The organism is Acinetobacter sp. B51(2017), assembly GCF_003711395.1.
Classification (GTDB): Bacteria; Pseudomonadota; Gammaproteobacteria; order Pseudomonadales; family Moraxellaceae; genus Acinetobacter.
The window spans coordinates 169,081-226,751 of record NZ_PJRJ01000001.1 but is presented as its reverse complement, the minus strand read 5'-3'; the positions used below and the strand labels follow the sequence as shown (position 1 = coordinate 226,751).

The 57,671-nt window shown below is 41.8% G+C and carries 50 protein-coding genes and 1 pseudogene (2 of these 51 only partly in view); 15 read left to right on the top strand and 36 right to left on the bottom strand.

The window, feature by feature from the left end:
- The 9 genes from CYK47_RS01195 to CYK47_RS01155 all read right to left on the bottom strand — a co-directional run.
- Nucleotides 1–1,077, bottom strand: partial view of an alpha/beta hydrolase gene (locus CYK47_RS01195; RefSeq protein ID WP_122898107.1) — the 5' portion only. It extends 912 nt beyond the left edge of the window; the window shows 1,077 of its 1,989 coding nt (coding positions 1–1,077); its start codon is at nt 1,075–1,077; its stop codon lies off the left edge, out of view.
- A gap of 114 nt (nt 1,078–1,191) precedes the next feature.
- Nucleotides 1,192–2,094, bottom strand: a complete 903-nt coding sequence (locus tag CYK47_RS01190) for an ABUW_2363 family tetratricopeptide repeat lipoprotein (protein ID WP_122898105.1) — start codon at nt 2,092–2,094, stop codon at nt 1,192–1,194.
- Between the two features lie 108 nt (nt 2,095–2,202).
- Entirely contained in the window at nt 2,203–3,009 is an 807-nt protein-coding gene (cysE, locus tag CYK47_RS01185) for a serine O-acetyltransferase (protein WP_122898103.1), read from the bottom strand.
- Nucleotides 3,009–3,857, bottom strand: a complete 849-nt coding sequence (locus CYK47_RS01180; protein WP_122898101.1) for an RNA methyltransferase — start codon at nt 3,855–3,857, stop codon at nt 3,009–3,011. Before CYK47_RS01180 ends, cysE begins: the two co-directional genes overlap by 1 nt.
- A gap of 18 nt (nt 3,858–3,875) precedes the next feature.
- Nucleotides 3,876–7,448: a DNA polymerase III subunit alpha gene (dnaE, locus tag CYK47_RS01175; RefSeq protein WP_122898099.1), complete on the bottom strand. Its 3,573-nt coding sequence runs from the start codon at nt 7,446–7,448 to the stop codon at nt 3,876–3,878.
- A 121-nt stretch (nt 7,449–7,569) separates the two neighbouring features.
- Nucleotides 7,570–8,265 carry a methionine ABC transporter permease gene (locus tag CYK47_RS01170; protein ID WP_122898097.1) on the bottom strand — a complete coding sequence of 232 codons (696 nt, stop codon included), beginning with the start codon at nt 8,263–8,265 and terminating at the stop codon, nt 7,570–7,572.
- Nucleotides 8,262–9,287: a methionine ABC transporter ATP-binding protein gene (locus tag CYK47_RS01165; protein ID WP_122898095.1), complete on the bottom strand. Its 1,026-nt coding sequence runs from the start codon at nt 9,285–9,287 to the stop codon at nt 8,262–8,264. The genes CYK47_RS01170 and CYK47_RS01165 overlap by 4 nt, the downstream gene beginning before the upstream one ends.
- Before the next feature lie 73 nt (nt 9,288–9,360).
- A complete protein-coding gene (locus CYK47_RS01160; RefSeq protein WP_122898093.1) occupies nt 9,361–10,227 on the bottom strand; it encodes a MetQ/NlpA family ABC transporter substrate-binding protein in 867 nt (288 codons plus the stop codon).
- Between the two features lie 768 nt (nt 10,228–10,995).
- Nucleotides 10,996–11,553 carry a GNAT family N-acetyltransferase gene (locus tag CYK47_RS01155; RefSeq protein ID WP_122898091.1) on the bottom strand — a complete coding sequence of 186 codons (558 nt, stop codon included), beginning with the start codon at nt 11,551–11,553 and terminating at the stop codon, nt 10,996–10,998.
- Nucleotides 11,554–11,636: 83 nt separating this feature from the next.
- Here CYK47_RS01155 and CYK47_RS01150 point away from each other — a divergent pair, with 83 nt between their 5' ends.
- Complete coding sequence (locus tag CYK47_RS01150; RefSeq protein ID WP_122898089.1) at nt 11,637–12,506, top strand: FRG domain-containing protein; 870 nt, start codon at nt 11,637–11,639, stop codon at nt 12,504–12,506.
- Between the two features lie 45 nt (nt 12,507–12,551).
- Here the strand turns inward: CYK47_RS01150 and purD are convergent, their stop codons facing one another.
- The 6 genes from purD to CYK47_RS01120 form a co-directional block, all read right to left on the bottom strand.
- Nucleotides 12,552–13,835, bottom strand: a complete 1,284-nt coding sequence (gene purD / locus CYK47_RS01145; protein WP_122898150.1) for a phosphoribosylamine--glycine ligase — start codon at nt 13,833–13,835, stop codon at nt 12,552–12,554.
- A 127-nt stretch (nt 13,836–13,962) separates the two neighbouring features.
- The gene (purH, locus tag CYK47_RS01140) at nt 13,963–15,537 is read right to left on the bottom strand and encodes a bifunctional phosphoribosylaminoimidazolecarboxamide formyltransferase/IMP cyclohydrolase (protein WP_122898087.1); all 1,575 of its coding nucleotides are present in this window, start codon (nt 15,535–15,537) and stop codon (nt 13,963–13,965) included.
- A 94-nt stretch (nt 15,538–15,631) separates the two neighbouring features.
- A complete protein-coding gene (gene fis / locus CYK47_RS01135) occupies nt 15,632–15,901 on the bottom strand; it encodes a DNA-binding transcriptional regulator Fis (RefSeq protein ID WP_001086304.1) in 270 nt (89 codons plus the stop codon).
- A gap of 388 nt (nt 15,902–16,289) precedes the next feature.
- A complete protein-coding gene (locus tag CYK47_RS01130) occupies nt 16,290–17,153 on the bottom strand; it encodes a DUF3426 domain-containing protein (protein WP_122898148.1) in 864 nt (287 codons plus the stop codon).
- 14 nt (nt 17,154–17,167) lie between these two features.
- Nucleotides 17,168–18,070 (bottom strand): 50S ribosomal protein L11 methyltransferase, encoded by a 903-nt coding sequence (gene prmA / locus CYK47_RS01125; RefSeq protein WP_122898084.1) that lies wholly within the window; start codon nt 18,068–18,070, stop codon nt 17,168–17,170.
- Between the two features lie 178 nt (nt 18,071–18,248).
- Nucleotides 18,249–18,608: a hypothetical protein gene (locus CYK47_RS01120; RefSeq protein ID WP_122898082.1), complete on the bottom strand. Its 360-nt coding sequence runs from the start codon at nt 18,606–18,608 to the stop codon at nt 18,249–18,251.
- Nucleotides 18,609–18,849: 241 nt separating this feature from the next.
- Between CYK47_RS01120 and mnmG the strand changes: the two genes are divergently transcribed.
- Entirely contained in the window at nt 18,850–20,730 is a 1,881-nt protein-coding gene (gene mnmG / locus CYK47_RS01115; RefSeq protein WP_122898080.1) for a tRNA uridine-5-carboxymethylaminomethyl(34) synthesis enzyme MnmG, read from the top strand.
- Nucleotides 20,731–21,352: 622 nt separating this feature from the next.
- Entirely contained in the window at nt 21,353–22,558 is a 1,206-nt protein-coding gene (mhpT, locus tag CYK47_RS01110; protein ID WP_122898078.1) for a 3-(3-hydroxy-phenyl)propionate transporter MhpT, read from the top strand.
- Nucleotides 22,559–22,902: 344 nt separating this feature from the next.
- On the opposite strand, the gene CYK47_RS01105 is transcribed toward mhpT, so the two are convergent.
- Nucleotides 22,903–23,910 (bottom strand): helix-turn-helix transcriptional regulator, encoded by a 1,008-nt coding sequence (locus tag CYK47_RS01105; RefSeq protein ID WP_122898076.1) that lies wholly within the window; start codon nt 23,908–23,910, stop codon nt 22,903–22,905.
- 353 nt (nt 23,911–24,263) lie between these two features.
- Here CYK47_RS01105 and CYK47_RS01100 point away from each other — a divergent pair.
- The 5 genes and pseudogenes from CYK47_RS01100 to CYK47_RS01080 all read left to right on the top strand — a co-directional run.
- Nucleotides 24,264–25,697: pseudogene (locus tag CYK47_RS01100) on the top strand (circularly permuted type 2 ATP-grasp protein); the annotation flags it as partial.
- 28 nt (nt 25,698–25,725) lie between these two features.
- Nucleotides 25,726–26,328 (top strand): alpha-E domain-containing protein, encoded by a 603-nt coding sequence (locus tag CYK47_RS01095; protein ID WP_122898072.1) that lies wholly within the window; start codon nt 25,726–25,728, stop codon nt 26,326–26,328.
- Entirely contained in the window at nt 26,325–27,104 is a 780-nt protein-coding gene (locus CYK47_RS01090) for a transglutaminase family protein (protein ID WP_122898070.1), read from the top strand. Before CYK47_RS01095 ends, CYK47_RS01090 begins: the two co-directional genes overlap by 4 nt.
- 26 nt (nt 27,105–27,130) lie before the next feature.
- Nucleotides 27,131–27,865: a proteasome-type protease gene (locus CYK47_RS01085; protein ID WP_122898068.1), complete on the top strand. Its 735-nt coding sequence runs from the start codon at nt 27,131–27,133 to the stop codon at nt 27,863–27,865.
- A gap of 5 nt (nt 27,866–27,870) precedes the next feature.
- The gene (locus CYK47_RS01080; RefSeq protein WP_122898067.1) at nt 27,871–28,296 is read left to right on the top strand and encodes a BLUF domain-containing protein; all 426 of its coding nucleotides are present in this window, start codon (nt 27,871–27,873) and stop codon (nt 28,294–28,296) included.
- Nucleotides 28,297–28,328: 32 nt separating this feature from the next.
- Here the strand turns inward: CYK47_RS01080 and alr are convergent, their stop codons facing one another.
- From alr to ppsA, 12 genes are all read right to left on the bottom strand, one after another.
- The gene (alr, locus tag CYK47_RS01075) at nt 28,329–29,399 is read right to left on the bottom strand and encodes an alanine racemase (protein WP_122898065.1); all 1,071 of its coding nucleotides are present in this window, start codon (nt 29,397–29,399) and stop codon (nt 28,329–28,331) included.
- 25 nt (nt 29,400–29,424) lie between these two features.
- Nucleotides 29,425–30,858, bottom strand: a complete 1,434-nt coding sequence (gene dnaB, locus CYK47_RS01070; protein WP_122898063.1) for a replicative DNA helicase — start codon at nt 30,856–30,858, stop codon at nt 29,425–29,427.
- A gap of 141 nt (nt 30,859–30,999) precedes the next feature.
- Nucleotides 31,000–31,446, bottom strand: a complete 447-nt coding sequence (rplI, locus tag CYK47_RS01065; RefSeq protein ID WP_122898061.1) for a 50S ribosomal protein L9 — start codon at nt 31,444–31,446, stop codon at nt 31,000–31,002.
- 9 nt (nt 31,447–31,455) lie between these two features.
- A complete protein-coding gene (gene rpsR / locus CYK47_RS01060) occupies nt 31,456–31,683 on the bottom strand; it encodes a 30S ribosomal protein S18 (protein ID WP_004278792.1) in 228 nt (75 codons plus the stop codon).
- Nucleotides 31,684–31,695: 12 nt separating this feature from the next.
- Entirely contained in the window at nt 31,696–32,085 is a 390-nt protein-coding gene (gene rpsF / locus CYK47_RS01055) for a 30S ribosomal protein S6 (RefSeq protein WP_122898059.1), read from the bottom strand.
- Nucleotides 32,086–32,278: 193 nt separating this feature from the next.
- Entirely contained in the window at nt 32,279–33,163 is an 885-nt protein-coding gene (gene cyoE / locus CYK47_RS01050) for a heme o synthase (protein ID WP_122898057.1), read from the bottom strand.
- 10 nt (nt 33,164–33,173) lie between these two features.
- Nucleotides 33,174–33,509, bottom strand: a complete 336-nt coding sequence (cyoD, locus tag CYK47_RS01045; RefSeq protein ID WP_122898146.1) for a cytochrome o ubiquinol oxidase subunit IV — start codon at nt 33,507–33,509, stop codon at nt 33,174–33,176.
- Nucleotides 33,506–34,126: a cytochrome o ubiquinol oxidase subunit III gene (cyoC, locus tag CYK47_RS01040; RefSeq protein ID WP_122898055.1), complete on the bottom strand. Its 621-nt coding sequence runs from the start codon at nt 34,124–34,126 to the stop codon at nt 33,506–33,508. The genes cyoD and cyoC overlap by 4 nt, the downstream gene beginning before the upstream one ends.
- Before the next feature lie 4 nt (nt 34,127–34,130).
- On the bottom strand, nt 34,131–36,119 hold the full coding sequence (gene cyoB / locus CYK47_RS01035) for a cytochrome o ubiquinol oxidase subunit I (protein WP_122898053.1): 1,989 nt from the start codon (nt 36,117–36,119) through the stop codon (nt 34,131–34,133).
- 3 nt (nt 36,120–36,122) lie between these two features.
- Nucleotides 36,123–37,217: a ubiquinol oxidase subunit II gene (gene cyoA, locus CYK47_RS01030; RefSeq protein ID WP_122898051.1), complete on the bottom strand. Its 1,095-nt coding sequence runs from the start codon at nt 37,215–37,217 to the stop codon at nt 36,123–36,125.
- Nucleotides 37,218–37,509: 292 nt separating this feature from the next.
- Nucleotides 37,510–38,265, bottom strand: a complete 756-nt coding sequence (locus tag CYK47_RS01025) for an RDD family protein (protein ID WP_122898049.1) — start codon at nt 38,263–38,265, stop codon at nt 37,510–37,512.
- Between the two features lie 69 nt (nt 38,266–38,334).
- Nucleotides 38,335–40,716, bottom strand: coding sequence for a phosphoenolpyruvate synthase (gene ppsA, locus CYK47_RS01020; RefSeq protein WP_122898047.1), 2,382 nt, complete (start codon nt 40,714–40,716; stop codon nt 38,335–38,337).
- A gap of 155 nt (nt 40,717–40,871) precedes the next feature.
- Between ppsA and ppsR the strand changes: the two genes are divergently transcribed.
- A complete protein-coding gene (gene ppsR / locus CYK47_RS01015) occupies nt 40,872–41,708 on the top strand; it encodes a posphoenolpyruvate synthetase regulatory kinase/phosphorylase PpsR (protein WP_122898045.1) in 837 nt (278 codons plus the stop codon).
- 233 nt (nt 41,709–41,941) lie between these two features.
- On the opposite strand, the gene CYK47_RS01010 is transcribed toward ppsR, so the two are convergent.
- The 3 genes from CYK47_RS01010 to CYK47_RS01000 all read right to left on the bottom strand — a co-directional run bounded on the left by CYK47_RS01010 (nt 41,942) and on the right by CYK47_RS01000 (nt 44,147).
- Nucleotides 41,942–42,943: an LLM class flavin-dependent oxidoreductase gene (locus tag CYK47_RS01010; RefSeq protein ID WP_122898144.1), complete on the bottom strand. Its 1,002-nt coding sequence runs from the start codon at nt 42,941–42,943 to the stop codon at nt 41,942–41,944.
- 116 nt (nt 42,944–43,059) lie between these two features.
- The gene (locus tag CYK47_RS01005) at nt 43,060–43,524 is read right to left on the bottom strand and encodes a glycine zipper domain-containing protein (protein WP_122898043.1); all 465 of its coding nucleotides are present in this window, start codon (nt 43,522–43,524) and stop codon (nt 43,060–43,062) included.
- A 194-nt stretch (nt 43,525–43,718) separates the two neighbouring features.
- On the bottom strand, nt 43,719–44,147 hold the full coding sequence (locus CYK47_RS01000; protein ID WP_122898041.1) for a glycine zipper domain-containing protein: 429 nt from the start codon (nt 44,145–44,147) through the stop codon (nt 43,719–43,721).
- A gap of 337 nt (nt 44,148–44,484) precedes the next feature.
- Between CYK47_RS01000 and prfA the strand changes: the two genes are divergently transcribed.
- Together prfA and prmC are read left to right on the top strand one after the other, a co-directional pair.
- Nucleotides 44,485–45,573 carry a peptide chain release factor 1 gene (gene prfA, locus CYK47_RS00995; protein ID WP_122898039.1) on the top strand — a complete coding sequence of 363 codons (1,089 nt, stop codon included), beginning with the start codon at nt 44,485–44,487 and terminating at the stop codon, nt 45,571–45,573.
- Nucleotides 45,574–46,392 carry a peptide chain release factor N(5)-glutamine methyltransferase gene (prmC, locus tag CYK47_RS00990; protein ID WP_122898037.1) on the top strand — a complete coding sequence of 273 codons (819 nt, stop codon included), beginning with the start codon at nt 45,574–45,576 and terminating at the stop codon, nt 46,390–46,392.
- A gap of 36 nt (nt 46,393–46,428) precedes the next feature.
- Here the strand turns inward: prmC and CYK47_RS00985 are convergent, their stop codons facing one another.
- Both CYK47_RS00985 and CYK47_RS00980 read right to left on the bottom strand, forming a co-directional pair.
- Nucleotides 46,429–46,782, bottom strand: a complete 354-nt coding sequence (locus CYK47_RS00985) for a hypothetical protein (protein ID WP_122898035.1) — start codon at nt 46,780–46,782, stop codon at nt 46,429–46,431.
- Nucleotides 46,783–46,938: 156 nt separating this feature from the next.
- Complete coding sequence (locus tag CYK47_RS00980) at nt 46,939–47,982, bottom strand: AraC family transcriptional regulator (RefSeq protein WP_122898033.1); 1,044 nt, start codon at nt 47,980–47,982, stop codon at nt 46,939–46,941.
- Between the two features lie 89 nt (nt 47,983–48,071).
- On the opposite strand from CYK47_RS00980, the gene CYK47_RS00975 reads away from it, so the two are divergent.
- Both CYK47_RS00975 and CYK47_RS00970 read left to right on the top strand, forming a co-directional pair.
- On the top strand, nt 48,072–48,836 hold the full coding sequence (locus tag CYK47_RS00975; protein WP_122898032.1) for a 3-hydroxyacyl-CoA dehydrogenase: 765 nt from the start codon (nt 48,072–48,074) through the stop codon (nt 48,834–48,836).
- Nucleotides 48,837–49,027: 191 nt separating this feature from the next.
- Complete coding sequence (locus CYK47_RS00970) at nt 49,028–50,674, top strand: AMP-binding protein (protein WP_122898030.1); 1,647 nt, start codon at nt 49,028–49,030, stop codon at nt 50,672–50,674.
- A gap of 73 nt (nt 50,675–50,747) precedes the next feature.
- Here the strand turns inward: CYK47_RS00970 and exaC are convergent, their stop codons facing one another.
- Complete coding sequence (gene exaC / locus CYK47_RS00965; protein WP_122898028.1) at nt 50,748–52,259, bottom strand: acetaldehyde dehydrogenase ExaC; 1,512 nt, start codon at nt 52,257–52,259, stop codon at nt 50,748–50,750.
- Between the two features lie 213 nt (nt 52,260–52,472).
- On the opposite strand from exaC, the gene CYK47_RS00960 reads away from it, so the two are divergent.
- Entirely contained in the window at nt 52,473–53,645 is a 1,173-nt protein-coding gene (locus CYK47_RS00960; protein WP_216075834.1) for a sigma-54-dependent transcriptional regulator family protein, read from the top strand.
- Here the strand turns inward: CYK47_RS00960 and CYK47_RS00955 are convergent.
- Together CYK47_RS00955 and mdh are read right to left on the bottom strand one after the other, a co-directional pair.
- A complete protein-coding gene (locus tag CYK47_RS00955; protein WP_122898024.1) occupies nt 53,642–54,613 on the bottom strand; it encodes an alpha/beta hydrolase in 972 nt (323 codons plus the stop codon). The two genes, CYK47_RS00960 and CYK47_RS00955, sit on opposite strands and share 4 nt — an antisense overlap.
- A gap of 128 nt (nt 54,614–54,741) precedes the next feature.
- The gene (gene mdh / locus CYK47_RS00950) at nt 54,742–55,956 is read right to left on the bottom strand and encodes an iron-dependent methanol dehydrogenase (protein WP_122898022.1); all 1,215 of its coding nucleotides are present in this window, start codon (nt 55,954–55,956) and stop codon (nt 54,742–54,744) included.
- 230 nt (nt 55,957–56,186) lie between these two features.
- On the opposite strand from mdh, the gene CYK47_RS00945 reads away from it, so the two are divergent.
- Nucleotides 56,187–57,671 carry the 5' portion of a DEAD/DEAH box helicase gene (locus tag CYK47_RS00945; protein ID WP_122898021.1) on the top strand. It continues 228 nt past the right edge of the window, so 1,485 of the gene's 1,713 nt are visible here — the first part of the coding sequence; the start codon lies at nt 56,187–56,189; its stop codon lies beyond the right edge, outside the window.

Here is a 57,671-nt window from a genome sequence, read left to right as displayed (position 1 = left end):
GCGATCATCACGATCAATCAAACTTAAATAAGCCGATTTACCCAAATTATTTTGTGCCAACCATAAACCATAAGGTGCAGAAAAGTTAGCGGCCAATGGGTAGGTTTTACGGTCAACTTTAACACTGTCATATTGATAAGGATCAAAGGCAGACAGCTCAAAATCACTATGATTTAAAATACGCTCTACGGATTGTGTGCCTTTGGGCTGCGCGGTGATGGTGGCAGCTAAATAACGCGCTGCATGAATATTTGGATTGACACCATTTTTGTAGGCATAACGCAAGGGATCAACAATATACGGTGTTGGGCGTTCTGCTCGATTTTCTGGTAAAACCACAGCAAATTCAGAACCAAAACCATCGCGACGGGTGATAGAACGTAAGCCCGAGAAATTTAAATTATAAGTTGAAATCAACTGTTCAATGGGCTGGTTCTTGAGTTCAGGATAGGCATCAAAATTTAAATGATAACGGCTTTGTCCGACTTGAATGGTACTCGGGACGTGAGTAGGTTTATGGCGCAGCGCATATACGCTGATCATTTTGGCAATCGATTGATTATAAAAATCACGAATTTGTACTTGGCGGTTATCAAAAATACGATCTTCTGGGGCACGCTTGCTTTGGAACATATAGGCGTAGCTATAGCGTAGACTTTTATCCAGCATCGTAAGTTGTTGGTCAAGACAATGCTGCTGTGCCAACTGTTTTTGTTGTTGTTTATCTTTGGATTGTACACTGTTAATGATACCGCTTTTACATTCAGTAGATTTATCTAACTCTATGGCTTTGGCTAAATAAATTTCACTGGCGGTCGAGAACAGCTGTTCATCTTGAATTTGTGGAATCTCTTGCAATTCCGATACGCATTGCTCTGGCATGTTGCTACAGGTTTTGGCTTCACGACCCGTCATGGATAAGACATTTAAACTGGCTTCACTGAGCTGATTGCGTGTTAAAATACTGTCACGCTCATTGGCAATGGTGACATTTAATGCTTGACTCTTGACGCTGACCACCTGGCAACCAGACAGCAACAGCGTACTTGCAATACTGAGCAAGAGAAATTTATTCATGTCATGCTGCAAAATGGAAAAATAATTTTGATGATACGTGATCTTTAAGCTTAATCGCAGCTAAAATCATAAAAAAAAGACCGCATTAGGCGGTCTTTTTGCAAAAAATTACATTTATTTATTCATCACTTGCCAAACATTCCAGCGACCTTGCTTTTCAATTTCTTGAATTAAGCGATCGGCAACTGCTGCTTCTTGCGGATATTTGACTTTATAGTTTTTTAAGGTTTGCACGGCATTTTTCTTTTGTTCCATGGCAATATAATTATTTGCCGCAGAAAGATAAGCCTCTTGTACACCTGCTTGCATGGCTTTGTCTAAATACGGAATCGCTTCTCGTTGACCGCCACCTTCAGATAAGGCAAAACCAAACCAGAAATTCACTTCTGGATCATTTGGATTCATCTTTAAAATCTTTTGTGCATAGTTTAAAGATTTGGTGGTATACACCGAGCCTAAATCAAGGTTACGTCCCATCACACTGGCTTTAAATGCACGCAATAATACGTCAAATGAGGCATTTGGCGCAGCAGCTAAGGTGTCGAGTTGAGCGCTGACTTGCTTGAGTTTATATTCAAAACCACGACGTTCTTTACGGTCGCTAAAGCGCGGTGGATAATGACGCGCTTTACCTTCCACCATATTTAAAAAGTCATCGATGTCGGTAATATCAATCTGATTGCTACCTGCCAAGGCAGCATAACTCATATTGCGCTGACTGCTATTTACAGTTGGAATAATCAGCTTGTTGCTGTCTAAAGTCAATTTGCGACTTGGATCATCTTGACGATTCACCACCATTTTGGTCACGGGTTGCTTGGCCGCAGCAATGAGTGCTAGTTCAAAGGCAGAAGGTTGTTCATAATTGAGAGGATTCAGCGGGTAAAAAGGCGCAGAAAGTTCAGGTTCTGCAAAAACGATAGTATTGCCGTTAGAATTATTTTTGCTTGCTGTACTTGCGCAGCCAACAAGAAGTGAGGCTGCAACAAAAGCACATGCCAATGGCGTTAATTTCATCATGGTGATCCATTCAATTTATTGTAAACATAAGGGTTTAAACTGTTCGTCAGTCTAAAAAAACTCTGACGAACATGCAAGTCGGACTACATATTGAAACCGAAAAGCTTATTTGCTTAAGCTGCTCTGTGCTTCGCATTCGCGGCGAACTTCGTCAATAATTTTTAACTCTGCTTCACTAAATGGCTGTGCGTTGGCTGAAGATTTGTTAAAGGTTGGATCAAGTAAAGACAAACGCTGACATAACAAGTTCATGCGTTGTTCATTATGCTGAATACGGTCTAATAATACGCGCATGCCTTCGAGCATTGGATCGGTTTGATCTTGGGTCGCAGCATAAGGCTGAAAACCAATGCTTTGTGCATAATCACGGCGGCGACTTTCATCCTCATTGGCGGTTTTATCTTTGCTGATAAAACGTGCCGGATTACCCACAGCAGTGGTTTCTGGCGGTACTTCTTTGGTCACCACGGCATTAGAACCCACCTTGGCATTTTTACCTACAGTAAATGGGCCTAAGATTTTGGCACCTGCGCCAACAATCACGCCATCTTCTAAGGTTGGATGACGTTTGCCTTTATTCCATGTGGTGCCACCTAAGGTCACACCATGATATAGGGTAACATCATCACCAATTTCTGCAGTTTCACCAATCACCACACCCATACCGTGGTCAATAAAAAAGCGACGACCAATTTTTGCACCAGGATGAATTTCGATGCCAGTAGCAAAGCGGCTAAATGATGACAGTAGGCGCGCTGAGCCTTTACACTCTTTTTTCCATAATTCATGTGCCATACGGTGCATAATTAAGGCATGAATACCGGGGTAAGTAGTAAGTACTTCTAAAGTATTGCGAGCGGCAGGATCTCGCGCGAATACAGCTTGTATATCTTCTTTGAGCTGTTTAAGCATTAGGACTGATCCTCATGATCTGGGGTAGATTTACCCGATGGTTTCCATGTTCCATGACGCATTGCCTGTACACGGCTAAAAATGCCGCGTAGGAGGTGATATTCCATTTTATCCAATTGTATACGTCCAAAAAGACGACGCAAGCGTAAAGGCAATAATCGTTTATTATTTGGATCCATAAATTCAATTTCTGCCAGCATTTGCTCTAAATGCGGATAGAATTTATCCATGTCTTTATGGGTCACTAAAGGTTCATCCCAATGCATGTGATGGCCATCAATCACTTGCATATCAGCCGTGTCATCGGTTGGCATATTGGCTAAATCCAAAGCCGCCATACGCATTTCATAGCAAATCACTTGAATGGCTTGCGCGACATTGAGCACACCATAATCTGTATTCACTGGAATAGTGACATGATAATTGGCAAGCGCGAGTTCTTCGTTGGTGAGACCACGGTCTTCGCGACCAAAAATCACAGCCACTTCTTGTTGCTGTTGAATCACTGCTTGCATGGATTTTTGTGCTGCAGGGCGCGCATCTAGCAGTGGCCAAGGAATGGTACGGCTACGCGCACTAGTGCCAAACACAATATGGCAATCTTTAATCGCGTCTTCTAGGCTGTCTACAATTTCAATTTGTTCGATTAAATCAGTTGCGCCTGCGGCCAAAGCATTAATATCTGGATGTGGATAGGTTTTGGGTGCCACTAACACCAGTTTGCTTAAACCCATGGTTTTCATGGCACGCAAGGCACTACCAATGTTGGCTGGTAATGTCGTATTCACCATGACAATGCGAACGTGGGAGAGCGTTGCATTGAGTGCGTTATTATCAAATTGGTTCATGTAAGATCCGAAGTTCATTTAAGAATATTGTTGTTGCAGCTGATCATTATACGCGTCTAAAGCATCTTCAATACTTTGTGCCGGTGGTGGCGCTGCCACTTGGACAGGCTGACCATATTGCATTGGTGCAGCTTTAGCGGCTTTGGATTTCACTTGGTATTCAACACGAATGCTATCTTTACCAAAATAATCACGCAGTTTTGCGAGTAAATCATCTAAAGGCGCGACTTTCCAATTTACACCTAAGTTTAAATCGGCGCGGGCATAGTCATAATCCAATTGCAGTTGTAATGGAATATGCTGACACATATCCACATTGCAAAATGGCAATAAAATTTGCGCGAAATCTTTGGCAAAGTTCTTACTAATATGCTCAGGCAAGAGTTGAATTTTAATGCAATTGGCACGTTTTTGACGAATATCATTTAAGACAAAGGCTTTGGTTAAACGACCCATTGGACGGTCAAAACCTTCCCGTTCGTAGATTTCGCCTTCAATCACCACGACTTTTTCAACTTGGACAATGTCTTTAAAGCGTTGGAAGCGTTCATGATTACAGGATACTTCAATTCGCGCCGTACCATCATCAAGCGTGACCACCATACGATTGGGGAAATTGGCAACATCAAGCACTAAGCCGGCAAATACTGTGGTGACACCGCGACGGGTTGGGGTCAGTTCATTCAGTTTACTTGGAATAAAGGCTTTAAGCTCGCTACGGTAAACATCAATTGGATGACCGGTCAGGTATAAGCCTAAAGTGTCTTTTTCGCCTTTTAGACGCACTTCATCCGACCACGGCTTGACAGGTTTTGCCGGTTTACGTTGCACTTCGGCGACTTCGCCAAACAAGTCCATGATGCCAGTTTCGCGGTTTTGACGCGCTTGATCGGCTGCTTGTACCGCTTCTGGTAACTGTGCCATTAAGTCTGCACGTTCAATGCCGAGGCAATCTAAAGCACCGGCACGAATTAAGGCTTCTAAGGTACGTTTATTGATTTTTTTCAAATCAATACGGTGGCAGAAGTCAAATAAGTCTTGATATGGCCCTTGGCTTTGGCGCGACTCAATCACCGATTGCATCGCCGCTTCGCCCACGCCTTTAATCGCACCTAAACCATAGACAATGGTTTTTTCATCGACTGCATGGAAGTTATACAGCGACATATTGACTGAAGGCGGTAGGACATCTAAGCCATTAATACGACAGTCATCAATTAAAAACACCACGTTATCGGTGTTCTGCATCTCTGAGGTCATCACCGCAGACATAAATTCGGCAGGGTAATGCGCTTTAAGCCATGCGGTTTGATAAGCAACTAAGGCATAAGCCGCCGCATGCGATTTGTTAAAACCATAGCCTGCGAATTTTTCCATATAGTCAAAGATATGGTTGGCGGTATCGGTATCGATATCTTTTTTGGCCGCGCCTTCAATAAAGATTTTACGTTGCTTGACCATTTCTTCGGGCTTTTTCTTACCCATGGCACGGCGTAGTAAATCGGCACCCCCTAAGCTATAGCCGGCACAGAACTGCGCCGCCTGCATCACCTGTTCCTGATAGACCATAATCCCGTAGGTAGGTTCTAATACACTCTCTAAAAGTGGATGCAAATATTCAAACTCACCCCCATGCATACGATGGATAAAGTCAGGAATCAGATCCATTGGCCCTGGACGATACAGCGATACGAAGGCAATAATTTCTTCAAATTTACTTGGGCGTGCTTCTTTGAGCATTTTTTTCATGCCCACGGATTCAAACTGGAATACCGCCGTGGTATTGGCTTCGGCAAACACAGCATAGGCTGCTTTATCATCCAGTGGAATTAAAGAAATATCCACGGGTTTGGTGATGTCTGCACGGCGATTAATATGCTGAACCGCATCTTCAATCACGGTTAAGTTACGTAAACCCAAGAAGTCAAATTTAACTAGACCTGCAGACTCAACATCGTCTTTATCAAACTGTGCGACACGGTTGGTACCGTCGGCATCACACATGACGGCTGAATAGTCAGTCAGCTTGGTGGGTGCAATCACCACACCACCGGCATGTTTACCGGTGTTACGGGTAATGCCTTCAAGTTTAAGCGCCATTTCCCAAATTTCAGCGGCATCGTCATGATCAGGGTTGGACGGATTGGTGACGATGTCTTTGAGTTGTGGTTCAGCTTCAATTGATTCTTGTAAACTCAAACCTAAGGGTTTGGTTGGAATCATTTTAGAAATACGATCGGCTAAACCATAAGATTTACCCAATACCCGTGCCACGTCACGAATCGCACCCTTGGCTGCCATGGTACCAAAGGTGGCAATTTGCGATACCGCATCACGGCCATAGGTACGCGCCACATAATCAATGACGCGGTCACGACCGGCAATACAGAAGTCCACGTCAAAGTCCGGCATCGAGACACGTTCTGGGTTTAAGAAACGTTCAAACAGTAGGTCATAACGCAGTGGATCAAGATCGGTAATTTTTAAGCTATAGGCCACCAAAGAACCGGCACCCGAACCACGACCCGGCCCGACCGGTACACCGTTATTTTTAGACCATTGAATAAAGTCCATCACGATCAGAAAGTAGCCGGGGAAACCCATTGAGTTAATAATATTAATCTCAAAGGCTAAACGCTCATCATAAGGTTTACGTATTTCTGGCCAATCTTCACCACGTTGTTCGGGGGGATATAAAAAGTCTAAGCGTTCTTCTAAACCTTCTTCGGATAAATGCGCAAAGAAGGTATCAATGGTATGACCTTCGGGAATTGGGTAATCCGGTAAGTCGTTAAAACCTAAGCGTAAGGTGACGTTACAGCGCCGTGCAATATGGTAGGTATTTTCAATCGCAGAGGGAATATCGGCAAACAGCTCGGTCATTTCCGCTGCAGTTTTAAAATATTGGTCAGGGCTATAGCGTTTTGGACGACGGCTATCACCTAGGACATAACCATCGGCAATACAGACACGCGCTTCGTGGGCTTCATAGTCATCGGCATGAATAAAGTGCACGTCATTGTGTGCCACAACACCAATATTGTATTTACGCGCCAGTTTGACCGCTTCACTGATAAAATCATCTTCATAAGGGCGATTGGTACGGGTTAAGGCTAAATAAACGCGATTGCCAAAGCGAGCCACCCATTCTTCTAATAAAGGTTCAGCTTTTTGTGGATTGGATGAAACGAGCATTTTGCCCACATCACTATTCACACCCAGCAGTACAATCATGTCTTGGTGCTGTTCTAAGACCCAATCTTTTTGCACGCAAGGAATATCGAGCTGTTGACCTTCAATATAACCGCGTGACACCACTTCGGTTAAATTACGCCAACCCTTATTGCTCATCGATAACAAAGTGACACGATGTTCGGCATCATTCAGGCGGATTTCTGAACCTAAGATGGGTTTAATGCCTTTGTCCAAGCATTTTTTATAAAATTTAACCGCAGCATGCAGATTGGATAAATCTGTCAGGGCCAATGCCGGCATATCATCACTGGCTGCGGCTTTTACAAGCTCTGGCACACGTACAATAGATTCCGTGATTGAAAATTCTGTATGAATACCAAGATGGACAAAGTGCATAGATGAATCCTTGCTAAAACTGGCGTTATTTTATCATGTTCAGCGGCTATTCTTTTAGTCTTGACGTATTTTATGGGCAAAAATAAAGCCCTCATGGTGAGGGCTATTATTTAAGTGATGATTAGCGTAGTTTTGCTAACCATTCACCCGTCATTTGTACAATTTGGACTAAAACTAACAGCACAATCACGGTGAGGATTACCACAGAGGTATCAAAACGTTGGTAACCATAAGAAATAGCCAAATCACCAATACCACCGGCACCCACAGCACCTGCCATGGCAGTGGCACCAATTAAGCTAATCGTGGCTGTAGTGAGGTTAAGAATTAACGAGCTACGTGCTTCAGGCAAAACAAATTTAAAGATAATTTGCATTGGCGTTGCACCCATGGCTTGCGCTGACTCAATAATCCCTTCGTTTACTTCAAGCAATGAGATTTCAATTAAGCGTCCAATGTATGGCCCAATATAAATAGTCAGTGGCACAATCGCAGCCCATGTACCAATCGAACTGCCCACTAAGAACTTGGTTAATGGAATCACGGCAATTAATAAAATAATAAACGGCAACGAACGTAACGCATTTACAATCGGGTTTAAGCCATGATAGATAATTTTATTGGGTAAAATGCCTTCGGGGCGTGTCACCAACAAAATAATCGCTTGAATAAAGCCCCAAATACAACCAAACAACAGTGCAAAAAACACCATGTGCATGGTTTCTTGTAAGGCCGTGACAAATTGGTCAATTGAAAGCGAACTTTTCCAAAATGGCGCAGTAACATCGGTGAGCCAAGCAACAATTAAATCTCTCATGCTTGTACTCCTGCTTGTTCCACTTTCACGCCACGCGCTTGTAAAAAGTCAATTGCTTGTTGAATGATACGTTCATCACCCAATAACTGCACAAACATTTGTCCAATCACCGAACCATCAATTTCGGTCATATTGGCAAATAAAATGTTTAAGCTAATATCAAACTGTTTAATCACCGCTTGCACCACAGTTTCTTGTGCGGATGTCCCCAAGAATTGCAGGCTATAAATACTATGCTGATTCTTATTTTCTAAATTATTTAAAATATTTACCGGTAAATGCTGCTGCAATACCGTTTGAATAAAGGTTTTGGTGGTTGGATGTTGCGGTTGGCTAAAGATAGACAGGGTATTACCCATTTCAATCACTTGACCTTGTTCCATCACCGCCACATGGTCACATACCGATTCAATCACATCCATTTCATGGGTGACCATCACAATGGTAATGCTTTGCTCTTGATTGATCTTTTTCAAGAGTTGTAATACCGATTGCGTAGTTTGTGGGTCAAGTGCAGAAGTGGCTTCATCACAGAGTAAAATTTTAGGATGATTGGCAAGGGCACGCGCAATACCCACACGTTGCTTTTGACCACCAGATAATTCATCTGGATAAGCATTACGCTTATGTTTTAAATCAATAAAATCCAGTAATTCTTCTAAACGCTTTTCGCGCTCGGCTTTGCTCCAGCCCAAAAGCTGCATTGGCATTTCAATATTGGCAGCCACAGTCTTGGTTTGCATTAAGTTAAAATGCTGGAAGATCATGCCAATATTGCTACGTTGCTGACGTAATGATTTTGCATCTAGCGCAGTTAAGTCTTGTCCATTGACAATCACTTGGCCTTCACTTGGGCGCTCGAGTAAGTTAATCAAACGGATTAAGGTACTTTTACCTGCACCACTATAGCCAATAATGCCAAAAATACTGCCTTCTGGAATTTCCAAATTAATTTGGTTTAAGGCGCGTAAAGTTTGACCTTTAAGCTGGTAGTGTTTTGAAATGTTTTTAAATTGAATCATATCGTCAACATTTGCCAAAAAAGAAAAAAATAGGCAAATTGCTTTGCCTATTTTATAAAAGCTGATTATAGGACTATTTTACGTCAGCAAAATAGCTCATCGGTTTATTTACATCAATTTTTGTACCACCGAAGTTATCAGCCACATATTTTTTCACCGCTTCTGTGTGATATAGCGCACCTAACTTTTGCAGTAAAGGATCGTTTTCACGACCTTCAGCCGTCACCAATAAGTTGACATAAAGCTTCGTTGATTGATCGACTGGCTCATAGAATACCGCATCTTTCAGTACGTTTAAGCCACCTTCCATTGCCAAGGTATTACCTAACACAATTGCATCGACTTCACTTTTTACACGTACCGCAGTTGCCATTGGAATAGTTTTTAAAGTGATGTTCTTTGGATTTTCAACCACATCTTTGGTAGTACCTAAGATTGGGCTGAAATCTGATTTAAGTTTAATTAAACCCGCAGTTTGTAATAACGATAATGAACGTGCTTCGTTGGCTGCATCGTTAGGGATTGCAATGGTTGCATTGGCAGGGAATTGATCAATTTTTTTGTATTTATCTGAATAAATACCCATTGGCTCAATATAAGTTGTCGATACAGCAGCCACTTTTTTGTCTGTGGTTTCTGTATTGTACGCCACCATATAGTTATATGATTGGAACGTGTTGACATCAATTTCTTTATTGGCCACAGCCGTGTTCATTGCAACGTAGTCATTGAAGTTTTTAACTTCTAATTTAATACCTGCAGCTTTGGTTTCAGGTAGAGTTGCAATATAACGCCACACATCGCCATCAGAACCTGTAGATGCCATTGTAATTGTTTGTAATTCACCTGATTGAGCAGCATCTTTTTGCGGTGCTTCAGATTGACCACAACCTGTTAGGGCAACAGAGGCACCTAAAGCAAGACCGATAAGCTTTTTCATATGTTCGTCCTGATTAAATTTAACCCAATGTTAAAGCACGCATCTTCGCTTGTGAAGTTTAAAATTTATGCGGATTTAACCCAGCTTAAGTGGCAGTGCTGCAATTTAAACAGTTTTTAGGAGAGAGTTAGGTACAGCATATAAAACCCGTTTAAACCGCAGCAACTTTTTTGCATCATAACAATAAAACAATATTCGATATAGTGGATAAAGAAGTTGTCTTTATCTAATAAAATGCATAAGAAGTATACAGTATAAATAAAAAAGATTTGATAAAACAAGAGATTAATAATTTTTATTTTGTTAAAAAATAACCAATTGTTATTAGTTACACCTTTATAAGATTTTGTCTAATCCTTATCTTAAAAATTGATATAACCAAGTATAGTGCTGCTTAAATCATGGCGTAAAACTTAAGTTTTTATCAATGAGTCAAAAATATATGAAGTAAAATTTGCACAATACTATAAATTTTCTATAGTTAATTTAAATTAAAGAAATGTATTCAATTATTCTAATGCTTTTGCCTATTTTATATTTAGCATTTGTCTACAGATTTCAACGCTTAAAACTGACTCAGTAGTGCCATTATTTTTAGAAATCCCTTCACAAACTGATTGCTTTTAAAATAAGCAATTTAGAGATAAAAAGATTAAGGCTAACGCTAACGCTGATGAATGGACGATAAAAATGAAAAAAAGACTGAGTCAAAGTGAAAGTAAACTATTTTAGTGCTCATCTTTAAGTTTGCCATCAGCCATGCCTCGTTTAGCAAAAGGGGATATGCAAATAATCACTACGCTGTATTTCATATAGAACATGTTGGCTTAAAGGGTGATCTGCTGGAATAAGTGGATGATGAAACTCACGGATTTTTTCCATGCCAATGCGTTGCATAACACGTTCCGACGCGCTGTTTTGAGTTGCGGTAAATGATATGACTTTTTCTAATCTCAGCTTTCTAAAGGCATATTTCAGTACCGCTTTTGCACCTTCTGTCGCATAACCTTGATGCCAATATTGTGGTAATAAACGCCAACCAATTTCTGGAGCATCTGCCATTTCAAATTCAGGCGGATGGAGGTGTAAGCCTATAAAACCAATGAATTCCCCTGTGCTTTTAAGTTCTACGGCAAATAAGCCCCAGCCACGTTTTGCAATGTCATCTTTTAAGCGTTGTATAAATGCAGTTGCTTCCTCAGCGTTGAGTTTTTTATAGAAGTAACGCATAACATCATCATCTGCACACATTTGGATAAATGAGGCAGTATCAGACTCTTGCCATTGGCGGAGGATTAGGCGAGGGGTTTGAATTGTAATATGCATATAGAAGCTAAATCTGCAAAAGCATAAGGTTTATCTATATTATAAACTGATGTACAGAAAAATAATTTTTCATAGGGTTTTATATGTCTAAACAGCAGATTGGTGTTTCAGAAATTTTAAAAAAATTAAATGAATATGAATTGATTTCGAATGATCATGCAATCTTTTTCAGGGGACATTCAAATAAAGACTATAAGCTTGAGCCCTATATTTATCGTGATGAAATCATAAAAAAAGAGCATATTATTTTTAAAGAATTGTTGCTTAGATGCCCTCAGGATTTTGAGCATTGTAAAACGACCTTTGAATTTCTTGTGAAAATGCAGCATTACTCATTACCAACACGTTTACTGGATATAACAACAAACCCATTAATTGCTTTATATTTTGCATGTCAATCCAAATCAAAGAATGATGCTGAACTTATAGTTTTTAAAGTACCCAAATCATCTATCAAATATTATGACAGTGATACTGTCAGTATCTTATCGAATTTAAGTAGAGTCGCAGACGACTTTGAAGAACCCTGTTGGATCGATAAAAATCTATGGCCTTGGGATGATGGTTATGATGATATGATCAAAAAATATAATGATTTTTATCATATAAAAAAATTAACTTATGAAATTCAGAGTGAGAAACCTCACTTTGAGCCTCGTATAGAGCCAGATGTACTGTCAAAAGTTTTGTGTGTCAAACCCAAAATGGATAATCAACGTGTGATTAGACAAGATAGTGCATTTTTCTTATTTGGGATTAATAATTCTAAGAAAGATAAACCTGCAAAATTAAATGATAGTTTGATTTTGGCTAAGGATAAAAAAATTATTATTCCGCATAGTGATAAGGCAAGGATTATCGATCAACTTGAAATTTTAGGAATTACTGAGGCAACAATTTTCCCTGAAATTGAGAAAGTCGCTAGTTATATTAAGCGAATATATAGTAAATAAAAAAACCCCGCACTTAGCGGGGTTTTTTCTTAATCTAAATTAAGATTAAGCATTTTCACGCGCAATTGCACGGTAACCAATATCTTTACGATATTGAACGCCGTCAAACGTTACTTTTTGGCAAAGTTCTAGAGCTTTGGCTTGTGCTTCACCAATCGTATCACCAAGTGCAGTCACACAAAGTACACGACCGCCTGCAGTTACGATATCACCATTTTCATTCGCTTTCGTACCTGCATGGAATACTTTTGCATCTGCCATCACAGTGTCTAAACCTGAAATCACATCGCCATTGCTAGAGGTTTCAGGGTAGCCCTTAGATGCAAGTACGATACCAACCGTTTTACGCTCATCCCATTCGGCTTCAGCAGGTAAATTGCCTTCAATACCAGCTTGAACCAAATCAACCAAAGATGATTTTAAACGCATCATGATTGGCTGAGTTTCAGGATCGCCAAAACGACAGTTGAACTCGATCACTTTTGGTTGACCTTGTTCATCAATCATCAAGCCTGCGTATAAGAAACCAGTATAAACATGACCGTCTTTTTTCATACCTTCAACGGTAGGACGCATCACTTCATTCATAGTTTTTTCAAATACGTCTGCAGTCACCACAGGCGCAGGCGAGTAAGCACCCATACCACCCGTGTTTGGACCTTGGTCACCTTCAAAGATACGTTTGTGATCTTGTGAAGTTGCCATTGGTAAAATGTTGTCGCCATCAATCATACAAATGAAAGACGCTTCTTCACCTGCCAAAAATTCTTCGATCACCACACGAGAACCGGCATCACCAAATTTGTTGCCTGCAAGCATGTCATCAATCGCAGCAAATGCCTCTTCGTTGGTCATCGCAACGATCACACCTTTACCCGCAGCAAGACCGTCCGCCTTGATCACGATCGGCGCGCCATTTTTTTCAACAAATGCTTTAGCAGCAGCGACTTCTGTGAATACGTCATAGAAAGCAGTTGGAATGTTATGGCGTTTTAAGAAGTGCTTGGCAAATGCTTTAGAGCCTTCTAACTGTGCTGCAAATTGGGTAGGGCCCCAAATTTTCACACCTGCCGCGCGACATGCATCGACTACGCCATTTACCAGTGGTGCTTCAGGACCAACAATGATCAACTCAATGGCATTGTTTTTAGCAAAGTCGATAATTGCGGTGTTATCTAAAATGTTCAGTGCGACATTTTCACATTTTGGTTCAGTTGCTGTACCCGCATTTCCCGGTGCAACAAAAACTTGTGTAACTTGTTCATCTTGTGCGATTTTCCATGCCAATGCATGTTCACGACCGCCACTACCCAAAACTAAAATATTCATCGGTTCATACTCCATGAATCGAAAATGACATAAAGTCCTCAACCTTTAAAGGAGAGGACTTTATGCAAGATTAGAAATCTATGTCTCTTAATGTAAATGACATTGTCATTACAATTTAATCCATCAATTAGTGACGGAAGTGACGCATGCCTGTGAATACCATTGCAATGCCAGCTTCGTCAGCAGCAGCAATTGTTTCTTCATCACGCATAGAACCACCCGGTTGAATGATGCACTTGATACCTGCTTTAGCAGCATTATCAATACCATCACGGAATGGGAAGAATGCATCAGATGCCATTACTGCACCTTCAACCACTAAGCCTGCGTGTTCAGCTTTGATTGCAGCGATACGAGCAGAGTTTACGCGGCTCATTTGACCTGCGCCAACACCAATCGTTTGACGGTTTTTCGCATAAACAATTGCGTTAGATTTAACGTATTTAGCAACTTTCCAAGCAAAGATCATGTCATCAATTTCTTGTTCAGTTGGCGCACGTTTGGTCACAACTTTAAGATCATCTTTAGTAATCATGCCTAAGTCTTGATCTTGAACGAGTAAACCACCATTCACACGTTTGTAGTCCATTTGTGGAGCACGTTCGTCAATGGCTGGTAATTCGCCGCATACAAGTACACGTACGTTTTTCTTGGCGCCAGTTACTTCTAACACGCCTTCAGCAACGCTAGGTGCAATAATCACTTCAACGAATTGACGATCGACAATGGCTTGTGCAGTTGCAACGTCTAATTCACGGTTGAAGGCAATGATGCCACCGAAAGCTGATTCTGGATCTGTAGCATAAGCCAAGTCATAAGCTGCTTGAATGCCGTCTAAAGATACTGCAACGCCACATGGGTTGGCATGTTTAACGATTACACAAGCAGGTTTAGCGAATGATTTAACACACTCTAAAGCTGCATCAGTGTCTGCAATGTTGTTATAAGAGAGTTCTTTACCTTGTAACTGTTTAGCCGTCGAAACAGAGGCTTCAGTTGCAGCAGGGTCAACATAGAATGCAGCAGATTGATGTGGGTTTTCACCGTAACGTAAATCTTGTGCTTTATTTAATTGCGTATTGAACGTACGTGCAAATTGATCAGCTTGACCCTCATCTTTGCCAACGCGTGCGCCTAAGTAAGATGCGATCATACCGTCATACTGTGCAGTATGTTCAAATGCTTTAACTGCTAAGTCGAAACGCGTTGCATGAGATAAGCTGCCTTCAGCTTTAAGCTCAGCCACAACCGTTGCATAGTCAGATGCATTGACCACGATACCCACAGACGCATGGTTTTTTGCCGCAGCACGTACCATTGTTGGGCCACCGATGTCGATGTTTTCAATCGCATCAGCTAAAGAACAGTTTGGTTTTGCTACAGTTGCAGCAAATGGATAAAGGTTCACAACCACTAAATCAATAGCATCAATGTTGTGTTCAGCCATCACAGCTTCGTCTAGACCACGACGAGCTAAGATACCACCATGAATTTTCGGATGTAGCGTTTTTACACGGCCGTCCATCATCTCTGGGAAACCAGTGTGCTCGGAAACTTCAACTACAGCAATATTATTGTCTTTCAACAATTTGTATGTACCGCCAGTAGATAAAATTTCTACCCCCAGAGCCACTAGGTTTTGTGCAAATTCGACAATACCAGTTTTGTCGGAAACAGAGATTAAAGCGCGTTTAATAGTCATGATCTTCGTCACAGTTTTCAAGGAACAGATTAAAACAAAAAAGCTAAATAGCAGGTAAAAAAAATGCCCGCGGAAGCCGCAAGCATTTTATCATTTATTCACTCATTAAACCGTGAGCTTTCAACTTTTTACGTAAAGTGCCACGGTTAAGGCCTAGAATCTCAGCAGCGCGGGTTTGATTACCACGCGTGTATTCTAAAACAACAGATAGAAGAGGCTTCTCCATTTCTGCTAGAACCATGTCATAAACCTGAGATGGTTGCTCGCCTTGCAGTTGTGCAAAATAATGGCGAACTGCGCGATCTACGTGAATACGCAAAGCGACATCAGATTGTGCAGTAAAAATAGGAGATTTGCTATTCATGCGAATTAATCCGAAAAATAAAATATCACTGGGATAAAGTGATATATCAATGTGGTCTAAAAATAAAATGAACCTCGGTTTTAGATCTTAAATCCAGAAGCTCTAAAACAGATAGGCTAGCTTGCCACAGCCACATGCTTTGATGTTTTTTTGATCGTAACAATAGATGAATTTTTGTTACGGGCAAAAATAAACAAAAAATCGGCTCGTACGCTGTTATGGGAAATAAAGCGCAGTCAAGCAGAAGTTGTATTTGTTCTTACGTAAAGCGAGGTGTTTGCAGCAGAAGCTGTAATGGCGCGTATAATACCATTGTCTAAGAAAAAGTGAGCAAGAAAAGTGCATTTTTTTTCAATTTTTTTTGCACTTTGCATCGTTTTTTTTGATCTTAAGGTTGAATGATTTCTAAATGTGGCTCTTGTAACTGCTTTTTAGTCACGGGTACCTCAAAACTAAATTTAAACGGGGTTTGGGCAGGCAGACGTTCAATGCCTTGATATTTTTGCTCTAGATAGTCACGCGGTTGAAAAATATATTTCACCTTGCCTGCTTCGGTTTGTGCTGTCACTAATAAATGCGGTAAAGGCATACTTTTGCTATCGCGATTAATCAAAGCACCCTGAAATTCAGTCACATGATTCCCTTTACTGCGTAAACGTAGGTGATCGATATCAATTTTTTCATAACGCTCGGCTTGGCTTTCACAATTGATATGACTGCATATAAATTGAAAGCCTTGGCTTAAGATTGAGGAGCGTGCCACTATGTGCGGGTTAAACCATAAAACTTGAAAGATCAAAAAGCCCATTAAGCTTAAATTGATGGCGCTCCACACTAGATAATAACCTAAGCCGGGTTTAGGTGGGGTGCTTAGATCCTTTTCAGATAGTTTTAGGGTAGGGAGATGATGAATCGGTTCGCTGCTAAAATAATTTAAGTTATTTAAATAGGTATATAAGTCAATATTAGAATGTTCGATCTTACGATCAAAAATATCCAGCACATGCTGTTGGGGATAACGACGCGCTAAGATATGGTCATTGGCTTCATGTGCATAGTCATGCTGTAGCGCAGCAGCGTGTGGCACTGTTGGGGAGGGTGGTGCAATTGGTATTTGAACCAAGTGTAATAATGCATTAAAGCTACAAAAACACTTGGGGCAACAAACCATGCCCTGAGCAATCGTTAGCTGTTCAACAGAAACTTTATAAATCGTTGTACATTCAGGGCATTGGGTTTGTTTTTTATTCATAGTTAAAGATATTTTTAGTGAGATTGCCGTTTACCAGAAATACGGCACCAGTATCCGTCGCGTTTTTCCACCTCTAATATATCAAAAAATTCAGAATAAACATTAGAAACATCAGATACTTGCTCTTCAATAACCCCTGCAAGTGCGAACTCACCCTCGGATTTCACTAAAGTTGCGAACTGTGGCGCAAGCATCATTAAAGGACCCGCTAAGATATTGGCAACAAATACATCCGCTTTTTGGTCTTTGAGTGTTTCGTTAAACTCATCCGGTAAACCCACATAAAGGTTGTTCATTACACCGTTGAGCTCTGCATTTTGTTGGGTGGCGAGTACCGCTTGAGGATCAATATCCGTCGCATAGACTTTTTTCGCGCCTAATAATAAGGCTGCAACCGCTAAAATACCCGAGCCACAACCATAGTCGATGACAATTTTATCTTTAAGATCGGTTTTGCCTAACCATTGTAAGCATAAGAAAGTTGACGCATGGTTACCTGTACCAAAGGCTAAACCTGGATCTAATTTAAGGTTAACGGCTTGAGCATCAGGCGCTGTCATCCATTCAGGTACAATCCAGAAATTGTCGCTAATTTGGATCGGCTCGTAAGCATCCATCCAAGTACGTTCCCATTCTTGGTCTTCGATAAACTCGTGGCTTAAAGGCGCATCTGGCATTTGTGCTTGAATAAAGGTCACAATAGAATCAACGTCAATTTCTTCGCCATCTTCTTGTGCATAGATACCAGTGACAATGACTTTATTCCAAAGCGGGGTTTCACCCGGAAGTGGCTCGAGCAGGTCTTGGTTTTCAGCATCATCTAAAGTAACACTCAGCGCACCTAAAGACTCGAGTAAAGTCTCGGTAAAATCGACTTGGGCTTGATCAACTGTAATATGAATTTGTAACCACTTCACGGGCGTAACCTAAAACAAAATAAAGTGCTAGTGTAACGTACCTCAAGGGTAAACCGCGAGTGTTGCGTGTAATTGATCTGCTCAATTGGTGATAGGGCTGAATTTCTAGACAGCCATACAAAATGCACATCAAGCTTAAGCCTGACGTGCAGCTATTTTATGATAAACGCCAATTGAATTAGCGGTTGCCTGCTTGTGGGCGCGGTGGGCTAAATGCTAGGGCACATTTACCATGATAAGTGCGACCTTCAATGCTGATGGTTTTGGCATTTGGGTCTTGACGGCAGACCGTTAACAGCTCAGGTTCATCACCATAGATCATAGCCCCTTGGTCTGAGCTAAAGAATTGGTTTTGACAGCTGCCATTCCAAATAATGCCGCGATAAGCAAATTCAACCCAATCACCTTGGCTTTTGTCTTGACAGATTTTTTGGAAGGTTTGTGGATGATAAACAGTCGCCACTTTATCATTGGCAAAGCTGGTCAACGGGCTAAGTAGGCCACATACAGCAGCGGCAACTAAAAACTTCTTATTCATGATGACTAATCCTCTGTGGATGTCGTTATTAGCATAAAAAATAGCGAAAAGAATACAATCTATGGTGCACATTTTTTGTAAACCTAAGTTGCAACCTTAAACTAAATCTTCAAAAAATAGAACTTTTTAATGCAGTGGTGGGGTATTTTTTTGCGCCAAAGAAAATCTCGCAATATGTCAACTTAGAGGCAATTTTTTGCTATAATCTGCGGTCTTCTTTTTCAATCTCTCTAATACCACTATGCACTATCCTAAAGTTTATGATGTCATTGTTATCGGTGGCGGTCACGCAGGTACTGAAGCTGCGCTTGCTGCCGCGCGTATGGGACGCCAGACGTTACTCTTAACTCATAACATTGAGACTTTGGGGCAGATGAGCTGTAACCCAGCGATTGGTGGTATTGGTAAATCACATTTAGTGCGTGAAATTGATGCCTTAGGCGGTGCAATGGCACTCGCTGCCGATAAAGGCGGTATTCAATTCCGTATTTTAAACTCACGTAAAGGTGCTGCGGTGCGTGCAACGCGTGCACAGGCCGATCGTGTACGTTTTAAAGCTGCGATTCGTGAAACATTAGAAAACCAAGCTAACTTGGATATTTTCCAACAAGCAGCAGATGATCTGATTGTTGAAGGCGATACCGTAAAAGGCGTAGTGACCCAAATGGGCGTACGTTTTGATGCCAAAACTGTGGTACTCACCACAGGGACTTTCTTAGGCGGTGTGATTCACATTGGTCTTAATAATGCATCAGGTGGCCGTGCCGGTGATCCACCTTCAATTTCATTGGCTGCGCGCTTACGTGAATTAAACTTACCGGTAGGTCGTTTAAAAACAGGTACACCACCACGTATTGATGCACGTTCAGTTGATTTCTCTGTGATGACTGCGCAGCCGGGTGATTTCCCGTCTCCAACCATGTCATTCATGGGGGATGCATCAATGCATCCTGAACAAATCAACTGCTATATCACACATACCAATGAAAAAACCCACGACATTATTCGTGGCGGTTTAGATCGTTCACCTATGTATACCGGTGTCATTGAAGGGGTGGGTCCACGTTACTGCCCATCTATTGAAGATAAAATTCATAAATTTGCCGATAAAGACTCACATCAAGTGTTCCTAGAGCCTGAAGGTCTAGATACGCATGAACTTTATCCAAATGGTATCTCGACATCATTACCATTTGATGTGCAGTTTGAATTGGTACGCTCAATCCGTGGTATGGAAAACGCGCATATTCTGCGTCCAGGTTATGCAATCGAATACGATTACTTTAACCCACAAGCGTTAAAATTCTCTTTAGAAACCAAAGCCATTAACAACTTGTACTTTGCTGGTCAAATTAACGGTACCACAGGCTATGAAGAAGCAGGTGCACAAGGTTTACTTGCAGGTCTAAACGCGGCACGCCGTGCATGGGATCAAGAGCAATGGACACCTAAACGTGACGAAGCCTACATGGGCGTATTGGTTGATGACTTAATTACTTTAGGTACCAAAGAACCGTACCGTATGTTTACCTCACGTGCCGAATACCGTTTAATGCTGCGCGAAGACAACGCGGATCAACGTTTAACTGCCATTGGTCGTGAAATGGGCTTAGTCGATGACACACGTTGGGATGCATATTGTGCCAAAATGGAAGCGATTGAAACTGAAAAAGGTCGCTTACAACACCTTTGGGCGGCACCTAACAACGCTTTAGGTAAAAAATTTGTTGAATTAACCGGTGATGATTTATCTAAAGAAACCAATGCGATTGATTTGTTAAAGCGTCCAAATATCAATTTCTCACAAATTGCTGAAATTACCGGCTCTGAAGTGTCTGCATTTGTGGGTGAGCAAATTGAAATTGCGGTGAAATATGCGGGTTACATTAACCGTCAGCAAGAAGACGTGGCACAAATGAAGCGTTTGGAAGAAACCAAAATTCCTGCCGATTTTGATTATGATGCAGTTTCAGGTTTATCTCGTGAAATCACTTTAAAACTGAAAGATGTACGTCCTGAAACGCTTGCGCAAGCTGGTCGTATTCCGGGGGTTACACCTGCGGCAGTGCAATTGGTGATGATTACCATCCGTAAAAATAACCAAGCGAAAAAATCTGCATAAGATTTTAAAGCCATAAAAAACCCGCCAAGTGCGGGTTTTTATTTACGCTCAGTTATTTGCCTTTGAAACCTTCGAGCAATTCAATACAGCATATTTCAGTAGGAATAGCTGCTCAATCTTATTCTTCACTCAAATACGGGGAGGATTGTGATGTAGCAAAGCATAATGTTATGGCTAAAGTCATACCTGCGCTTTTTATGAGTATAACAATGAGATGTCCCTTGCTGATTATTAGCTGTTTAAGTGTCTGCAATAGTTTTAACGCTGTAGCTTATATTAACGCTATCAAGCACAAAATTTTTCTTATTATCAATGTTGATGACTTAGCACAATATCAAGGCTAAACCACGACTAACATAAAAGCTGAATTTTTACACTTGATCATTTTTAATGATCATACTATCGTTAAGAACTTGTATTAAAATAACAATATGTTTTTAAAAGACTAAATAAAATAATAATACATTATATATATTGATATACAGCTTTTGATGTCTAAATAATGATGACCATTGCTGATTTAATTACCAATGCTGCGACCATTGTCGCGCTATGTATCTACATAGATTAGGCTCAGAATCACCGCTTTATATAAATGTACGCTTCGGAATGGAGATTCACGATGGCACAGAGCACATCAAGTAAGACCCAAAAAATCCTCATTGTATTTTTATGCTTTTGGGTGGCTTTTTTTGAAGGTTTTGACCTACAAGCGCCCGGTATTGCAGCACAGGGGATTGCAGCCACGTTTGGCTTAGACCAAGTGCAAATGGGCTATGTATTTAGTCTTGGGGTATTTGGTATGCTCTTTGGCGCATTCTTTGGTGGTCGAGTTGCCGACTACCTTGGCCAAAAGAAAGTGTTAATGCTCTCGATTGCAATTTTTGGTGTCTTTATGTCTTTAACGGCAATTGCACCGAATCTTGAAATCTTATATGCGGCACGCTTTTTTACAGGACTGGGCTTAGGGGCTGCGATGCCAACCATGATTTCGGTGGTGGGTGATGAAGCCACTGAAGCCAACCGCGGTAAATTAAATAGTTTGATGTATTGCGGTTTACCTGTAGGTGCGATTTTTGTTGCTGGTCTCGCCATGCTGATTAGCGATATAAAATGGCAAACCCTATTTTTAATTGGTGGTTTAACGCCATTATTGCTTATTCCATGTATGGCAATGATCTTAAAAGATAAGCCGCGTGCCGAAAAACAAGTGAACACAGAAGCTGTACCAGGTATGGCGCAAGTGTTATTTAAACAGCAACAGTACAAAAATACGCTGCCGCTGTGGGTGGGTTTCTTCTTTACCTTGATGATTAACTACATCTTGATTAGTTGGTTGCCTAACTTACTGATGCAACAGGGTCTAGAAAAACAACAAGCCTTTTTGGTAATGCTGGTGTTCCAAGTAGGGGCAGTTATTGGCACGCTCGGACTGGGTTATTTATTAGATCGTTTAAAATTATGGCAAATGGCTGTGATTATCTATAGTGGTTTATTTATCGCACTTACATTGTTGTTTACCACTACATCTGTACCGCTGCTGATTTTGGCAGGCGTAATGGGGGGGATCTTCTCTACAGGCGGTCAATCGATTCTCTATGGTATTTCACCTATCTTCTATTCTGGTTTAGGTAAAGTGACAGGGGTGGGCAGTGCGATTTCATTGGGTCGTTTAGGTGCGATGACTGGACCATTGTTAACAGGCAAAATTTTAGCACTCGGTTTAGGCACAACAGGGATTTTAATGGCAAGTCTACCTGCTGTGGTGGTTTCGGCTGTAGCAGTGACTGCATTGTCGCGCTATAAAGCAACGAAGACCGATGAGTAACACCCAATCATGATGTTGAAATAGGCAGCTTTCGCTGCCTATTTTTATGCATTGTGTCTAAGTTATTTTATGCAAAGCTTTGCAGAAATGCTTCTTTCTCAAATTTGCAGGACAGTTCTATACTGAATGTATCGCTAAGATGAGGAGGTTTACAGCATGACCAAAAGACAGATTCGTTTTAACCGTGCAGAACTGGCATGTGGCAGTTTAATGTCTTGCTGAATAGGGCGGCTTAGTAAAACGTTGGGGGAAAAGCTGGCACGCGCTTTGCTTAAGTTAAAGAAAAAACTCAAAAAAATAATCTATAAATTATAGAGTCCCACAGTTTGGGACTCTTTTTTATTTTAGCTTTCCACAGCCGTTTCATAGACGGCATTGGCGACAGACTCAGGTTCAATCTGCAACAGTTTTTTACCAAAGCCACGTAACCACCACACCAGTTGTGAGGTAAAAGGTAAGCTTGCTCTGACTTGATATAAGTTATCGGTAAATTTCTCAATCACTTGATCACGACTTAAGGCACTTTCTTCAAAAAAATGCACTGTTTTGCCATTCATGGTCAATTTTAGTTCAATGTTTTCGGTAGGTTTTTGATAATCCACACGAAAACCTAAAGCACCTGATTCGATATAATCATCTAAATGAAAATCATTTTGGTGCACAGTACGACTATCGAGAACTTTTGCTGCTCTAAAGCGGTGCAAAGCAAAGGTTTGAATAGCATTTTTATCATGACGGGTACAGATTAAATAAATCACCGCACCTTTTTGTACTAAGGCCAAGGGATTTAAAATATAGCTTTTTTCTTCTCCTGCATGAGTACGGCTTTGATAGACACATTCAAGTTGACGGTCTTGTAACAGTGCTTCATAGATGGCTTGTTGAGCCTCTTGATCGACTGTTGGCGGAATCAATGGTTGGCTTGAAGGCACAATCCGCACACGGTTGACCCACTGTTTGACATGATTTTGCTCAAGTAGGCTGCGCCGCGCAGCATCAAACCACGGGTTTATTTCGGAGACTAAACTTGGCGGTAACAAATGTTTTAAATGTTCCTCCACCATCATAAAGGTGACTGCTTGTGAGCTGGTCATATGCGGTAAGCTCTGAATTGGTGCATCACTACACCAACGCCAACCTTGCGGCACAGTTTTATTACTTTCAATCGGGAAACGCTGCGCAATTTGATTTAAGTCACGCTGAATGGTGCGTAAACTGATATCAATTCCTTCGCGTTGCAACTGTTGTTGCAGTTCTCGTGTGCCCATCCATTTCCCTGTAGAAAGACGCGACAAGATTTGCCATTGCCGATATAAACTATTTGAAGTTTCTTTTTCTGAAGTTGAAGCCATAGAAGCCGTATGCTCAAAGTCAATTGAATTTCTATTGTAAGGCCAGTTGTTGGTAAAAATGAATGCTTTTACTGTTTAAACTGCGAACGGTGTCACAGTGAAAAGGTCATAATTTGGTGCAAAAGACCATTGGCAAGTCAAGTGGCAATCTATTAACATAGTCGCCACGCCAAGTTTTAACTATGGCATTGATTTTGCTTACATATATAAACAAATACATAACAAATAGATAAGAGAGGGTAGGCATGTTAAAAGAGACAAAATCAAGTGTAATTGCAAGCACCAGTCACAAAGAAACCTTGCAACCAAAGACGGTACAAGATGCTAAGCGTATACCAGCGCAAGCACACTATTTATTTCAACAATTAAAGTCTGAATTTTTTAATGAATTACGTGATGACAGCAGTATGTCGGCTGAAACTTGTGCCAATATCGAGCATTGGTTAGCTCAACATGATTTGAATCAACTTAAAGCTTTAAACCAAGCAGCCAAACAGCATTTTTTATATGAAGGTATTACCTTTACTGTATATGGTGAAGATGCTGGGATTGAACGCACGATTCCATTTGATGTAATTCCGCGCGTGATTGCCAAACAACAATGGAATAAAATTGCACTGGGTTCGGCACAGCGCGTGCGTGCGCTGAATCTATTTTTGCATGATATTTATCATGAACAGGAGATTTTAAAGGCGGGGATTGTACCTGCCCAGCAAGTACTCAGCCATGAGGCTTATTTACCACAAATGCTAGGTCATCATTTAAAAGGTGGGATTTATAGTCAAATTAGCGGGATTGATATTATTCGTGATCGTGCAGGCGAGTTTTATGTCTTAGAAGATAACTTACGCACCCCATCGGGTGTTTCTTATATGTTAGAAAGCCGTAAGATCAGTCAAAAATTGATGCCTGAGTTGTGCCAAAGCAGCAATATCTTAGGTATTGAGCAATATCCGCAATTGTTACGTCAAATTTTAGCAGAAAGTGCCAATGTCGATGATCCATTTATAGTGGTACTGACACCAGGACGCTTCAATAGTGCTTATTATGAACATGCATTCTTGGCCCGCGAAATGGATGTGCCGTTGGTATCAGCACGCGATTTATTTGTTGAAAATGACAAAGTCTATGTACGTACCGTGCGTGGTCGCCAGCAAGTGGATGTGATTTATCGTCGCGTTGATGACGCATTCCTTGATCCATTATGCTTTAAACCTGACAGCACCTTAGGCGTAGCAGGCTTAATGTCGGCTTATTTGGCGCAAAATGTTGTGATTAGCAATGCACCAGGTACGGGCGTTGCCGATGATAAATCCATTTATCCATATGTCGATAAAATGATTGAATATTACTTAAATGAACAACCAATCTTAAAAAATGTACCGACTTATCAATGCCGTGAACAGAAATCACTTGAATATGTGGTCGAAAACTTAGAAAAACTGGTGGTTAAGGAAGCGCAAGGTTCTGGCGGTTATGGCATGTTAATTGGGCCGCAGGCCTCTGGTCAAGAAATTGCCTCATTCCGTAAAAAACTGTTAGAAACACCGCAAGCTTATATCGCGCAGCCTACCTTAGAGCTCTCGGTATGCCCGACTTTAACTGATTATGGCATGGCGGAACGTCATATCGACTTACGCCCGTTTGTATTAAGTTCGCCATTACGCACCGAAATCGTACCAGGTGGTTTAACCCGTGTTGCGATGCAACCAGGGTCATTGGTGGTTAACTCTTCTCAGGGTGGCGGAATAAAAGATACTTGGGTTGTGGACAGCCTGCATTCTTAATATAAAACCATATACAAGGAGGGAAGATATGATTTTACTCAGCAGTAATGCACAGCAAATTTTTTGGTTAGGCCGTTACCTGACGCGCATCCAGTATTTATGTAGCCAATTTCCATTTGATGATGATGCAGTGGCTAAACATTATGCCAATGCCTTTGTTTTAGCGGCCAATGATGCTGAATCTTTAAATCGTTTAGTCCAAGATGAACAGCAATTGGCTTCATTTGCGCAGCAATTTCAATGTGCTAAAGACAATATTCAAGATTTACGTGGCGTGTTATCTGCAAAAAGTTATGCTGAGTTAAATCAGCTGATTAAAACTGCAAGTGAAAATAAAAGCTATATTTGTGACGTCGTGGGCGAATGCCACGATATTTTAGAGGCAGAATCGCAGAATATTTTCTTATTTTTTATATTAGGACAAAACGTCGAGCAATTAGATCGTCAATTACGTTTACAACAAGATACCCAGAGTACGCTCTCTGATTTAGAAAAAATTATTGATTTACTCAGTGAGATGGGCTGCAGCAAACTCAAAAGCGCATGGCTACAATTACAGATTTTACCCAACAGCATAAATTTCTATCGCTTTAGTGACCACATCCAACAGTTGTTTGAGGTTGATGTATGAAATTGATGATTAATCATCAAACCCATTACCATTATACGGATGCTGTGCACAGCAGCATCCAATATATTCGTATGTCACCCAGTTCTAATTCGCACCAAACCGTACAGTATTGGGATGTCAGCGTGCCTGGGCAAAAGCAAGTTAAACAAGATGCTTTTGCTAATATTTGGATTACCAGTTCACAACGTTTTAACTATCAGCAAATGTCGATTATGGCGCAAGGCATTATCGAAATTTCACCTGAAACTGAAGCGCTGCCGAGTGATCATCTCAATCCAAGCTTATTTTTACAACCCACGGCAGCGACTCAATGCAGTTTAGAAATGTTGGAATTTGCCAAGCGTTATGTGAAGCATCCTTCTAGACAATGCTTGATTCATTTGGCAGCAGCCATTTTAGACTATATGCCATATTTACCTGCCAGCACCTGTGTGACTACTTCGGCGCCACAAGCGTTTGCTTATCGGCAAGGGGTGTGCCAAGACCATAGTCATGTGTTTATTGCCATGTGTAAGGCCTTAGGTTTACCTGCACGTTATGTTTCAGGCTATCTCTATGTACCTAACTCAGCACATCTTGCTAGTCATGCTTGGGCTGAGGTGTTTTTAAACAATCATTGGTATAGCTTTGATATTAGTAATCAAATCTTTAGCCCATGCTCCCATATTTATGTCGCAATTGGTCGTGATTATTGGGATGTGGCACCAGTGCGCGGGGTACGCCAACAAGGGGGTATAGAGAGTATGCATTCAATTGTGCAAGTGCTGGCGTGCTAATTTAACCAATCATCAAAGGAGGATGTATGACCTATTGTTGTGCGCTACGTTTAAAACAAGGCCTGATTTTTATTAGTGATACGCGTACCAATGCGGGTGTAGACCATATTTCGGTATTTCGTAAGTTATATACCTTTGGGGTGGAAGGTGAGCGCTTTATTGCGATTCAAGCCGCAGGGAATTTAGCCACGACCCAAGCTGTGATTGGACATTTAAAAAACCAGTTGGCACTTGGCCAAGAGCCAAATTTACATAGTGTGAAAACACTGTTTGAAGCAGCGGAATTAGTGGGTAGCTTGGTAAAAAAAGTCATTCATAACGTCGCCCCTGATCCTGAGGATCAAAGTACTTATTACTGTACATTGCTGGTGGGTGGGCAAATTGGCGAACAAGAAATGCAGCTGTATAACATTTATCCACAAGGTAACTTTATTTGTGCCACCAAAGATACGCCATTTTTCCAAATTGGCGAAAGTAAATATGGCAAACCTATTTTAGATCGTGCTTTAAGTTATGACATGCCATTAGATGAAGCGCTGCGTTGTAGTTTAATTTCCTTTGATTCGACTTTACGCTCCAATGTCTCAGTGGGTCTGCCTTTAGATTGTTTGGTCTATAACCTCAATAGTTTGCATATTCCTTTGGGAAAACGCATTTATGAAGAAGATCCATATTTTTCAGGCATTAGCAAACAATGGTCAGAAACCTTACGTAAAGGCTTACATGAGCTGCCCACGCCGACACTTGACTATCTAGAGTAAGCCTTATGCGACGACTATGTTATGTGAGTCAAGCCAATTTTCCGCTGCCGCAACACCATCATCATTTGACTGATATTTTAACTGAAGCACGCGATTTTAACGTCAGACATCACATACAGGGTGTATTATATTTTGCGGATGGACGTTTTCTACAATGCTTAGAGGGTTTAGCTGATGATCTGGAGCGATTGGTCACGCGCTTACAAGGTGATCCTCGACATCACAGTATGCAAATGATTATGAACCAGCCGATCAATGGCGCGATCTTTGCTGCCTGGTCAATGAAGTTTGTATCACGTCATCATCGAGTGAAGCAGTTTTTTCAGCAGCAGGGACATACTATTTTTTGTCCAGAATTACTGAATAAATCACAATTGGCACAGTTATTGGAATTACTGTACCAATTAGAAGCGCAAAATTTAGTAGCATAAAAAAAGAACCGTTACGGTTCTTTTTTATGTATTTAAATTACTTTACGTTCAGGGCGATTGCTTAAACGACACAGCAATTCATAACCAATTGTGCCATTGGCTGTTGCCACATCATCGACTAAACGCTGTTTGCCCCAAAGTTCGACTTCAGTGCCTAAAGCTACATCTAAGCTCGTTACATCAATGGCAATCATATCCATCGCGACACGACCGACAACCGCTACCAGTTGACCATTTACCGCGACTGTATTGGGTGCCACAAAGGCGCGTGGGTAACCATCACCATAACCAATTGAGACAATCGCAAGGTCCATGGCTTGAGTTGCCACAAATGTTGAACCATAACCCACAGACTCACCGGCTTGAATGTGATTTAAAGCAATGATTTCGGCAGTAAATTGCATCACTGGTTTTAAATCTAAGTCATGCACGCTTTTGTCGGCAAATGGAGTCGCCCCGTAGAGCATAATACCCGGACGTACATAGTCAAAATGTAATTCTGGGTATTTATAAATCGCCGCAGAGTTACAGCACGACGCCATTAAGGGGGCACAGTCGTTTTTAATTTCTAAAAACTGACGGATTTGTTCATCGTTTAACGGATGATCGGCATCAGCATTGGCAAAATGCATAGCGAGTACGCAGGTCAAACCTTCAGCTTTTAAGCGATTGATGACCGCTTTGATCTCAGCAATTTTAAAACCAAGACGGTTCATACCGCTATTGAGCTTGACCCAAACTTTTAAGCCTTTGGCAATATAATCCGCTTTATGCTCTAGTAACCAATCCACTTGGGCTTGATGATGCACCACCACTTCGATGTTTTGCGCAGTGACAATCGACATTTCATCTAGACTAAATACCCCTTCAATCAGGGTAATAGGCTGATTAAACCCAAGTTCTCGAATTTCTAAAGCTTCTTGTAGGCAAGCGACACCAAAGGCATCTGTTGCGCTTAAGGCTGCTAAGCAGTCTTTTACACCATGTCCGTAGGCATTGGCTTTGACCATACTTACCACTTTGGCATTTGGGGCAAGTTGTTTGACACGGTTTAGGTTATATTGCAGTGCTTGACTGTCAATATAGACGGTTGCTTGGCGCACCTTAAGTCACTCCTTGGTGATTAAATTATTCATCGTCGTTATATTGGTTATAGTACTCTGGTGAAAGGTTACTAAAACGGGTGTAGTGACCTTCAAATGCCAAACGCACTGTACCAATTGGACCATTACGCTGTTTACCAATAATAATTTCGGCAGTACCAGCTTCTTTGGATTCTTTATTGTAAACCTCATCACGGTAAATAAACATAATCAAGTCGGCATCTTGCTCGATGGCACCTGATTCACGTAAATCTGACATCACGGGGCGTTTATTAGGGCGGTTCTCAAGGGAACGGTTGAGCTGTGATAAGGCAATCACAGGGCACATCATTTCTTTGGCTAAGGCTTTGAGGCTTCGGGAAATTTCCGAGATCTCACCGACACGGTTGTCGCCCATACCTGGTACTTTCATTAATTGCAGATAATCGACCATGATACAGCCGAGTTTGCCGCCATGTTGTTTGGCAATACGACGGGCGCGAGCACGTAATTCGGTGGGTGGAAGGGCAGAAGAGTCATCAATATACAAATGCTTTTCTTGCAATTGTAAAATCGTCCCTGTTACTTTAGACCATTCATCACCATCGAGTTTACCAGCACGTAAATGCCCTTGATGCACTTTACCGTAAGATGAAATTAAACGCATCGCGATAGAATCGGCAGGCATCTCCATCGAAAACACTAAAGCTGGTAAATCACAGTTAAACAGCACACTTTCCACTAAATTCATGGCAAATGTGGTTTTACCCATCGATGGACGTGCCGCAACAATAATTAAGTCGCCTGACTGCATACCAGAGGTTTTATTATCGAGTTCGACAAAACCTGTGGTGAGACCAGTAATATTGCCATCCATTTGTGACAGTTCATTTAATTTATCAAATACATCTGCGACCACAGAAGTAATTGCTTTGGGGCCTTGTGCTTTAGCGTTGTTATTGTGTTGTTCGGCAATTGAGAAAATATTGGTTTCGGCTAAATCTAAAATTTCTGAAACACTACGACCTTTGGTGTCATAAGCACTTTGTAAAATTTCGCTGCTGACTTTAATCATATTACGCAGTGTGGCAAATTCTTTGATTTTGCCAGCATAGGTTTCTAAATTATAAAAACTCGATGGCGACTCGGCCATGAGTTGCATGAGATATTCTTCACCGCCTACAGCATCAATTAAATTTTGTTTAATCAGCCAGTCATTGACCAAGACCGCATCATAAGGTGAGCTGTCTTTGGCAAGTTGATGAATTGCACGAAAAATATATTTATGCCGCGTGGCATAAAAATCGTCTTCAACTAAGATGTCACCTACTTGTTCAAAGGACTCAGCCACAGTCATGAGAGCAGCCAAAACCGCTTGCTCAATGGCTAGATTATGTGGAGGAGTGCGAAACTCTTTGAGTTGTTCTGATTTTTTTTCAGAACTCGCATTGAGTGTAGCAGCGGCATTCGCCTGAGACATATAAAACCCTATAAGAAGCTAGTGCAAAACAAACGGCAAAGACCGATATTAACAAAAAATGGCTGATTACAGCGGGGGATTTGCAAATTTTACAGATAAAAAAAGAGCATGCCAAAGCATGCCCTTTTTTTTGGTGAGAAATTACTCTGCTACGATAGTAACAAGAACTTCTGCAACAACATCATGGTGCAATTGGATTGCGATGTTGAATTCACCAGTATTGCGAAGCGCACCGTTTGGTAAACGAACTTCAGCGCGGTCTACAGTAAGACCAGCATTCGTTAACGCGTCAGCGATATCACGAGTACCGATTGAACCGAATAATTTACCTTCATCACCCGCTTTCGCAGTGATTACGATATTTACTTCGTTTAATTGGTCAGCACGTGCTTGAGCAGCAGCTAAAACATCAGCTTCAGCTTTTTCAAGTTCAGCGCGACGAGCTTCAAAAGCAGCAGTGTTAGCTTCAGTTGCAGCAACAGCCTTACCTTGTGGGATAAGGAAGTTACGGCCGTAACCAGCTTTAACAGATACTTTATCGCCTAGTTTACCTAGGTTTTTAATGCGTTGTAATAAGATAATATCCACAGCTCAACCTCACTTATGATTGTCAGTGTAAGGGATCAACGATAAGTAGCGAGCTTGTTTGATAGCAAGCGCTAATTGACGTTGGTAACGAGCTTTAGTACCTGTAATACGGCTAGGAACAATCTTGCCGTTTTCAGTGATGTACTGTTTTAAAGTATCGATATCTTTGTAGTCGATGTACGTAACGTTCTCAGCTGTAAAGCGGCAGAACTTGCGACGACGGTAAAAACGTGCCATGTAGTGTTCTCCTTATGCTTCAGCAGAGTCTTGGTTAACTTGTTGTGCTTCTTCACGTTGAGCTTTACGCGCACGTTTTTCTTCAGCACTCTTAGCCAATAAAGACTCTTCAGTGATTGCGTTTTCACGACGGATGATAAGGTTACGAAGGATCGCGTCGTTGTAACGGAACAATTCTTCTAATTCATCAAGCGTAGTTTGGTTACATTCAACGTTCATTAGAATGTAGTGCGCTTTGTGAATTTTGTTAATTGGGTAAGCCAATTGACGACGGCCCCAATCTTCTAAACGGTGAATTTGACCTTCAGCGTCTTTGATGTGAGTTAGGTAACGTTCTACCATACCCACTACTTGATCGCTTTGATCAGGGTGTACTAAAAGTACGATTTCGTAGTGACGCATTGTCAGCTCCTTACGGATTATACAGCCGCTAACGCAATTGTTAGGGGCAAGGAGTCACAACCGAAGTTGTGCGAAGCCGCAATTCTAGAGGGTTTGATTTGAAAATACAAGAGAAGTGTAAGAAGAAAAACAGATTGTTGTTTTTATCATCAAAAAAGGTGATACCTTTTAAAAGATAGCACGCAACTATCTTTTAAAAGAATACCGTATTGATTGATGGTGCTGTAGATGTAAAGCTAAAACACAAACTGATTACAGTAATTAAAATCACTGAAAATAAGAAAAAGCGTTTAGCCCACAGCACATCTTGTTCAGCCGAAGCTTTAAAACCAAGGATGGCAATATACAGCCAGTAAATACACAAGGCATTTAAAATGATCGCGTAAATCCAATTGGCATAACCATAGATAAACAAGCCATTCATTGCGATGGTAAATAACAGCACATAAATCAATGATTCAATTTTGGTACGTAAAATACTACGCGCCACAGGCAGAATCGGAATGCCTGCATTTTTGTAGTCGTCAAAACGATAAATCGCAATCGCCCAAGAGTGGGGCATTTGCCAAAGTGCATAACCCAAGAAAATGAGTAGGGCAGCTAAGTCAAATTGATTAGCAACCGCGGTATAACCGATCACCGGAGGACTGGCTCCAGAGATACTACCAACAACAGTTTGATGAATCGTTGTGCGTTTAGTCCATAAGCTATAAAAGCCCACGTAAAACACATAACCAATCAAGGCAAAAAGAAAAGCATAAGCATTGACCCAAAACCATAAAATGCCAAAACCGATCAATCCCAATACCAATGCATAGACAAGGGCAACAGGAACAGAAACAGATTTTTTAACCATGGCGCGATTTTGTGTGCGCTGCATTTTTTGGTCGATGTCTTGGTCAATCACGTTGTTGACCACACAACCTGAGGCAACCACAAGCGTGGTCCCTAGAAGGGTAAGCAGGAGGAGTAGGAAATCTACAGAACCTTGAGCAGCTACAAAGTAGCCGCCCAAGGTGGTAACGAAGTTACCAAAGAGAATCCCTGGTTTTGTCAGGAATAAATACTTCTTCAGCATGACAACCAGTTTAGATCATCATGTTGTAGTGTAAGTAGTTCATAATCCATACAGAACCGATGAGTAATACAGCGATACATAGGATTGTATAAACGAATGCAATCACGTTCCAGCGTTGTTCAGACGAAGAGTTCATGTGCAAGAAGTAAACTAATTGGACAAGAATCTGAGCAACAGCAGTAATCGCAATTACAGCAACAACCATGCCACGATTGTCATGGTGCATACCTGCCATCACCATACCGAATGGAATTACGGTAAGAATAACAGAGAGGATAAAACCAATCGTGTATTGTTTTACGTTGCCGTGTGAAGCACCAGCTGCGTTATGATCGTGACTCATTATAGAACTCCCATCAAGTAAACGACGCTGAATACACAGATCCAAACGATGTCAAGGAAGTGCCAGAACAAGCTTAGGCAAGCTAAACGACGTAAGTTGATTAAGGTCAAACCATTTTTCTTGATTTGATACATTAACACTAACATCCAAACTAAACCTGAAGTTACGTGAATACCGTGCGTACCAACTAAAGTAAAGAACGCAGATAAGAACGCACTTGTGCTTGGACCGTGACCAGCATGAACTAAATGATTAAATTCATAAAGTTCCATGCCGATGAAGATAGCACCAAATAACCATGTGATACCTAACCATGTTAATACTTTTGCAACATCTTTTTTGTATGCAGCAAGTACTGCAAAACCAAAGGTTACAGAAGAAATTAACAGTGCAAATGTTTCAGTTAAAACGAAACCTAAAGAGTTTTCGAATAAATCTTTTGCACTTGGTGTACCCACAGGAATATGGCTACTTAATACAGCGAACGCAATGAAGAGTGTACCAAACAGTACAAGGTCACTCATCAAATATGTCCAGAAACCAAAGACCGTGATGTCAGTATCATCATGGTGATGATGTTCATCATGTCCGTGGTTGTCGTGATGAAGTACGTCAGCCATTGTCTTAGTCCTTCTTCAAGTGTTTTTCAAGGATCGCATAGCGTTCGTTTTCAATACGCTCAACTTCAGCCGCAGGAACATAGTAGTCCACTTTCTTCGTGAACGAAGATACGATGAAGGCAATGATTGATGCGACAAACGTTGCAATAGCAAGCCACCAGATATGCCAGATTAAAGCAAAGCCCATTACTGTCAGGATCATGGCAATCACGAAACCAGCAGCACGGTTTGTCGGCATATGGATGTCTTCGTACTTAGTTGGTTTTGCGTAAGCAATACCGTTTTCTTTGTCATTCCAGAAAGTATCAATACCATTGATCTTCGGAAGATGTGCAAAGTTATAGAACGGAGCAGGAGAAGAAGTTGCCCATTCTAAAGTACGGCCATCCCATGCGTCGCCTGTGTAGTCGATACGTTGGTTACGTTGTAAGAAACCAACCACGATTTGCATAATGAAGCAAAGAATACCAAACAATACCAGTACAGAACCGAATAAAGCAATGGCTAAGTACGGATCCCATTCAGGGTTGTCATATGTATTCAGACGACGTGTCATACCCATGAAACCAAGGATATATAACGGCATGAATGCAAAGTAGAAACCGAAGAACCAGAACCAGAATGCAGCTTTACCCCAAGTTTCATTGAGTCTCCAACCAAACATTTTTGGCCAGTAGAAAATGATACCTGCGAACATACCAAACACTACACCACCAATAATTACGTTATGGAAGTGAGCGATTAAGAATAACGAGTTATGTACTAAGAAGTCCGCTGGTGGAACCGCCATTAATACGCCCGTTAAACCACCGATACCAAAAGTCACAAGGAAGCCAAGTGTCCAAAGCATTGGTGTGGTAAATGTAATGCGGCCCTTATACATGGTGAATAACCAAGAGAAGATTTTCACACCCGTTGGGATCGCAATAATCATGGTCATGATACCGAAGAACGCGTTAACGTTGGCACCAGCACCCATGGTAAAGAAGTGGTGTAACCATACCACGAACGCAAGTACTGTGATCGCGATGGTTGCATACACCATAGATTTGTAACCGAACAACGTTTTACGAGAGAACGTTGATACCACTTCTGAGTAAATACCAAATGCAGGTAAAATCAGAATGTATACTTCTGGGTGACCCCAAGTCCAAATCAAGTTTACATACAACATTGGGCTACCACCCATGTCGTTGGTAAAGAAGTGGAAACCGAAGTAACGGTCAAGGGTAAGCATTGCAATTGTTGCAGTTAATACAGGGAATGATGCGATGATTAACACAGATGTACATAAAGATGTCCAAGTGAAAATCGGCATATCCATTAACTTCATGCCAGGTGCACGCATTTTGATGATGGTAACGAAGAAGTTAACACCCGTTAAAAGCGTACCTAAACCTGAAATTTGCAGTGCCCAGATATAGTAGTCCATACCTACGCCAGGAGAGTATTCGATACCTGACAGTGGTGGATAAGCCATCCAACCTGTTGCAGCGAATTCACCAAGCGCAAGAGAAACCATCATTAAGCCCGCAGCGCCGGCAAATAACCAGAAGCTTAAAGAGTTTAATAATGGGAAGGCAACGTCACGTGCACCAATTTGCAGTGGTACAGAGATGTTCATTAAACCAACAACAAGACCCATTGCTACGAAGAAGATCATAATGACACCGTGGGCGGTGAAGATCTGGTCATAGTGTTCTGGGTGTAGATAGCCTTCACCGCCGCCTTTTGCAAGGAACAGTTGAAGACGCATCATGATCGCATCGGCGAAACCACGTAATAACATGATGATCGATACGAACAGGTACATAATACCAATTTTTTTATGGTCGACTGATGTGAACCATTCGTTCCACAAGTAGCCCCATTTTTTGAAATAAGTGATACCTGCAAATACTGCGATACCACCTAAAATCATCATGAGAACGGTCACCTGTACGATTGGATCGTACGGGATCGCGTCTACATTTAACTTACCTAAGAAGCTCATGTCTTATTCCCCTACAACTGAAGAAGCAGGTTGTTCAGCATTTACAGCAGCAATTTCTGCAGCCGCAACAGCATCATGTGCAGGCACAGCGTCTACTTTTGCTGCTGAATGGTCAGCACCATGGTAGTTCGACATGTACTTGTTGATCACAGATTCAAACAGTTTAGGTTCAACTGAAGAGTAGTAAGTCACAGGATGAGGCTGAGTTTTATATGCACCTTCAGCTTCAGCTGTTGCAGCAAGCTGCTTCTCTAAATCAGTTTTCGCGTTACGGACCATTGCAGCGATTTGTTTCTCTGAACGGTTACCATCACGTAGTGATGCAAATTCAGCTTGGTCTAAAACAGTTTTTTGTACTGCTTCAGCGTTCACAGAAGTACCGTTACCTGCTTTAATCGCAGATACCCATTCAGTAAACTGAGCATTTGTCACAGCATGAGCTTTAAAGCGCATTTGTGAGAAGCCGTAACCTGAGTAATTCGAAGAGAAACCGCGGAATACACCTGGTTCGTTAGCCAACATATTCAAATGCGTCTGCATACCCGCCATCGCATAGATCTGACCAGATAATGCTGGGATAAAGAACGAGTTCATTGTGAAGTTAGATGTTAAACGAAGGCTAAGCGGAGTTTGTTCCGGGAAGCGTAATTCGTTTACTGTCGCAATTTCTTGTTCTGGGTAGATAAAGATCCATTTGAACTGTTCAGCAATTACTTGAACTGTTAGTGGTGCTTTATCAGATTCAAGCGGACGGTATGGGTCATATTTGTGTGAACCCCACCACGTTAAATACGCAAGAATACCAATAATAATTACAGGGATACCCCATACTACAATCTCAATTGCAGTTGAGTGTGCCCATGTAGGTTTATAGTCTGCATCTTTATTCGACGCGCGATATTTCCAACCAAACCATAATGCCATAACGATTGATGGAATCACCACCAATAGCATTAAATAGATCGCTTTCATCATCAAGTCTGATTGACCTGCTGCGACTGGACCTTTAGAGTTTAGAAGTACCATATCACCGCCACACCCAGTTAAGAGCGCAGCCATTGCGGATAAAGACAATACAGCTAAAGTCGTTTGTCTCATTTTACAACCTCGGTGAAGAGTCCCATTCCCTAATAATATGGGGATAGCGATTATAAGTGTCGCATGATTGAAAAGCCTTTTTTCAGATGTGAAAAATCCTCTCAATGATGAGACACCGCTACGTTTGAGGCATTATGCCCTATATCAACAAACTAAGCTATACATAAAAGTGCTTTAAATGACTGTATTAAAAACTGATTTTTTTACTCGGATTTGAATTATAGGGCACATAATTTTGTTGCAATATCAAGGTTCTGGATTTAAAAAGAGGCGTTAAACGCCTCTTTTTTTGTTATTGTTTTTGCTTCTTAATCACCGTGGTTTTTGCTAACTTATCGTGCAAAGTTTGACGCTTTTGACCAAAGCCAAAGGCATAATCGAGTAGTGTAATAAAGGGAAAAAGCATTAAGTTTAGGAAAATAAACACAAAGCTGCGTAAGGTAAAGCCGCGCCAGAGATTAACGGGAGCGTGATCGTGTTGATCAACAATCTGAATTTTGGTTAAACGTTTACCTATACTTTGACCGGTTTTACTAATTAACACCGCTTGAATCGCCAACATCACCACAATGTACACCAACATCATTTGCCATGCTTGATCTGGAATTAAGGCAAATAATTCTGATTGCAATTGACTGCTTTGCGCTGCTGTAGTGGCATTTTGCATTTTTTCTTGTAAGGCGCTGAGCTGCTGCATTTGCTCCGCTTGCAAGAAAAATGAAGGAATGGCTGCAGTGGGTAACCATAGTAGCAAATCTAAAACTTTGGCCACTGCACGTTGACCAATCGAGGCAAGCTCAGTATGAGGCTGTACCTTATTGTGTACTTCAATTTTGGGTTCAAATGTGGTTGGAGCTGGAGCTGTATAACCTGTAGGTTGATAGACCAATTGACCTTGAGTTAATTCACCTAAGGTTTTCCATTCAGTTAAACCCTGATGCCAAGCTAAATCGGTGAGCAAGACCTGCTGGCTGGCCAACATCTGATTGAGTTGTTCTAAGCTATACGGACCAGCTTGTTGATTATTGCGTGCCAAATATATTTGCATAAAGATTTAATCTCAAAAACGGAAAATAAAAAAAAGACCCATGAATGGGTCTTTTTTTAACACAGATTGTTAAGCTTGTTGAGCTTTTTCTTCTTCAGCTAAGAAGAACCAAGTCTCAAGTACTGAGTCTGGGTTTAAAGATACTGAGTCAATACCTTGTTCCATGAGCCATTTTGCAAGGTCAGGGTGATCTGAAGGGCCTTGACCACAGATACCCACATATTTACCCGCTTTACGGCATGCTTGAATTGCCATAGAAAGTAATACTTTCACAGCAGCATCACGTTCGTCAAACAAGTGCGATACGATACCAGAGTCACGGTCTAGGCCTAGTGTTAACTGCGTTAAGTCGTTAGAACCGATAGAGAAACCATCAAAGTGTTCAAGGAACTGTTCAGCTAACAATGCGTTGGTTGGAAGTTCACACATCATGATCACTTTAAGACCATTTTCACCACGTTTAAGACCGTTAAGCGCTAATAATTCAATCACACGTTTCGCTTCTGCAACTGTACGTACAAAAGGAATCATGATTTGAATGTTGGTTAAGCCCATTTCGTCACGTACTTTCTTCAACGCACGGCATTCTAATTCGAAGCAGTCACGGAAGTTGTCAGACACGTAGCGGCTTGCACCACGGAAACCAAGCATTGGGTTTTCTTCTTCTGGCTCGTATAACTTACCACCGATCAAGTTTGCGTATTCGTTTGACTTAAAGTCAGACATACGTACGATCACTGGTTTGTCAGCAAATGCAGCCGCAAGGGTAGAAATACCTTCAACTAATTTCTCAACATAGAATTCAATTGGAGATGCATAACCTGCAGTACGTGCCATCACAGCAGCACGCGTTTCGCGTGGTAGGCTGTCAATGTTGAGTAATGCTTTAGGATGCACACCGATCATACGGTTAATGATGAACTCTAGACGTGCTAGACCAATACCTGCGTTTGGAATTTGCGCAAAGTCAAAGGCACGATCAGGGTTACCCACGTTCATCATCACTTTAAACGGAAGTTCAGGCATAGATTCGATCGAATTCTTTTGAATTTCGAAATCTAATGCACCTTCGTAGATGAAACCAGTATCACCTTCAGCACATGATACAGTTACTTCTTGACCGTCAGTTAAAAGCTCAGTTGCATTACCACAACCCACGATTGCAGGCACACCAAGTTCACGCGCAATAATTGCCGCGTGACAAGTACGACCACCACGGTTAGTCACAATCGCAGCAGCACGTTTCATGACTGGTTCCCAATCTGGGTCAGTCATGTCAGATACAAGTACATCACCGTCTTGTACTTTGTCCATTTCTTTAATAGACGTTACGATACGTACGCGACCAGAACCAATACGTTGACCGATTGAACGACCTTCACACAGTACATTACCTTTTTGTTTTAATAGGTAACGTTCCATAGTACCGACATTTTCACGGCTTTTTACAGTTTCTGGACGTGCTTGAACGATATAGATTAAACCGTCATCACCATCTTTTGCCCATTCGATGTCCATTGGCGCACCGTAATGGTCTTCAATGATCAGCGCTTGTTTTGCAAGTTCTTGTAATTCGTGGTCATTTAAGGCGAACTGTTGACGTTCAGCTTTATCTACTTCAACGATAGATACAGATTTACCCGCAGACGCTTCTTGACCATAAATCATCTTTTGATGTTTAGAACCTAAGTTACGACGTAAAACTGCGTGTTTACCTGCTTTAAGCAATGGTTTAGAGATGTAGAATTCGTCAGGGTTAACCGCACCTTGAACCACCATTTCACCCAAACCATAAGATGCAGTAATAAATACCGCGTCACGGAAGCCTGATTCTGTATCAAGTGTGAACATTACACCCGCAGCACCAGTTTCAGAACGAACCATACGTTGTACACCTGCCGATAACGCTACCACGTCATGGGCAAAGTTTTGGTGTACACGGTAAGAAATCGCGCGGTCGTTGTATAAAGATGCGAATACTTCTTTAATCGCGATCAATACGTTGTCGATACCACGGATGTTTAAGAAAGTTTCTTGTTGACCGGCAAATGATGCGTCAGGTAAGTCTTCTGCTGTCGCAGATGAACGAACGGCAACCGCGATATCAGGGTTGCCGTTTGAAAGTTCTGCAAATGCAGCACGAACTTCTTGTTCTAAACCTGCAGTAAGCGGAGTTTCTACAATCCATTGACGAATTTTAGCGCCTGTTTCAGCAAGGGCATTGACATCATCCACGTCTAATGCAGCAAGCTCAGCGTTAATTTTAGCGTTTAGGCCACTTTGCTCGAGGAATTCACGATACGCTTGTGCGGTTGTCGCGAAGCCACCTGGTACTGATACACCAGCGTTAGCTAAATGGCTAATCATCTCGCCTAGAGATGAGTTTTTACCACCCACGAGTTCAACGTCGTGTTTCCCTAATTTTTCCAGACCAATTACGCGCGCTTCCAAAGTTGTTACTCCACTTTTTGCAGTATGAATCACTATCTCGGCATGATTTTATGAAAAAGCTTAGTTTTTATATTTTTACTAAGCGACTCTCATGTAAGATGGGTTTACTATAAAGATAATCGCGCACTTAGACAAATATTTAAGGAGAAAATTTGATGTCAGACGAGAAACCGATTAAGCGCAGTGTGTTTTTCATTTCCGATGGCACTGCAATTACGGCAGAAACCTTAGGTCACTCGCTACTGGCGCAGTTCCCACATGTGGACTTTGATATCCATATTATCCCCTATATTAGCTCTGAAGAAGCAGCGATGAATGTGGTGGCTGAAATCAACCAACGTGCTGATTCTGATGGAGAAAAACCACTGGTGTTTGATACTTTGGTTGATCCTTATGTCCGCGATATTATCAATACTGCCAACGCGATTAATTTGGATGTTTTTGAGGGCTTAATTAGTAAACTTTCTGAGGAGTTAGGCACCTCACCTACAACTTTAGTCGGACAAACTCATGCCGTGACCGATTCAGAGTCGTATAAAGCCCGTATTGATGCAGTGCATTTTGCCTTAGATAATGACGATGGCGCGCGTACCCGTCACTATGATAAAGCTGATTTAATCCTAATTGGCGTGTCGCGTTCAGGCAAAACCCCAACATCGATTTACTTGTCACTGCAATTTGGTATTCGGGTTGCGAATTATCCATTGACCGAAGAAGACTTAGATGACAACCGTTTGCCTGCAGTTTTACGCCCACATAAGCATAAATTGTTTGGTTTAATGATTGATGCAGACCGTTTGGTGGCGATTCGTACCGAACGTAAAGCCAATAGTCGTTATGCCAGCTTTAGCCAATGCCAAATGGAATTACGTGCTATTGAAGGGATTTACATCTCGGAAGGGATTAAATACTTAAATGTGTCTGAAATGTCGATTGAAGAAATTTCAACCCGCGTTTTACAAATGACAGGGCTGAAACGTCGTATTGGTTAGTCGTTTGGGCAGCCATGCAAGATGGCTGCCAAGCTTGGTTTGAGCTTTGGATTAATAGAAAAATAATATAAATAAATGAGTATAGTGCTGTCATTTAGCTTAGTGATAATGATGATATTGCGCTAAAACCCTGCAATCAAATGTTCATTTTTTAATCAAATTATTTAAAATAATCTCAGAAAAAGCACCATTATCATTTAAATAAATGGTGCTTGGTTTTAGATAAATACCAATTAGACCAATTTTATCTGGTTTAAATAACTAAAATTGGCTAAACGTTGTTCGGTATCATAGATGTCACAAGTAAAGATAAACTCATCGACCGCATATTTTTGCAGCAATTGTTGTAAACCTGCTTTGACCGTAGCAGGCGAACCAATTTGTGCCAAAGCATAAAAATCATCTACAGCACGTTGCTCCATAGGTGACCAAAGCCCATCCATGCTTTCCACAGGTTGAGGCAGTAGGCCGCGTGTACCTCTAAACATATTTAAAATACGTTGATAAGGGGTGGTGGCTAAATACTGCGCCTGTTCATCTGTTTCGGCAATCACCGTCGGCACACCTATCGACACATAAGGTTGACTTAAATATTCTGAGGGTTGGAAATTATCGCGGTACAGCTGAATGGCTAGACCTAGCATGCGCGGGGCAAAGTGCGAAGCAAAGGAGTAGGGTAAACCTAAACGTGCCGCTAGTTGCGCACTAAATAAGCTTGAACCTAAGAGCCACACGGGTACATGCGTACTTTGTCCTGGCGTGGCAACAATACGCTGACCTGGTTCTGGGTCTTTAAAGTAGCGTAAAATCTCGAGTACATCTTGTGGAAATTGATCTTCGGTTTCTTGCTGACCCCGACGTAAAGCACGCATGGTGGTTGGGTCTGTGCCGGGCGCACGACCTAATCCCAGTTCAACACGCTGAGGATATAAAGTCGCTAAAGTACCAAATTGCTCAGCCACAATTAAGGGAGCATGGTTTGGTAACATTACGCCCCCTGAACCGACTTTGATACTTTGCGTGTTGGCTAAAATATAACCCAGCAACACACTGGTGGCAGAGCTGGCAATGCCTGCCATATTATGATGTTCCGCCAGCCAGAGTCGTTCAAAGCCTAATTTTTCGGCATGTTGTGCTAAAGTCAGTGCATGGTGTAATGCATCTTGAATCGTATGACCTTCGCGCACAGGGGCAAGTTCTAAAATAGAAAAGCGAGTATCGGCTAAAGTACGCATAACAATCTCATTCATTTTTATATATCGAAATAATACGATATAAGTGCACTGTTGTATATCGAAAATACTCGATAAATAAAAAGCACCCAAAAGGGTGCTATGAATGAGTGGCCAACTTAATGTCGGTTATAACGTCCTTTATTATAGCCATAGTTGTTGTAGCGATAGTCACGTTGCTGATAACGACGCTGCTCATTGTCATCATAACGACGGTCATCATTGATCTTTTTAGCTAAGACCGAACCGCCAGCACCGCCTAAAGCAGCACCAATTAAACCGCCACTATTGCCGCCCACACTGTTACCAACACTATAACCTCCAGCACTACCCAGTGCTGAACCAATGGCAGCAGCGTTACGATCACGCCGATCTGCACTGGCTGCCGCAGCACCCGCGCCACCTAAGGCAGAACCAATCATTGCGCCTGTGTCACCGCCCAAACGCTGCCCCACGGCTGCACCAAGGACACTGCCTAAAGCAGAACTTGCTGCAACACGAGTGTTACTGGCAGCTTGAACCGTGGTAGCACCTAAGCCAGCAGTTGCAATCACCCCAGCCACTAAAATTGAATGAAATTTCATAGCAGAACTCCAGCATACTTGTCTTTATTTCTCACAATAAGCTTAAACAGAAGTTGCGGATGAACATGCAAGCTCAAGTGTTATCAATATTGCAAAGTGTAATTTTGAGTTAACTATGCTTCTTAATACATTCATAGTTAAATGAAAAAGCATTAAAAAAGCAGCCTTAAGGCTGCCGAATATTAGGTCATGAATTAACGACGTTTTTTCCAATATTTTTTGCCACGCTGTTGGGCACGTTTGTCAGCGGCTTTATCTTTGGCAATTTTGTTACCTAAAGCTGCACCACCTGCCGCACCTAAAGCAGAACCAATATAACCGCCGTTACTACCGCCTATATTTTTACCCACGGCATAACCCGTACCACCACCTAATGCACCACCGATGGCAGATTCAGTACGATTTCTCTTATTACTTGCCACTGCTGCGCCGCCTGCTCCACCTAAAGCAGCACCCAATGTTGCACCCGTATTACCGCCAATATTTTTACCTAAAGCAGTTCCTGCAACACTACCTAAGGCACTTGCAGCTGCTACACGAGCAGTACTATCAGCATGGGCAGATACAGTGAGCATAGAGGCGCTAGCCAGTAAAGCACTCATGAATACAGTATTCAATTTCATAGGGATTCTCCATGTCCACATGGACTTAAAACTAAAAATGATTTCAATGGCGTTAATCTAACAGTTGCCAAGTGGTTAAATATGGAGAAGCTTGGGAGAGATGCTACAAAGTTACATGACTTTGTATGAGTTTGATTAAAACTGTGAATAAATATGTGAATGAGATACTAATTTAATAAAAATGTGGAGAAATTAAGAAGTCAAACGCGCGGATTTTCACGTAAAACACAAGCTGAATTCTAGGCAAAGATGTCTTTTAAAGGTGGGAGTAGGTAAACTATAGCGAATATAAAGTAAATGCAGCAATGGTTGCTGGTTATTTGAGAACTATTATCCCATGAAAGAATCGTTACGCTTACGTTTGGATCAACTTTCCGATCGTTATGAAGAGCTCAACGCTTTATTGGCAGACGTTGAAGTTATTTCGGACAACAAACGTTTTCGTCAATTGTCACGTGAACATAGTGATTTAAGTGAGTTAACCCGTGTTTGGCAGCAATATACCCAAGCAGAAGCCGATATTGAAACGGCAGAAGCGATGTTGAGTGATCCTGATTTTAAAGAAATGGCACAAGAAGAGATCAAAGAAAATAAAGCTTTGATCGAGTCTTTAGAATCTGATTTAAATATTTTGATGATTCCGAAAGATCCAAACGATGCCAACTCTGCTTATTTAGAGATTCGTGCTGGCACTGGCGGCGACGAAGCGGCCATCTTCTCAGGCGACCTGTACCGCATGTATAGCAAATATGCTGAATCACAAGGCTGGCGTTTGGAAATTTTGTCAGAAAACCATGGTGAACATGGCGGCTATAAAGAAGTTATTTGCCTGATTAATGGTGAAGGCGTTTATGGTCGTTTAAAATTTGAAAGTGGCGCACACCGTGTACAACGTGTACCTGCCACCGAATCACAAGGTCGAGTACATACCTCTGCGTGTACGGTTGCAATCTTACCCGAAGTGGATGTGGATACCTCGGTGGATATTAACCCTGCGGATTTACGTATTGATACTTACCGTGCCTCAGGTGCAGGTGGTCAGCATATTAACAAAACCGATTCTGCGGTGCGTATTACCCATATTCCAACCGGAACGGTGGTGGAATGTCAGGACGAACGTTCGCAGCATAAAAACAAAGCCAAAGCCATGGCGCTGCTTGTGTCGCGTTTAGAAAATGCCAAACGTGCCGCAGCCGATGCCGCAACCTCGGAAATGCGCCGTGACTTGGTCGGTTCAGGCGATCGTTCTGAGCGTATTCGTACCTATAACTATCCGCAAGGTCGTATGACCGATCATCGTATTAACTTGACCTTATATAAGTTAGATGCAGTGATGGAAGGCGATTTAACCGAATTATTAGACAGTTTACATCGCGAATATCAAGCAGATCAGTTAGCAATGCTTGCACAGCAAAATGGTGGTTAATTGAATATTGCACAGGCTTTAGCCTTACGCGGCGAAGCAGAAAGCTACGAACGCCAAGAAAATGCATGGTTGCTTGAACACATCACTAAAATTGATTCTTTTGATTTGGTGATGAAAAAAGATCAAGAACTCAGCATTGAACAAGAGCAAGCTTATAAAGAGGCTTTGGCACGCATCGAAGCGGGCGAGCCTCTGGCTTATGTGACAGGTTCACAACCGTTTTGGACTTTAGACTTGACCGTCACCCAAGATACTTTGGTGCCACGTCCAGATACCGAAATCTTGGTTGAAACCGTATTAAAACTCGACTTGCCTGAAGATGCTCGTATTGTGGACTTAGGTACAGGGACAGGGGCAATTGGTTTGTCGTTGGCGTCTGAGCGTCCCGATTGGTCAGTGACAGTATCTGATATTTACCAACCCACTTTAGAAGTTGCCAAGTTAAATGCTGAAAAACATGATTTAACGGATGTTCAATTTGTGTTGGGGGTGTGGTTAAAACCCTTTGGTCGTCAATTCTTTGATGCGATTGTCTCTAATCCACCTTATATTGATGCCAATGATGTCCACATGCAGGCCTTGGCAACTGAACCGCGCCGTGCCTTAGTGGCTGAAAAGCAAGGTTTAGCCGATTTGGCCGAGATTATTGTCCAAGCTAAAAAACATTTGACCGTTGGGGGGTGGGTAGTACTCGAACATGGTTATGATCAAGCCGAGGCGGTACAGCATTTATTTCGCCAAGCAGGCTATAAACAAGTACGTACTGTCAAAGACTATGGTGGCAATGACCGTGTAACCTTGGCGCAGTGGCCACATTAATATGCATATAAAAAAGCGACCTTAGGGTCGCTTTTTTTACATTGGGAAATCTTGCAAACTGTCTGCTACATCGAGCTGTTGCAGCGCATTGGTTTCTAGCGCTAAACATAGCGCTGCAATTTTAGCAGTTTCAGTCAAATACTGAGCTTTGAGCGCCACACCTTGTTGCAAGGCCTGTACGCATTCTGCACTAATATCAAGTGCATGCGCAGTTTGCTCGGCATCTGGGCGCTGAAAAAAAGCAGCCACAAGGTGTTGCAAGCTTTGCTCTGAGGCATTGAGAATGCTTTGGTTAAGCTGTTCATCAAGTTGAGTGACAGGAATTGATGCAAAACCGTGGGTGAAGTTCTGTACTAGACTTTGTTCTAATACATCAGTCATCTTAAGCATGAATAGACCTTAATCAGGTAATTGGAGCGGAGAATTACAGCCAAATAGGAGCCAACTGGGCTCTAAATTTGATTGAAATTTAACCTATATTATCGCGCTTAGCAAAGTACTTAAGATGAATGGTCAGTCATAAAAATAGCTTGGCAAAGCTTAAATTCAGTTTTTACTGCGGTAGTTACCCGGATTTAAACCTGTCCATTTTTTAAAGGCACGATGAAAGGCACTTGGGTCATGAAAATTTAAACTGTCGCTAATCTGTTGCAAACTCTGGTTGGTATTGAGCAGTAAATCAATGGCACGGTCACGACGAATATTATTTTTCAGTTGTTGATAGCTAAAGCCTTCAGCTTTGAGACGCCGTTGCAAGGTTGCTTCAGAGATATGTAAACGATGTGCCAATTCACTTAAATCCAGCCATTGACTCGGTGCTAAATCTAACAGTTGCTTACGAATTTGTTGGCTTAAGGCATAAGGATTTTTAAAACGTACCAATAGATTATAGGGCGTGCCTTGTAAAAATTGATAACGTGAGCTCAGGTCTTGTTTAATGGATAATTGCAGATAATGTGCCTCAAAAGCCAAAGCATTGCAGTTACTTTGATAACGAATATCGGTGCAAAAACGGCTTTGATAATCCTGATGTGCGATCGGCATATTGGCCTTAAGTTGCATAAAGCTTAAGCCAATGCGTTGACCTGCTAACCAACACATTAAGCTGTGCAGTAGCATCCAATAACACGCATAAGCAAAAACGGGTTTTCGCTTGTTGTGATCATGAATAATGATTTTTGCGATCCCATCTTTTTGAATAAGTTCGCCTTTTAAATCATCCAATAATAAATTAAAAAAGCGTACTGCCTCATGGATAGCTTGGGCTAAGTTTTCACAGTGCATCAACCATTTGCTTAACCATTGAAAGCTACCCCGACGTAAGGGGCGCGCATCCATACCAAAAAATTCATCATTCATGGCATCGGCAATGGCGACCCATAAATTGCCATATTGTTGAATCGAAACGCGTGCTTTATTGGAATCTAACAAGTCGCGTGCAATCCCTGCACGTTGTAGCATTGCTTCAACATCTAACCCCTGAGATTGCGCAGCGCGGAGCGCTTCATGGACCAAACTCATGCAAATACTGTGCTGATCTTTTGCTATCACTTTGAAATCCTTGTTGTTATTAATGTCCAAATCCATCATGCAGGCTGCACGCTTTGGAAATTGTACTTAAAAAAAAGACTGATTACTCTGAGCCATAAGTCGAGTAGAAAAATGTTGAGAACATTACAATGAATATTCAAGGGAAAGTGGCTGTGGTTACAGGTGGTGCATCGGGCTTAGGCGCAGCGACAGCGAGCTATTTTGTGGCTGAGGGCGCGCAAGTGGTGTTGGTTGATATGAATGCTGAGCAAGGGCAGGCGATGCAAGCACAGTTGGGTAGCAAAGCACGTTTTGCACAACTTGATGTTACCAATGAAACTCAAGTGGAAGCGTTTTTCCAAGAATTAGCCCATATTGAAGGGCGTATTGATATTTTGGTGAACTGTGCAGGTATTGCACCTTCTGCCAAAGTATTGGGACGTGATGGATTGCACAGCCTAGATTTATTTCAAAAAGTGTTAAATATTAATGTCACGGGTAGCTTTAATATGCTGCGTTTTGCAGCGCAATCTATGGCACAAAACCAACTAGATGGTGAAGAACGCGGCCTGATCATTAATACCGCTTCGGTGGCGGCATACGAAGGGCAAATTGGGCAAACTGCCTATGCTGCTTCTAAAGGCGCCATCGTCTCAATGACCTTACCTTTGGCACGTGAATTGGCGCGTGATGCCATTCGGGTGATGACTATTGCACCGGGGATTATGCATACCCCAATGATTGCAGCCATGCCAGAGCATGTGCAACAAGCATTAGGAGCCATGGTGCCATTTCCAAGTCGTTTGGCACGTCCAGAAGAATTTGCCAAACTTGCCGGACATATTGTGGAAAATAGCTATTTAAATGGTGAAGTGATTCGATTTGATGGCGCTATTCGTATGGCTGCCAAATAGCCTAAGTATGGTTAAGCAAATGAGGCAGCTCTGATCTGTGGCGTGGGCTTTATTCCTACGCCCTGACATCAGCCTTAAAACACCGCAGGCTAGCTGCGGTATTTTTAAATATATTGCACTTAAAACAATAATGATCAAACTCGATCAATTCAGTAGACGGATGTCTGATAAAACAAAAAAAGGATAAAACGATGCAAACACTGGCTCAAGCACAGCAACAATTTGATTTAAAAAATTATATTCAAAGCCAATTACATGGTACTGCCAACGCATTAAACGCTTATACAGAGTGCTGCGGGCGTCATGTTGGACAAAATAAAGTTGCCCTAATTTGGCAAGCAAAAAACAACCAGCAACAAACATGGAGCTTTGAACAATTGGCGACAGCCTCAGCACAGCTCGCAAATTATTTCACCTCGCTGGGTATTCAAAAAGGTCAACGTATTGCAGGGCTGTTACCACGCACGCCTGAACTGTTGATTACCATATTGGCGACATGGCGGATCGGCGCGGTGTATCAACCTTTATTTACCGCTTTTGAATCTAAAGCCATTGAGCATCGTATTGAAAGTGCAGATACCCAGCTGATTGTGACCCATATAGAACAGCGCGCTAAACTTGATCGTTTAGAAATGAATCATATTTTAACGGTAGATGCAAAACGTGATGACAAAAATATAGATGCCGATTTTTGGACTACCGTGCATGCTCAGCCAACGGAGCAGCAGCCTGTAACACTGAGTTTTACCGATGACTTTTTAATGATGTTTACCTCGGGCACCACAGGTTTAGCCAAGTCGGTGGCTGTACCGCTTAAAGCACTATTGGCATTTAAAGGCTATATGCAATACGCATTAGACTTACGTGAGCAAGACAGTTTTTGGAATTTGGCCGATCCGGGCTGGGCATATGGTTTGTACTATGGCATTGCAGGGCCATTGGCATTGGGTCATCGTATTATTTTAGATGAACGTAACTTTAGTGTTGATCATGCCTTAGAAACCATCGAAAAATATCAAGTCAGTAATTTGGCAGGTTCTCCGACAGCTTTTCGTATGTTCTTTGGCTATAAAGAAAAATTTAAGCCCAAAATTGCTCAACATCTACGTGTGGTTAGTAGTGCAGGCGAACCTTTAACCCCAGAAGTAATTCATTGGTTTAAACAAGATTTGGGCGTGGATATCTTTGATCAATATGGACAAACTGAACTGGGGATGGTGATTGCCAATCATCATGGTTTAGCCCATCCTAAAAAAGTAGGTTCGGCGGGCTTTGCCATTCCAGGTCACCGTTTTGCGGTACTAAATCAACATGATCAAGAAGTCGCGCCTGGTGAGATTGGCACCCTTGCACTGGATTGGAGTCAATCACCTTTGTTTTGGTTTAAGGGCTATGGGGGCAATAATCGACAGTCCTTTGTGGGCAATTACTATATCACAGGGGATACAGTGCGTTTAAATCAACAAGGCGCGATAGAATTTGTTGGTCGTGCCGATGATGTGATTACCACTTCTGGCTATCGGGTAGGGCCATTTGATGTCGAAAGCACCTTATTAGAATGTCAAGAAGTATTAGAATCAGCGGTGGTGGGTAAACCAGATCCAGAACGTACCGAAATTGTGAAAGCTTTTGTGGTATTAAAACATGATTATCGTGCTAGCCCAGCGTTGCAAGACAAGCTGCAACAATATGTGCGCCAACGTTTATCTAAACACGTTTATCCACGCGAAATTGAGTTTGTGAGTCATTTACCTAAAACGTCAAGTGGTAAAATTCAGCGTAATTTACTCAAACAGCAAGAAATTGCCAAACTTGAGCAGCTTAAACAGGTGGGTTAAATCAAAGCAGTCTTTGGACTGCTCAGTATAAAAAATAGCGAACATCAAGTTCGCTATTTTTATGGCTTAAAACTTAGAAGAAGCCTGCAGGTTTGGTTGAGTAGCTAACCAGCAAGTTTTTGGTTTGTTGGTAATGATCTAACATCATCTTATGGTTTTCACGGCCAATACCTGACTTTTTATAACCACCAAATGCAGCATGTGCTGGGTAAATGTGATAACAGTTGGTCCATACGCGACCCGCTTGAATAGCACGACCCGCACGATACGAGGTATGCGTTGAACGTGACCAAACCCCTGCACCTAAACCGTAAATGGTATCATTGGCGATTTTAATGGCATCATCAAAGTCTTTAAACGTGGTGACTGCCAACACTGGACCAAAAATTTCTTCTTGGAAGGTCTTCATGCTGTTATGACCTTTAAAGATGGTTGGTTCAATATAGAAACCTTCCCCCACTTCTTGACGTGCAGCGCCACCAGTTAAGACTTGTGCACCTTCTTCACGACCTGTGGCAATACAGCCTAAGATTTTATCTTGCTGTTCTTGAGACGCTTGTGCGCCAATCATGGTGGTGGTGTCTAAAGGATGGCCTGTCTTAATCCGTTGTACACGTTCTACCGCCATTTCTAAGAAACGATCCGCAATGCTTTCTTGTACCAAAGCACGCGATGGACAGGTACAAATTTCACCTTGGTTTAAGGCAAACATTGCAAAGCCTTCTAAAGCTTTGTCTAAGAATTCATCTTCTTGATCTAAAATATCTGCAAAGAAAATATTCGGTGATTTACCGCCCAGTTCTAGTGTCACTGGAATAATATTTTCAGTGGCATACTGCATGATTAACTGACCGACTGCAGTTGAACCTGTAAAGGCAATTTTTGAGATACGTGGGTTGGTCGCCAATGGACGTCCTACCTCAACGCCATAACCATTGACGATATTAAGCACACCAGCAGGTAATAAATCTTGAATTAACTCTGCCAATACCAAAATACTCGCGGGTGTTTGTTCTGCAGGCTTTAACACAATACAGTTGCCTGCGGCCAGCGCTGGAGCGAGTTTCCATGCAGCCATTAAAATCGGGAAGTTCCATGGAATAATTTGTCCCACCACACCCAAGGGTTCATGGAAGTGATAGGCCACTGTATCGTGATCGATTTCAGAAATACCGCCTTCTTGAGTACGAATACAGCTGGCAAAATAACGGAAATGATCAATGGTCAGCGGAATATCGGCAGCCAAAGTTTCACGAATTGGTTTACCATTATCCCATGTTTCGGCAACGGCAAGTTTTTCTAGATTTTCTTCTAGACGGTCGGCAATTTTAAGTAAGATATTGGCGCGTTCAGTCGGTGAAGTTTTGCCCCATGCATCTTTGGCTTTATGGGCAGCATCTAAAGCCAATTCAATATCTTCGGCCGATGAGCGTGGTACTTTGGTAAAAACCTTACCATCGACAGGTGAGATGTTTTCAAAGTATTCCCCTTTAATCGGTTTAACCCACTCACCACCAATAAAGTTTTCATATTGAGCTTTGAATTCTACTTTTGAGCCCGGTTGATTCGGATCGATATAGCGCATATTTATTTTCCTTTGCGTCGTGTAATATGGAGCTTAAGCGCGTGAAAAATTGAAATACAAGCACGCAATCAGCTACATTATGCCTAGAGCATACCTAGCATAAGGTTGGAAAAAGGTAGGCAAAAGTCGAATTACAACTCCACGACAATTGTTTACATAAAGGACGCGTAGGACGCGCGTTAATTCATTCTGTTGTTGTGAGAATATTTCATAATGAGCAAACACAGTTTAATAGAAAAAAGGCAACAAATTGAGAAGCTTAGAAATGGAATTTCGCGCTCAAGCACCCAAGCGAATTTGCTGGGTCAAAGTATTGTCAGTTCATGGCAACGCTCAGAAAATGCTGCGATTCCTAAAGAACGCGTTGCTGCACCGTTAATTGAACTCAACCACAGCAGTACTCCACTGCAACATGCATTAAATTATTGTAGCGATGAACTCACACATATTGCCGAACAATCCCACATGGCAGTGGCGGTTGGAGATGTTGGCAGTACCATTATTTGGAGTGCAGCGCATGGACAAATGCGCCGTGAAGCAGAAAATGTCCACTTTGTGCAAGGTGGACAGTGGCGAGAAGAATTGGTGGGCACCAACGCTTTGGCGCTCACCTTAAAAACCGAGCAATCCTCCTGTGTATTTTCTAACGAACATTATATGCATTCGGTACAAAATTGGGTTTGTTATGCTGCTCCAATTATCGATCCATATTCAAAACATGTTTTGGGTGTAGTAGATTTATCCACGGTTTGGGATAAACATAACAGTTTAGGTTTATTGGCCGCAGAACGCTGTGCTGCGATTATTCAAACGGCATTGCTGGAACATCAACGGCAGCAGTTGTATTTGCGCGCTTTTGCTGTGCCACAAGTCTTATTTAATGGCAAGGTGTTAGTGGTCACACCACGGCAAATTGAAATTTTGACCATTTTGGCCTTATGTCCACAAGGTTTAACCCTTGATTCATTACATCAAGCTTTATATGGTGAGCGTAAAGTCAGTATGGGGACGCTGAAAGCCGAGATGTCACAGTTAAGAGAGTTACTCGGTGGCTTGTTAGGTTCAAGACCTTATCGTTTATTGGCTGATGTAGAAGCAGATTTTCTACAAGCAGAAAGCGCATTAGACCGAGGGGCAACAGAAGCGGCACTTAAACTGTGTTCAGGCGTGTTTTTAGCCAAAACCGAAAGTCCATTTTTATCGGCATGGCGCGATTGCTTAGAATCGCGCTTAAGTGATGCTATCTTTAGAGCCAATGAAACCGATGTGTTACTCAAACATATGGCACGTTGTCCAGAAGCCATTGATGCCATTGAACGTTTAATTGAACTGATGCCCAAAGAACATCCAGTTCATCAAAATTTACTGAAATACAAAGAGCACTAAAGCCCTTTGGCATTTAACCACGTAAATAACGTCTGATAAGCCAGTTCACGTACTGGCTTTTTAGATAAAATGACATCATGCATGGCCTGTTGAATGGAGACAATTTGCACATCACCTGCAATATGGCGCGTGCAACGGTCTATATCACGGACATTTAAAATAATATCACTCCTTTTGACAGCATCTGACCATCTACGCGCTTTAATACTTTGATGACTATGCATGACCAAAGTGGGAATATTTAGGCGAATGCCGCGTTGTAATTGTTGTTGGACTAGATACACGGCGCGTAAAAAGCTTAAACGCACCCATGGATAATGCTGCGGTTTGAGTTTTAAATTAAATTCCCATTCACCTTGCAGCTCTTTGTGTAAGCTAGGTACATATACAGGACTTAAACCACTAGGAATTGGCAGATTAGGAAAGCTTGCACCAAGTTTAATCAGTTGGCTTAAGGCAAACTTCGCGGTTTTTGAGCTGATATTAAAGTCAAAAAATGGACTATTGAGCCATAAGCCTTTGAGTAAAGGATGTTTGCTGTTCCGCGCAGCATAAGACGTACAGATCAGCCCACCCGTAGAATGTCCCGCTAAAATCAGACTTTGATGACCTTCACGCCAGATAATGTCCAGTGCTTGGTTAATTTCGGCATCATATTCGCGTAAATCATGTACATTGTAGGGTTTTTGGTGCGCTAATAGGGCGCGGCCATATTTGCGTAAATCTAAGGCATAAAAATTATAATCATGCTGATTAAATTGTAATGCCATCTCAGCTTGAAAAAAGTAATCAATAAAACCATGCAGATATAACACCGCTTTTTTGGTCGGTAGATTGGCTTTTTTACGAATCAGTTTGGCAATGACTTCGCCTTCATGGTCGTCGGGGAGCTGTAAGGTGGCACAGGCAAAACCTGCACCTAAAGGATCATCTTGATACGTCACTGGAAATTGAAAAAGACTGGCCATATCGGGTTAAATTTTATTCTTGTAAATTTGTATCTTTGATGAAGTTATCCGCATTGTCAAATAAAAAAAGGCCAACCGCTTGAGAGCAGGTTGGCCGAAAAGCATGTAAGTGCAAAGACTGGGAAAACTTACATTGCCGCTTTAAAACTCACGACATCCGTATGAGATGCTTTCATGGCTGCCTTAAACATTTGAACCACATCAGCATGGCTAGCTTTACGTGGGTTGGTCAGCATGCAGGCATCTTTTTGTGCATTTTCTGCCATGACTTCTAAATCTTGTTCTTTTACACCAAGCTCTGCTAAACCTGCTGGAATACCAATCGATTGCGACAAGCTACGAATCGCAGCAATTGCTGCATGCGCAGCTTGGGTTGTGCTTAAGCCTTGAGTATTCACACCCATCAGTTCGGCAATACGTGCATAGCGTTCTGGGCAGGCAATCAGGTTAAACTCACAGACATGTGGTAATAACACCGCATTACATACGCCGTGAGGTAGATTATAGAAGCCACCTAATTGATGCGCCATGGCATGTACATAACCGAGTGAGGCATTGTTAAAGGCCATGCCGGCTAAATATTGGGCATAACTCATCGCATCACGGGCTTCTAAGTTATCGCCATTGGCAACGGCTGGACTTAACCACTGACTAATCATGCTAATGGCTTTTTCTGCACAAGCATCGGTAATTGGGTTGGCTGCCGTCGACACATAAGCTTCTACCGCATGGGTTAAGGCATCCATCCCTGTGGCGGCAGTTAAAGCAGCAGGTTTTGCCAGCATTAGTTTTGGATCATCAATGGCAATGAGTGGCGTACAACGCCAATCGACAATCGCCATTTTGACATGCGTGTCGGTATTGGTGATGATACAAAAGCGTGTCATTTCTGAGGCAGTACCTGCCGTTGTATTGACCGCAATGAGTGGGGTCATAGGTACTGAACTTTTATCAATGCCTTCATAGTCACGAATATGGCCGCCACCTGCGGTCACTAAGCCAATACCTTTGGCACAGTCATGTGATGAGCCACCACCTAAAGAAACAATAAAGTCACAGCCGTGTTGGTTATAGGCATCTACGCCATTATGAACGTTGATGTCGGTTGGGTTGGGTTCTGCGCCCGCAAAAATATGACTTTCTACACCAGATTCTGTTAAATAGCCGGCAATGATATCGGCAACGCCAAATTTATATAAACCTGCATCCGTCACAATGAGTGCTTTTTTCGCGCCTAAGTTTTTCGCTTTATTGCCAATTTCTTTGGCACAGCCGGGGCCAAATAAAGAAACACACGGGATGTAAAAGCCGTTGGTTTGATCTGCAAGATGTTTAAACGCCATGGTCTGATTCCTTCTACCATTCTTTTGATTATTATCGGTGACCCTCACCGTTGATTAGAGTATCTAAACTAAAACAGAAAATGAAAACCTACCAAATACCTACCATCATCGCTTTTAGGTCTTAACTCATCGCTAAATTTGATAAATTGAAGCTGAGGCTTTAAGTATGCAGAGCTGAAAAGTTTGCGAAAAAATGCTAGGCTACAGCGGTTCTTTGATGGTATGGGCTTATGAAACAAGAAACTGCACTCAAACTTTTAAAAGCAGGAGAAAATGTCTTTTTGACTGGTTCGGCCGGTGCAGGGAAAACCTATACCTTAAATCAGTACATTCAGTATCTAAAGGCACGTAAAGTCCCTGTTGCCATTACCGCATCCACTGGCATTGCAGCCACGCATATGAACGGCATGACCATTCATACTTGGGCGGGGATTGGCATTAAAGACGTACTGAACGATCATGATTTAAAAAACATGAAAGAACGTAAATATTTAAAAGAGCATTTAGAAAATGCCCAAGTTTTAATTATTGATGAGATCTCGATGCTACATGCCAAGCAGCTGAATCTTGTTAACCAAGTGTTAAAATATTTTAAAGAAAGCGATGCTGCTTTTGGTGGTATTCAAGTCATTGTGGCGGGGGATTTTTTCCAGTTGCCTCCAGTGGGTAAGCCCGAAGAACGCAATCGTGATAAATTTTGCTTTATGTCTGAGGCATGGGTAGAAGCCAAGTTTCGGGTCTGTTATTTGACCGAGCAGCATCGTCAAGGCAATGACTATTTAAACGATATCTTAAATGCCATTCGTAGCCAAAGCATTGACCAACAGCATATTCAAGCCTTGCGTGACACTCAGCAGCAAGATATAGGCGATACTTTTACTCGTTTATATACCCATAATGCCGATGTTGATCAAATTAACTTTCAGCACTTAAATGCCTTAGAAGCCGATGCGCGTCAATTTGATGCTAAATGTGATGGTAATGCTAAACTCGTTGAGACCTTAAAATCATCGGTACGTGCGCCAGAGAGCTTGATTTTAAAGAAAAATGCCAAAGTGATGTTTGTCAAAAACAACTTTGAAATGGGTTATATCAATGGCAGCTTAGGTGAAGTGGTGGGTTTTAGCGAAGATGAAGAATACGGCATCTTACCCAAAGTACAACTCACCGATGGCACCAGTTTGGTGGTGGAACCTGAAACATGGTCAGTGGACAACGATGCAGGTAAAACCATTGCCAGTTTTCAGCAAATTCCACTGCGCTTAGCATGGGCGATTACCATTCATAAATCTCAAGGCATGACTTTGGCTGCGGCAGAAATTAATTTAAGCCATACTTTTGAAAAAGGTCAGGGTTATGTTGCATTGTCACGTTTAAAGAGTTTGGCTGGCTTAAGATTATTAGGTTTTAATTTAGCTGCCTTAGAATTAGACAGTTTGGCATTAAAAGCCGATCGACGTTTTCAAGAACTGTCGAGTGAAGCGGAAGCGAACTTTATGAATGTCGATCTAAGCTTACAACATAAAGCCTTTATTCGTCATTGTGGCGGGACACTCAATGATGCTGAGATTCAGCGCAATGAAAAGAAAATCGCCAAAACTGCGGGTAAACAAAATATTGGTGCGCAAACTGTGCAAGAAACCCGAATTTTATTTGAAGAAGGCTATCATATTCAAGATATTGCCCAAGAACGTGGTTTAACGCCTGCTACCATT

What these genes read in the sequence shown, in the direction of transcription:
- CYK47_RS01170 (WP_122898097.1), bottom strand. Translation starts at nt 8,265, where the DNA reads ATGAGAGATTTAATTGTTGCTTGGCTCACCGATGTTACTGCGCCATTT.
- exaC (WP_122898028.1), bottom strand. Translation starts at nt 52,259, where the DNA reads ATGCGCTATATCGATCCGAATCAACCGGGCTCAAAAGTAGAATTCAAA.
- CYK47_RS01000 (WP_122898041.1), bottom strand. Translation starts at nt 44,147, where the DNA reads ATGAAATTGAATACTGTATTCATGAGTGCTTTACTGGCTAGCGCCTCT.
- prfA (WP_122898039.1), top strand. Translation starts at nt 44,485, where the DNA reads ATGAAAGAATCGTTACGCTTACGTTTGGATCAACTTTCCGATCGTTAT.
- CYK47_RS01105 (WP_122898076.1), bottom strand. Translation starts at nt 23,910, where the DNA reads ATGGCTTCAACTTCAGAAAAAGAAACTTCAAATAGTTTATATCGGCAA.
- purD (WP_122898150.1), bottom strand. Translation starts at nt 13,835, where the DNA reads ATGAATATTTTAGTTTTGGGTAGTGGCGGTCGTGAACATGCATTGGCA.
- CYK47_RS01160 (WP_122898093.1), bottom strand. Translation starts at nt 10,227, where the DNA reads ATGAAAAAGCTTATCGGTCTTGCTTTAGGTGCCTCTGTTGCCCTAACA.
- cysE (WP_122898103.1), bottom strand. Translation starts at nt 3,009, where the DNA reads ATGCTTAAACAGCTCAAAGAAGATATACAAGCTGTATTCGCGCGAGAT.
- CYK47_RS01180 (WP_122898101.1), bottom strand. Translation starts at nt 3,857, where the DNA reads ATGAACCAATTTGATAATAACGCACTCAATGCAACGCTCTCCCACGTT.
- CYK47_RS01005 (WP_122898043.1), bottom strand. Translation starts at nt 43,524, where the DNA reads ATGAAATTTCATTCAATTTTAGTGGCTGGGGTGATTGCAACTGCTGGC.
- CYK47_RS00985 (WP_122898035.1), bottom strand. Translation starts at nt 46,782, where the DNA reads ATGCTTAAGATGACTGATGTATTAGAACAAAGTCTAGTACAGAACTTC.
- mhpT (WP_122898078.1), top strand. Translation starts at nt 21,353, where the DNA reads ATGGCACAGAGCACATCAAGTAAGACCCAAAAAATCCTCATTGTATTT.
- CYK47_RS01155 (WP_122898091.1), bottom strand. Translation starts at nt 11,553, where the DNA reads ATGCATATTACAATTCAAACCCCTCGCCTAATCCTCCGCCAATGGCAA.
- dnaE (WP_122898099.1), bottom strand. Translation starts at nt 7,448, where the DNA reads ATGCACTTTGTCCATCTTGGTATTCATACAGAATTTTCAATCACGGAA.
- ppsR (WP_122898045.1), top strand. Translation starts at nt 40,872, where the DNA reads ATGTCAGACGAGAAACCGATTAAGCGCAGTGTGTTTTTCATTTCCGAT.
- CYK47_RS01150 (WP_122898089.1), top strand. Translation starts at nt 11,637, where the DNA reads ATGTCTAAACAGCAGATTGGTGTTTCAGAAATTTTAAAAAAATTAAAT.
- CYK47_RS00955 (WP_122898024.1), bottom strand. Translation starts at nt 54,613, where the DNA reads ATGGCCAGTCTTTTTCAATTTCCAGTGACGTATCAAGATGATCCTTTA.
- mnmG (WP_122898080.1), top strand. Translation starts at nt 18,850, where the DNA reads ATGCACTATCCTAAAGTTTATGATGTCATTGTTATCGGTGGCGGTCAC.
- CYK47_RS01130 (WP_122898148.1), bottom strand. Translation starts at nt 17,153, where the DNA reads ATGAATAAAAAACAAACCCAATGCCCTGAATGTACAACGATTTATAAA.
- CYK47_RS00970 (WP_122898030.1), top strand. Translation starts at nt 49,028, where the DNA reads ATGCAAACACTGGCTCAAGCACAGCAACAATTTGATTTAAAAAATTAT.
- CYK47_RS01085 (WP_122898068.1), top strand. Translation starts at nt 27,131, where the DNA reads ATGACCTATTGTTGTGCGCTACGTTTAAAACAAGGCCTGATTTTTATT.
- rpsR (WP_004278792.1), bottom strand. Translation starts at nt 31,683, where the DNA reads ATGGCACGTTTTTACCGTCGTCGCAAGTTCTGCCGCTTTACAGCTGAG.
- CYK47_RS01090 (WP_122898070.1), top strand. Translation starts at nt 26,325, where the DNA reads ATGAAATTGATGATTAATCATCAAACCCATTACCATTATACGGATGCT.
- mdh (WP_122898022.1), bottom strand. Translation starts at nt 55,956, where the DNA reads ATGGCGTTTAAACATCTTGCAGATCAAACCAACGGCTTTTACATCCCG.
- cyoA (WP_122898051.1), bottom strand. Translation starts at nt 37,217, where the DNA reads ATGAGACAAACGACTTTAGCTGTATTGTCTTTATCCGCAATGGCTGCG.
- CYK47_RS01010 (WP_122898144.1), bottom strand. Translation starts at nt 42,943, where the DNA reads ATGCGTACTTTAGCCGATACTCGCTTTTCTATTTTAGAACTTGCCCCT.
- CYK47_RS01095 (WP_122898072.1), top strand. Translation starts at nt 25,726, where the DNA reads ATGATTTTACTCAGCAGTAATGCACAGCAAATTTTTTGGTTAGGCCGT.
- CYK47_RS00975 (WP_122898032.1), top strand. Translation starts at nt 48,072, where the DNA reads ATGAATATTCAAGGGAAAGTGGCTGTGGTTACAGGTGGTGCATCGGGC.
- CYK47_RS01120 (WP_122898082.1), bottom strand. Translation starts at nt 18,608, where the DNA reads ATGAATAAGAAGTTTTTAGTTGCCGCTGCTGTATGTGGCCTACTTAGC.
- CYK47_RS01190 (WP_122898105.1), bottom strand. Translation starts at nt 2,094, where the DNA reads ATGAAATTAACGCCATTGGCATGTGCTTTTGTTGCAGCCTCACTTCTT.
- CYK47_RS01025 (WP_122898049.1), bottom strand. Translation starts at nt 38,265, where the DNA reads ATGCAAATATATTTGGCACGCAATAATCAACAAGCTGGTCCGTATAGC.
- cyoE (WP_122898057.1), bottom strand. Translation starts at nt 33,163, where the DNA reads ATGCTGAAGAAGTATTTATTCCTGACAAAACCAGGGATTCTCTTTGGT.
- rpsF (WP_122898059.1), bottom strand. Translation starts at nt 32,085, where the DNA reads ATGCGTCACTACGAAATCGTACTTTTAGTACACCCTGATCAAAGCGAT.
- purH (WP_122898087.1), bottom strand. Translation starts at nt 15,537, where the DNA reads ATGACTATTAAACGCGCTTTAATCTCTGTTTCCGACAAAACTGGTATT.
- CYK47_RS01080 (WP_122898067.1), top strand. Translation starts at nt 27,871, where the DNA reads ATGCGACGACTATGTTATGTGAGTCAAGCCAATTTTCCGCTGCCGCAA.
- cyoC (WP_122898055.1), bottom strand. Translation starts at nt 34,126, where the DNA reads ATGGCTGACGTACTTCATCACGACAACCACGGACATGATGAACATCAT.
- cyoB (WP_122898053.1), bottom strand. Translation starts at nt 36,119, where the DNA reads ATGAGCTTCTTAGGTAAGTTAAATGTAGACGCGATCCCGTACGATCCA.
- CYK47_RS00980 (WP_122898033.1), bottom strand. Translation starts at nt 47,982, where the DNA reads ATGATGGATTTGGACATTAATAACAACAAGGATTTCAAAGTGATAGCA.
- CYK47_RS01165 (WP_122898095.1), bottom strand. Translation starts at nt 9,287, where the DNA reads ATGATTCAATTTAAAAACATTTCAAAACACTACCAGCTTAAAGGTCAA.
- CYK47_RS00960 (WP_216075834.1), top strand. Translation starts at nt 52,473, where the DNA reads ATGAGCAAACACAGTTTAATAGAAAAAAGGCAACAAATTGAGAAGCTT.
- fis (WP_001086304.1), bottom strand. Translation starts at nt 15,901, where the DNA reads ATGAATAGCAAATCTCCTATTTTTACTGCACAATCTGATGTCGCTTTG.
- dnaB (WP_122898063.1), bottom strand. Translation starts at nt 30,858, where the DNA reads ATGTCTCAGGCGAATGCCGCTGCTACACTCAATGCGAGTTCTGAAAAA.